General features: G+C 30.6%; 47 protein-coding genes and 3 tRNA genes. 25 read left to right on the top strand and 25 right to left on the bottom strand.

Going from position 1 to position 43613, the window contains the following annotated elements; all coding sequences use genetic code 11:
• On the top strand, positions 1 to 611 hold a 611-nt coding region (locus ACIQZ1_RS05610), incomplete at its 5' end, for a S1 RNA-binding domain-containing protein (RefSeq protein ID WP_396159824.1).
• A gap of 73 nt (positions 612 to 684) precedes the next feature.
• On the top strand, positions 685 to 1314 hold the full coding sequence (locus ACIQZ1_RS05605; RefSeq protein WP_396159822.1) for a hypothetical protein: 630 nt from the start codon (positions 685 to 687) through the stop codon (positions 1312 to 1314).
• Positions 1315 to 1401: 87 nt separating this feature from the next.
• Here ACIQZ1_RS05605 and pheT read toward each other — a convergent pair whose 3' ends face one another.
• A complete protein-coding gene (gene pheT, locus ACIQZ1_RS05600) occupies positions 1402 to 3831 on the bottom strand; it encodes a phenylalanine--tRNA ligase subunit beta (RefSeq protein WP_396159820.1) in 2430 nt (809 codons plus the stop codon).
• A 161-nt stretch (positions 3832 to 3992) separates the two neighbouring features.
• On the opposite strand from pheT, the gene ACIQZ1_RS05595 reads away from it, so the two are divergent.
• Entirely contained in the window at positions 3993 to 5951 is a 1959-nt protein-coding gene (locus tag ACIQZ1_RS05595; RefSeq protein WP_396159818.1) for a KUP/HAK/KT family potassium transporter, read from the top strand.
• Between the two features lie 38 nt (positions 5952 to 5989).
• Here ACIQZ1_RS05595 and ACIQZ1_RS05590 read toward each other — a convergent pair whose 3' ends face one another.
• Entirely contained in the window at positions 5990 to 6751 is a 762-nt protein-coding gene (locus tag ACIQZ1_RS05590; RefSeq protein ID WP_396159816.1) for an NlpC/P60 family protein, read from the bottom strand.
• 65 nt (positions 6752 to 6816) lie between these two features.
• Positions 6817 to 7995, bottom strand: a complete 1179-nt coding sequence (locus ACIQZ1_RS05585) for an acetyl-CoA C-acyltransferase (protein ID WP_396159814.1) — start codon at positions 7993 to 7995, stop codon at positions 6817 to 6819.
• A gap of 253 nt (positions 7996 to 8248) precedes the next feature.
• Between ACIQZ1_RS05585 and ACIQZ1_RS05580 the strand changes: the two genes are divergently transcribed.
• The 3 genes from ACIQZ1_RS05580 (at position 8249) to ACIQZ1_RS05570 (ending at position 8519) form a co-directional block, all read left to right on the top strand.
• Positions 8249 to 8332 (top strand) — tRNA-Ser (locus ACIQZ1_RS05580).
• Between the two features lie 7 nt (positions 8333 to 8339).
• Positions 8340 to 8414, top strand: a tRNA-Pro gene (locus ACIQZ1_RS05575).
• Between the two features lie 31 nt (positions 8415 to 8445).
• Positions 8446 to 8519: transfer RNA gene (locus ACIQZ1_RS05570), tRNA-Arg, on the top strand.
• A gap of 36 nt (positions 8520 to 8555) precedes the next feature.
• Here ACIQZ1_RS05570 and ACIQZ1_RS05565 read toward each other — a convergent pair.
• Genes ACIQZ1_RS05565 through ACIQZ1_RS05545 form a run of 5 tightly spaced genes read right to left on the bottom strand, consistent with a single transcriptional unit; the run spans position 8556 to position 15646 of the window.
• A complete protein-coding gene (locus tag ACIQZ1_RS05565; protein ID WP_396159812.1) occupies positions 8556 to 10475 on the bottom strand; it encodes a beta-L-arabinofuranosidase domain-containing protein in 1920 nt (639 codons plus the stop codon).
• A 2-nt stretch (positions 10476 to 10477) separates the two neighbouring features.
• On the bottom strand, positions 10478 to 12634 hold the full coding sequence (locus tag ACIQZ1_RS05560) for a GH92 family glycosyl hydrolase (RefSeq protein WP_396159810.1): 2157 nt from the start codon (positions 12632 to 12634) through the stop codon (positions 10478 to 10480).
• On the bottom strand, positions 12625 to 13983 hold the full coding sequence (locus ACIQZ1_RS05555; protein ID WP_396159808.1) for a sugar porter family MFS transporter: 1359 nt from the start codon (positions 13981 to 13983) through the stop codon (positions 12625 to 12627). The genes ACIQZ1_RS05560 and ACIQZ1_RS05555 overlap by 10 nt, the downstream gene beginning before the upstream one ends.
• 3 nt (positions 13984 to 13986) lie before the next feature.
• A complete protein-coding gene (locus tag ACIQZ1_RS05550; protein ID WP_396159806.1) occupies positions 13987 to 14817 on the bottom strand; it encodes a sugar phosphate isomerase/epimerase in 831 nt (276 codons plus the stop codon).
• A 1-nt stretch (position 14818) separates the two neighbouring features.
• Complete coding sequence (locus ACIQZ1_RS05545) at positions 14819 to 15646, bottom strand: phytanoyl-CoA dioxygenase family protein (RefSeq protein ID WP_396159804.1); 828 nt, start codon at positions 15644 to 15646, stop codon at positions 14819 to 14821.
• A gap of 162 nt (positions 15647 to 15808) precedes the next feature.
• On the opposite strand from ACIQZ1_RS05545, the gene ACIQZ1_RS05540 reads away from it, so the two are divergent.
• Both ACIQZ1_RS05540 and ACIQZ1_RS05535 read left to right on the top strand, forming a co-directional pair.
• On the top strand, positions 15809 to 16117 hold the full coding sequence (locus ACIQZ1_RS05540) for a cupin domain-containing protein (protein ID WP_396159802.1): 309 nt from the start codon (positions 15809 to 15811) through the stop codon (positions 16115 to 16117).
• Positions 16118 to 16138: 21 nt separating this feature from the next.
• The gene (locus tag ACIQZ1_RS05535) at positions 16139 to 16651 is read left to right on the top strand and encodes a helix-turn-helix domain-containing protein (protein WP_396159800.1); all 513 of its coding nucleotides are present in this window, start codon (positions 16139 to 16141) and stop codon (positions 16649 to 16651) included.
• Between the two features lie 4 nt (positions 16652 to 16655).
• Here the strand turns inward: ACIQZ1_RS05535 and ACIQZ1_RS05530 are convergent, their stop codons facing one another.
• The 4 genes from ACIQZ1_RS05530 to ACIQZ1_RS05515 form a co-directional block, all read right to left on the bottom strand.
• Complete coding sequence (locus ACIQZ1_RS05530) at positions 16656 to 17252, bottom strand: YkgJ family cysteine cluster protein (protein ID WP_396159798.1); 597 nt, start codon at positions 17250 to 17252, stop codon at positions 16656 to 16658.
• Between the two features lie 72 nt (positions 17253 to 17324).
• Complete coding sequence (locus tag ACIQZ1_RS05525; RefSeq protein WP_396159796.1) at positions 17325 to 17933, bottom strand: YkgJ family cysteine cluster protein; 609 nt, start codon at positions 17931 to 17933, stop codon at positions 17325 to 17327.
• 122 nt (positions 17934 to 18055) lie between these two features.
• Positions 18056 to 19165, bottom strand: a complete 1110-nt coding sequence (locus ACIQZ1_RS05520) for an endonuclease (protein WP_396159794.1) — start codon at positions 19163 to 19165, stop codon at positions 18056 to 18058.
• A 10-nt stretch (positions 19166 to 19175) separates the two neighbouring features.
• Positions 19176 to 20393 carry an RsmB/NOP family class I SAM-dependent RNA methyltransferase gene (locus ACIQZ1_RS05515; RefSeq protein ID WP_396159792.1) on the bottom strand — a complete coding sequence of 406 codons (1218 nt, stop codon included), beginning with the start codon at positions 20391 to 20393 and terminating at the stop codon, positions 19176 to 19178.
• 161 nt (positions 20394 to 20554) lie between these two features.
• Between ACIQZ1_RS05515 and ACIQZ1_RS05510 the strand changes: the two genes are divergently transcribed.
• Positions 20555 to 21586 carry an oxidoreductase gene (locus ACIQZ1_RS05510; RefSeq protein ID WP_396159790.1) on the top strand — a complete coding sequence of 344 codons (1032 nt, stop codon included), beginning with the start codon at positions 20555 to 20557 and terminating at the stop codon, positions 21584 to 21586.
• 21 nt (positions 21587 to 21607) lie between these two features.
• Here ACIQZ1_RS05510 and ACIQZ1_RS05505 read toward each other — a convergent pair whose 3' ends face one another.
• Genes ACIQZ1_RS05505 through ACIQZ1_RS05495 form a run of 3 tightly spaced genes read right to left on the bottom strand, consistent with a single transcriptional unit; the run spans position 21608 to position 23192 of the window.
• Complete coding sequence (locus ACIQZ1_RS05505) at positions 21608 to 22147, bottom strand: hypothetical protein (RefSeq protein WP_396159788.1); 540 nt, start codon at positions 22145 to 22147, stop codon at positions 21608 to 21610.
• Positions 22148 to 22159: 12 nt separating this feature from the next.
• Entirely contained in the window at positions 22160 to 22618 is a 459-nt protein-coding gene (locus ACIQZ1_RS05500; RefSeq protein ID WP_396159786.1) for a hypothetical protein, read from the bottom strand.
• 31 nt (positions 22619 to 22649) lie between these two features.
• Positions 22650 to 23192, bottom strand: a complete 543-nt coding sequence (locus tag ACIQZ1_RS05495) for an RNA polymerase sigma factor (RefSeq protein WP_396159784.1) — start codon at positions 23190 to 23192, stop codon at positions 22650 to 22652.
• Positions 23193 to 23281: 89 nt separating this feature from the next.
• Between ACIQZ1_RS05495 and ACIQZ1_RS05490 the strand changes: the two genes are divergently transcribed.
• The gene (locus tag ACIQZ1_RS05490) at positions 23282 to 23932 is read left to right on the top strand and encodes an HAD family hydrolase (RefSeq protein ID WP_396159782.1); all 651 of its coding nucleotides are present in this window, start codon (positions 23282 to 23284) and stop codon (positions 23930 to 23932) included.
• 1 nt (position 23933) lies between these two features.
• On the opposite strand, the gene ACIQZ1_RS05485 is transcribed toward ACIQZ1_RS05490, so the two are convergent.
• The 3 genes from ACIQZ1_RS05485 to ACIQZ1_RS05475 form a co-directional block, all read right to left on the bottom strand.
• Positions 23934 to 25223, bottom strand: a complete 1290-nt coding sequence (locus tag ACIQZ1_RS05485) for a cryptochrome/photolyase family protein (protein WP_396159780.1) — start codon at positions 25221 to 25223, stop codon at positions 23934 to 23936.
• A gap of 1 nt (position 25224) precedes the next feature.
• Entirely contained in the window at positions 25225 to 25689 is a 465-nt protein-coding gene (locus ACIQZ1_RS05480; RefSeq protein ID WP_396159778.1) for a cell division inhibitor, read from the bottom strand.
• Between the two features lie 124 nt (positions 25690 to 25813).
• Positions 25814 to 26548, bottom strand: coding sequence for a hypothetical protein (locus tag ACIQZ1_RS05475; protein WP_396159776.1), 735 nt, complete (start codon positions 26546 to 26548; stop codon positions 25814 to 25816).
• Between the two features lie 131 nt (positions 26549 to 26679).
• Between ACIQZ1_RS05475 and ACIQZ1_RS05470 the strand changes: the two genes are divergently transcribed.
• Positions 26680 to 27522, top strand: coding sequence for a DUF2911 domain-containing protein (locus tag ACIQZ1_RS05470; protein ID WP_396159774.1), 843 nt, complete (start codon positions 26680 to 26682; stop codon positions 27520 to 27522).
• Positions 27523 to 27574: 52 nt separating this feature from the next.
• On the opposite strand, the gene ACIQZ1_RS05465 is transcribed toward ACIQZ1_RS05470, so the two are convergent.
• Together ACIQZ1_RS05465 and ACIQZ1_RS05460 are read right to left on the bottom strand one after the other, a co-directional pair.
• Positions 27575 to 28696: a cysteine desulfurase family protein gene (locus ACIQZ1_RS05465; protein WP_396159772.1), complete on the bottom strand. Its 1122-nt coding sequence runs from the start codon at positions 28694 to 28696 to the stop codon at positions 27575 to 27577.
• Positions 28697 to 28700: 4 nt separating this feature from the next.
• The gene (locus ACIQZ1_RS05460) at positions 28701 to 29255 is read right to left on the bottom strand and encodes a Smr/MutS family protein (protein WP_396159770.1); all 555 of its coding nucleotides are present in this window, start codon (positions 29253 to 29255) and stop codon (positions 28701 to 28703) included.
• 50 nt (positions 29256 to 29305) lie between these two features.
• Here ACIQZ1_RS05460 and ACIQZ1_RS05455 point away from each other — a divergent pair, with 50 nt between their 5' ends.
• A complete protein-coding gene (locus tag ACIQZ1_RS05455) occupies positions 29306 to 29872 on the top strand; it encodes an anthranilate synthase component II (protein ID WP_396159828.1) in 567 nt (188 codons plus the stop codon).
• Here the strand turns inward: ACIQZ1_RS05455 and yaaA are convergent, their stop codons facing one another.
• Entirely contained in the window at positions 29873 to 30631 is a 759-nt protein-coding gene (gene yaaA / locus ACIQZ1_RS05450; RefSeq protein WP_396159768.1) for a peroxide stress protein YaaA, read from the bottom strand.
• A gap of 126 nt (positions 30632 to 30757) precedes the next feature.
• On the opposite strand from yaaA, the gene ACIQZ1_RS05445 reads away from it, so the two are divergent.
• From ACIQZ1_RS05445 to pdxH, 10 genes are all read left to right on the top strand, one after another.
• Positions 30758 to 31498 carry a Rossmann-like and DUF2520 domain-containing protein gene (locus tag ACIQZ1_RS05445; protein ID WP_396159766.1) on the top strand — a complete coding sequence of 247 codons (741 nt, stop codon included), beginning with the start codon at positions 30758 to 30760 and terminating at the stop codon, positions 31496 to 31498.
• Entirely contained in the window at positions 31491 to 32018 is a 528-nt protein-coding gene (locus ACIQZ1_RS05440; RefSeq protein ID WP_396159765.1) for a KdsC family phosphatase, read from the top strand. Before ACIQZ1_RS05445 ends, ACIQZ1_RS05440 begins: the two co-directional genes overlap by 8 nt.
• A gap of 15 nt (positions 32019 to 32033) precedes the next feature.
• A complete protein-coding gene (locus ACIQZ1_RS05435) occupies positions 32034 to 32990 on the top strand; it encodes a geranylgeranylglycerol-phosphate geranylgeranyltransferase (protein ID WP_396159763.1) in 957 nt (318 codons plus the stop codon).
• Positions 32983 to 33564 carry a Maf-like protein gene (locus ACIQZ1_RS05430; protein WP_396159762.1) on the top strand — a complete coding sequence of 194 codons (582 nt, stop codon included), beginning with the start codon at positions 32983 to 32985 and terminating at the stop codon, positions 33562 to 33564. Before ACIQZ1_RS05435 ends, ACIQZ1_RS05430 begins: the two co-directional genes overlap by 8 nt.
• A 154-nt stretch (positions 33565 to 33718) precedes the next feature.
• Positions 33719 to 34270 carry a bifunctional pyr operon transcriptional regulator/uracil phosphoribosyltransferase PyrR gene (gene pyrR, locus ACIQZ1_RS05425; protein WP_396159826.1) on the top strand — a complete coding sequence of 184 codons (552 nt, stop codon included), beginning with the start codon at positions 33719 to 33721 and terminating at the stop codon, positions 34268 to 34270.
• Between the two features lie 20 nt (positions 34271 to 34290).
• Complete coding sequence (locus tag ACIQZ1_RS05420) at positions 34291 to 35220, top strand: aspartate carbamoyltransferase catalytic subunit (protein WP_396159760.1); 930 nt, start codon at positions 34291 to 34293, stop codon at positions 35218 to 35220.
• A 5-nt stretch (positions 35221 to 35225) separates the two neighbouring features.
• Positions 35226 to 35558, top strand: coding sequence for a ribonuclease Z (locus ACIQZ1_RS05415; protein WP_396159758.1), 333 nt, complete (start codon positions 35226 to 35228; stop codon positions 35556 to 35558).
• Positions 35559 to 35560: 2 nt separating this feature from the next.
• Complete coding sequence (locus tag ACIQZ1_RS05410; protein WP_396159756.1) at positions 35561 to 35758, top strand: hypothetical protein; 198 nt, start codon at positions 35561 to 35563, stop codon at positions 35756 to 35758.
• Between the two features lie 191 nt (positions 35759 to 35949).
• On the top strand, positions 35950 to 36855 hold the full coding sequence (locus ACIQZ1_RS05405; protein ID WP_396159753.1) for a ribonuclease Z: 906 nt from the start codon (positions 35950 to 35952) through the stop codon (positions 36853 to 36855).
• Between the two features lie 69 nt (positions 36856 to 36924).
• A complete protein-coding gene (gene pdxH, locus ACIQZ1_RS05400; protein ID WP_396159752.1) occupies positions 36925 to 37566 on the top strand; it encodes a pyridoxamine 5'-phosphate oxidase in 642 nt (213 codons plus the stop codon).
• 6 nt (positions 37567 to 37572) lie between these two features.
• Here the strand turns inward: pdxH and rsmD are convergent, their stop codons facing one another.
• Together rsmD and ACIQZ1_RS05390 are read right to left on the bottom strand one after the other, a co-directional pair.
• The gene (gene rsmD, locus ACIQZ1_RS05395) at positions 37573 to 38169 is read right to left on the bottom strand and encodes a 16S rRNA (guanine(966)-N(2))-methyltransferase RsmD (RefSeq protein WP_396159750.1); all 597 of its coding nucleotides are present in this window, start codon (positions 38167 to 38169) and stop codon (positions 37573 to 37575) included.
• Positions 38166 to 38969 carry a DUF3822 family protein gene (locus ACIQZ1_RS05390; RefSeq protein ID WP_396159749.1) on the bottom strand — a complete coding sequence of 268 codons (804 nt, stop codon included), beginning with the start codon at positions 38967 to 38969 and terminating at the stop codon, positions 38166 to 38168. Before ACIQZ1_RS05390 ends, rsmD begins: the two co-directional genes overlap by 4 nt.
• A 108-nt stretch (positions 38970 to 39077) precedes the next feature.
• On the opposite strand from ACIQZ1_RS05390, the gene ACIQZ1_RS05385 reads away from it, so the two are divergent.
• Positions 39078 to 40496: an ATP-dependent RecD-like DNA helicase gene (locus ACIQZ1_RS05385; RefSeq protein ID WP_396159747.1), complete on the top strand. Its 1419-nt coding sequence runs from the start codon at positions 39078 to 39080 to the stop codon at positions 40494 to 40496.
• A gap of 109 nt (positions 40497 to 40605) precedes the next feature.
• Positions 40606 to 41331 carry a 3-deoxy-manno-octulosonate cytidylyltransferase gene (kdsB, locus tag ACIQZ1_RS05380; RefSeq protein WP_396159745.1) on the top strand — a complete coding sequence of 242 codons (726 nt, stop codon included), beginning with the start codon at positions 40606 to 40608 and terminating at the stop codon, positions 41329 to 41331.
• A 40-nt stretch (positions 41332 to 41371) separates the two neighbouring features.
• Here kdsB and ACIQZ1_RS05375 read toward each other — a convergent pair whose 3' ends face one another.
• Both ACIQZ1_RS05375 and ACIQZ1_RS05370 read right to left on the bottom strand, forming a co-directional pair.
• Positions 41372 to 41722: a hypothetical protein gene (locus ACIQZ1_RS05375; RefSeq protein ID WP_396159743.1), complete on the bottom strand. Its 351-nt coding sequence runs from the start codon at positions 41720 to 41722 to the stop codon at positions 41372 to 41374.
• Positions 41723 to 41730: 8 nt separating this feature from the next.
• Positions 41731 to 42402 (bottom strand): superoxide dismutase, encoded by a 672-nt coding sequence (locus ACIQZ1_RS05370; RefSeq protein ID WP_396159742.1) that lies wholly within the window; start codon positions 42400 to 42402, stop codon positions 41731 to 41733.
• A 260-nt stretch (positions 42403 to 42662) separates the two neighbouring features.
• Here ACIQZ1_RS05370 and ACIQZ1_RS05365 point away from each other — a divergent pair, with 260 nt between their 5' ends.
• Positions 42663 to 43448, top strand: a complete 786-nt coding sequence (locus ACIQZ1_RS05365; RefSeq protein WP_396159740.1) for a hypothetical protein — start codon at positions 42663 to 42665, stop codon at positions 43446 to 43448.
• The last annotated feature ends 165 nt before the right edge of the window (positions 43449 to 43613 follow it).

Raw genomic sequence — 43613 nt, 5'->3', positions numbered from 1 at the left:
CAGGAATTGTAAGAAACTTTACTAACTTCGGAATTTTCGTAGAATTAGAAGAAGGAATTGATGGTTTAGTTTACATTTCTGATTTATCTTGGACTAAAAAAATCAAACATCCATCAGAATTTGTTAACGTTGGTGACAAATTAGATGTTGTAGTTTTAGAATTAGATGTTGAAGCTCGTAAATTATCTTTAGGTCACAAACAAACTTTAGATAATCCTTGGGACAAACATGAAGCTGCTTATGCAGTAGGTACAGTTCACACAGGTACTGTTTCTGAAATTGTTGACAAAGGTGCTACTGTAGAATTTTCTGAAGACGTACAAGGATTTGTTCCTACTCGTCATTTAGAAAAAGAAGATGGTAAAAAATTGAAAAAAGGTGATTCAATTGAATTTAAAGTTATCGAATTTAACAAAGAATTCAAAAGAATTGTTGCTTCACATACTGCTACTTTCAGAGAAGAAGAAGAGAAAAACTTCAAAGCTGCTTCTAACGAATCAAGCAATAACAATGTAGCTACATCTTCAAACAATGCTGAAAAATCTACTTTAGGTGATATTGATGCATTAATGGAATTAAAAGCAAAAATGGAAAAATCAGAGAAAAAATAATTTTCTAATTTTATACAAAAAGTAATCCCAATCAGAAATGGTTGGGATTTTTTTATAAATACAATCATACATTATGTTTAAAGATATAGATTTCAAAAAAGCGCTACAAGAATTGCCAGAAAAGGAGAAAGACAAACTTATTTTAAGATTGTTGCGAAGAGATTTGGATTTAGCAGAAAAATTATATTTTGAATTAGTAGACACCGATTCTATTGAAGACAAACGTAGTATAATGGAAATAAATATTTCTAAACAAATTCATCGTTTTTCTGAGAATTTTCATTCATTAGATTATATCGCAATTGAAATGCGTAATATCAGCGGAAAAATTTCGCATCACGTAAAAATTACAAAAGATAAGTTTGGAGAAATTAGCTTGAATTTACAAATGCTAAATGAAGTTATAGAGCAAAATGATTTTTCTTTGACGCATTCAAAGCCACAAAAATCATCTAAATTTTATAATTATGTAATTGTTCGAACTTTTAAAATATTACTTTTAATTCAGGCACTTCACGAAGATTTTCTTTTGGATTTTAAAGAAAATTTGAATAGGCTAGGAGTCAATATTTCTAAGGACAAGATGCTTTTAAAAACGGCAAACTATAACAGTTTAGATATCAACTGGATTTTAGAGGCAGAAATACCAGAAAATATTCTTCAAATTCATAAAGAAATAAAAGCGGCAGGATTTTTAAAATAGAAATTACGCAGAGAAAGTACAGATCTTTATAAAAAAAACCTTTTAAGTTTTGAATTAAAAGGTTTTTTTTATTCTATTATAATTATTTTATCTTAAAACAGCTTCAAATTTTGTTTCGAAATTGCTTTGTAATTTATTCATAATTTTATCAATTTGAACATCTGTTAGTGTGTTTGAAGTATCTTGAAGAACAAAACTCAAAGCATACGATTTTTTTCCTTCTGGAAGGTTTTTTCCTTCGTACACATCAAATAAGTTAATGTTTTTTAATAACGATTTTTCCGTTTGTTTTGCCACTACATATAACTTCTCAAAAGTTACAGATTGACTTACTAATAAAGCTAAATCTCTTCTTACTTCTGGGAATTTAGGAATATCAACTACTTTTATTTTATTTGAAACATACTTTTGAATGGCATCCCAATTTAGATCTCCATAAAACACGTCTTGTTTAATGTCAAATTGTTTTAAAACTGATTTTTTAATGGTTCCGAATTCGACAATCACTTCATTTCCAATAGCAAAACCGATTCCTTCAGCAAAAACATCTTGTGATACTGGAACTGTTTTTACTTTAGTATCGATGTTTAATTTAGATAAAACAGCTGTAATATACCCTTTGAATAAAAAGAAATCTGTAGGTTTTTGAGCTAAATTCCAACTTTCAGATGAAGCATTACCTGACATAGTTATTGTTAAATGCTTTTTTTCTGTGTAATTTTCTTCAATGGAATGATATGTTTTTCCAAATTCAAATAATTTTAAATCTGAATTTCTTCTATTAATATTATAAGAAACTGCTTCTAAAGCTGAAAACAATAATGATTGACGCATTACAGATAAATCATTACTTAATGGATTTAACATCGTAACTGTTTCGTTTGAAAGTATTTGTTCAGAATACGCTACGTAATTTGAAGTCGTTAAGGAATTGGCCATCATTTCATTAAATCCTAATGAACACAATTGATTAGCGATTATATTTTGCACTTTAAATTCTTCTGTTCTTGAAGAATTTGAAACCGATGCGTTAATTTTATTAGGAATTTTAATGTTGTTATAACCGTAAACTCTTAAAATTTCTTCAATAACATCTACTTCTCTCTGAACATCTACTCTGTACGGAGGAATATTTAATCCCAAACCAGCATCAGAAATACTATTGATTTTTATATCTAATGAAGCCAAAATATTTTTAATGGTTTCTTTTTTAAGTTCTTCTCCAATTAATTTATTTACTTTTTCAAAAGATAGAAAAACATTAAAATCTTCTATCTTTTTAGGATAAATGTCAATTAAATCTGAAGTAATTTCGCCACCTGCAACTTCTTGGATTAATAAAGCGGCACGCTTTAACGCATAGTCTGTTATTTGTGGATCAATTCCTCTTTCAAATCGGAATGAAGCATCTGTTGATAAAGTATGACGCTTTGCGGTTTTTCTAATAGAAACTGGATTAAAATAAGCACTTTCTAAGAAAATATTAGTAGTAGTTTCCGTTACTCCAGAATTTGCACCACCAAATACTCCTGCCATACAAATAGGTCCAGATTCGTCACAAATCATTAAATCTTCTTCGTGTAAAGCACGTTCTATACCATCTAAAGTTGTAAATTTTGTACCTGCAGCAACTGTTTTTACAATTATTTTATTTCCACTTATTTTATTCGCATCAAAAGCATGTAAAGGTTGTCCTAATTCGTGTAATACGTAATTTGTAACGTCAACAATATTGTTTTTTGGAGTAAGTCCAATTGCTTTTAAACGGTTTTGCAACCAACTTGGCGATGGTTTTACAGTGATTCCAGAAATAGTTACACCAGCATATCGAGGTGCTAATTTAGCATCTTCAACTTTAACATCTATTTTTAAAGTTCTTTTATCGACTTTAAATTTACTTACAGAAGGTGTAATAAATTCAGTAGTAACATTAGATTGTAATAAACCTGCTTTTAAATCACGGGCAACTCCCATATGACTCATAGCATCCGCACGATTTGGAGTTAAACCAATTTCAAAAACTTCATCTACTTCTATGTTAAAAACTTTACTTACAGGCGTTCCTGGTTGTAAATCGTCGGACAAAACCATAATTCCATCATGACTAGTTCCTAAACCAATTTCGTCTTCGGCACAAATCATTCCGTGGCTTTCTTGTCCTCTAATTTTTCCTTTTTTTATTTCAAAAGCATTTCCGTCTTTGTCATATAATTTTGTTCCAATTGTAGCAACAGGAACTTTTTGTCCAACGGCAACATTGTTGGCACCACAAACTATTTGTACAGGTTCGTTTCCATCACCTAAATCTACTGTAGTAATTTTTAATTTATCAGCATCAGGATGTTTTTCACATGTTAAAACATGCCCTACAACAATACCTTTTAGTCCACCAGTAACACTTTCAAAAGCTTCAACAACTTCAACTTCCAAACCTAAATCGGTAAGTAAAGCAGCTGTTTCATCTGATTTCCAGTCTATTTTAATAAATTGTTTTAGCCAATTATAAGAAATACGCATGTTTCGAAATTTTAATAAGATTGCAAAGATAAGTATTTGATTAGAATTTAAAAGTAATTTTTGTACTTCATACCGAATTTATTAGTAAAATATTTTTCTATAAAATTCAATTTGAAACATATTGTTTTTGTAATTTTGTATTTCGTTTTATAAAATTGAAAATGGAAAAAGGTCATCATGGCTTGCACAAACTTTCTGCAGCCGGTTTACTAGTTACGCTAGGTATTATTTATGGAGATATTGGAACTTCTCCTTTGTATGTTCTTAATGCAATTATTGGAAAAAATCCTATAGATTCAGATATCATAAAAGGAGCCATTTCATGTATTTTTTGGACATTAACACTTCAAACCACAATTAAATACGTTATTCTTACACTTCGAGCGGATAATAATGGTGAAGGCGGAATCTTTTCTTTATATGCTTTAATTAGAAAAGCTAAAATTAAATGGTTATTGTTTCCAGCCATAATTGGTGGATGTACGTTATTAGCCGATGGTATTATTACGCCGCCTATTTCTGTTTCATCAGCTATAGAAGGTGTAAAAACAATGTATCCAAGTTTTGAAGAAAAATACATAATGTATATTGTAATAATAATTTTAACGTTATTATTTGCAATTCAACAGTTCGGTACTAAATTTATTGGAAAGTTTTTCGGACCTGTAATGTTCGTTTGGTTTGCTATGTTAGGTGGTTTAGGTTTAATTCAAACCATTAATAACGTTGATATTCTTTCTGCTTTAAATCCGTATTACGCCTATAAATTACTTTCAATTCATGGAGGTTATTTATATTTAGGCGCTGTATTTTTATGTACAACAGGAGCAGAGGCCTTATATTCTGATTTAGGACATTGTGGAAAAGATAATATTAGAATTAGCTGGATTTTTGTAAAAGCAACTTTAATTTTAAATTATTTAGGTCAAGGTGCTTGGTTAATTCAGCATGATGGTCAAACTTTAGCACAAGCTGGAATTACAAACCCTTTTTACGGAGTAATGCCAGAATGGTTTTTACCTTTTGGAATTGCCATTGCAACTTTAGCAGCAATTGTAGCGTCACAAGCATTGATTAGTGGTTCATTTACTTTAATTAATGAAGCCATTCGTTTGAATTTTTGGCCAAAAGTTAAAATCAAATATCCAACAGAATTACGAGGACAATTATATATTCCTTCTTTAAATTGGTTACTTTGGGCAGGTTGTATTTTTATTGTACTTTATTTTGAAAAAGCAGCTGCAATGGAAGCCGCGTATGGTTTAGCAATTGTATTAACGATGTTAATGACAACTACACTGCTGAATTTTTATATGATAATTAAGAGATATAATAGAACCTTTATTTGGGTAATTGTAATCACTTATTTAATTATTGAATTGGCCTTTTTATATGCTTGTATGCATAAATTTGGAGAAGGTGGATACATTACTTTAATTATTGCATTTGTATTATTTGCCGTAATGACATGTTGGTATTTTGCAAGAAAAATTAGAAACAGATTTGTAGAATTTGTGAAATTAGATAAATATTTACCTGTTTTAGAAGATTTGAGTAGAGATGAATCTATTGCAAAATACGCTACAAATTTAGTGTATTTAACAAGTGCCGATAACCGATACGAAATTGAATCGAAAATCATTTACTCTATAATTAATAATAGTCCAAAGCGTGCTGATATTTATTGGTTTGCTCACGTTCATGTTGTAGATGAACCGTATACAATGGAATACAGAGTTTGTGAATTTATTCATGATGATGTTATTCGTGTTGATTTTAGATTAGGATTTAGAGTCGCGCCAAAATTTAATAAAATGTTTGCTCAAGTTGTAAAAGACATGCAAAAAAGGGGAGAAGTAGATTTAACAAGTAGATATACTTCTTTGCATAAACATAAAATTATTAGCGATTTTAGATTTGTATTAATAGAAAAATTCATGTCGTATGACAATGCTTTACCGTTTTATGAAAAACTAATTTTAGATGGTTATAATTTGTTAAAAAAGATGGGCTTATCTGAAGAAAAAGCATTTGGATTAGATCCTGGATCTGTTACTATTGAAAAGTTTCCATTAAAAATTTCAGAAACGAAAGCATTGAAATTAACAAGAATAGATTAAAATAAAAAAGCCAGAACTAAAAAATTCTGGCTTTTTTTTTATATCACTTTCTTAATCACTCTTAGTTTATGAGTATGCCTTCCTGTATCAACATTATAAATACCTAAATGGTCAATTCTATCAATTCTAACTTTTCCAGAAGCGTGAATGATGTAATTGTTTTCCATCATAATACCAACATGAATAATATTTCCTTCATCATTATCAAAAAAAGCTAAATCTCCAGGTTCACTTTCTTCAATAAAACTTAACGCTTCTCCTTGAACTGCTTGTTGTGAAGCATCTCTTGATAATTTATATCCATTTAATTTATACACCATTTGGGTAAACCCTGAACAATCAATCCCAAACGGCGATTTTCCACCCCATAAATAAGGTGCGTTTAAATATAAGAATGCCGTTTTTAAAATATTATCTTTAGATTTTATACCACATTCTTTTTGGCCATCAAATTGATAATTAGAAGTATTAATTTCATTAATGTCTAAAAAATTCAAGGTACTTCCCAATGGAATGGGCATTAATTGATTGGTGTCATAAGAAATAAAATCAATTAATTCGCCATTTAATATGAACTCTGATTTTTCTAATACATGATATTGATTTTCTGTAATTTTTTGAAATTGTTTTGAGTCAATCCAACCTTCATATGCATCGAAGGCGGAAACAATTTTTGTCCATTTCGGTGAAGATTCAATTATTTTAAAGGCTTCACCAAATAACAGCTGTGAAACCATTTCGCTTTTATCGCTGGCTTCGCTTCGTATCGGTACAATTCCTAAATTACAAATTCCAAACATTTAGTTATAATTGATAATTAACTATTGATAATAAAGCAATTGTTAATCTTAAAATTATTATTTATTTATGCTCTTTCAATAACAATTGCAGAAGCACCACCGCCACCATTACAGATAGCTGCTGCACCAATTTTTGCATTGTTTTGGGCTAGAACATTTATTAGTGTTACAATAATTCTGGCACCAGAACATCCAAGTGGATGACCTAATGAAACCGCGCCACCATTAACATTTATTCTATCATTATCTAATCCTAAAATTTTAGCATTTGCCAAACCTACAACTGAAAATGCTTCATTAAACTCAAAAAAGTCAACATCTGAAAGTGAAATTCCGGCTTTGTCTAATGCTTTTGGTAAAGCTTTTGCAGGAGCTGTTGTAAACCATTTAGGTTCTTGTGCAGCATCTGCATATGATTTAATGTATGCCAAAGGTTTTAAACCTAATTCATTTGCTTTTTCTTCACTCATTAATACCAATGCTGCAGCACCGTCATTTATTGTTGAAGCATTTGCCGCAGTAACTGTTCCTTCTTTAGTAAAAACGGCTGTTAAAGTAGGAATACGGTCTAATTTTACATTTGTATATTCTTCGTCTTTAGAAACGACAATCGGATCTCCTTTTCTTTGTGGTACTTCTACAGGAACAATTTCGGCATCAAATTTACCTGCATCCCATGCATTAGCAGAACGTGTATACGATTGTATAGCAAAATTATCTTGTTCTTCACGAGAAATAGCATATTCTGTAGCACATAAATCTGCAGAAACACCCATAGCATTTCCATCGTAAGCATCAGTAAGCCCATCTTTTTGCATTCCATCTACAAAAGTTGTTGGACCAAATTTAACACCATTTCTTAAATGCGCATAATGAGGTATTAAACTCATGTTTTCCATTCCACCAGCCACAATAATTTCTGCATCTCCAGCTATAATAGCTTGAGCGCCTTGCATTACAGCTTTCATTCCAGAAGCACAAACTTTATTTATGGTAGTACATATTACATCATTAGTTAATCCAGCATATAATGCAGCCTGACGCGCCGGTGCTTGTCCGTTACCAGCCTGAACCACATTACCCATTATTACTTCATCAACTAAAGAAGGGTTTAAATGTATTTTATTTAAAGCGCCTTTAATTGCTGCTGCTCCTAATTTGGTTGCAGATACACTTGATAATGCGCCCATGAAACTTCCAATTGGAGTCCTTACAGCCGATACGATAACTACTTTTTTGCTCATTTTATTTCAATTTAGTTTTGCGAAAATAACAAAATTTTACCAAATTTTAAACTATTTATTGCTTTTTATAGAGATATAGATGACCTAAATATATAATTTTCAAATATTGATTTTGATATTTGTTTATGTATAATGTTGATATTTAGTAGGTTTGTTTTAAATTTAAAAATTATACCTTTTTTTAATTGGAAATAAAAGAATGTTATCCTATATTTGCAACCGCAAAAAAGGATAATTCTTTGCGGAATTAATAGGAGAGGTGCCGGAGTGGTAACGGAGCAGATTGCTAATCTGTCGACGGGTGACTGTCGCCAGGGTTCGAGTCCCTGTCTCTCCGCTTTTTTCGGGGTGTAGCGTAGCCCGGTTATCGCGCCTGCTTTGGGAGCAGGAGGCCGCAGGTTCGAATCCTGCCACCCCGACATCATTTCGTTGTCAAACGAATAAAATTTAGGTTGCGTAGCTCAGCTGGATAGAGCAACTCACTTCTAATGAGTAGGTCCCAGGTTCGAATCCTGGCGCGATCACAAAAAAACCTCGATAGTTATATCGAGGTTTTTTTATTAAAAACTCACTTGTCTTAAAATCGTTTTTCCAAAAGGTATCAAAGTAATGTTCTCTATTTGATGGGTGGTTTTATTTTTTGCTTTGATTTTGATTTGACCATTACTAAAAGTCGCTTTGTTATCTTCAATAAATTCAAAACGATTGGAATCTATTGGTTTATAAGTTAAATCATCAAAATTTGTAAAATAGGATTTTCCTCTTTGTTCAATGGCTTCGATGGGTTTCGCATAAAACAATGCGCCGTAGCTGTAATACTTTTCCTTATTTGAATCTTCTTTAATTTGAATTTCAGTGGTAAACTCAATTTGAATCGCGTCTTCTTTACCAAATTTTCTATCAATAACTATGAAATCATTTTCCATAGAATAGCTTTCATTAGTTATAACATTAGTAGCCCAAGATGGTTTTCTAATTTTTATGATAGGTTGTGCGTAATTTGGATTTGAAATTTTGAAGGTAAATGTATTCTCGTAAGGATATTCCGTAATGGTTTCAATTTTTATGAATTGATTTTGAATTTTTGTTTCTATAGAATTAGGCATTAAAAGTACATTCACTAAGGTGTTTTCATTTTCCTTCAACCATGCCTTTTCAATAAAATAAGGTGTTATTCTTCCTGCATTCGGATTGCAACAAACCGCAACATCTTGATGCGCCGGCGAATATTTGTATCTCGTTTGATTGCGGTTGGGCTCAACTTCACCATTTTTTGTACCCATCATTTCATACGAATTATCGGTCTTTAAATAAGCAATACAAGAATAAATCGGATTTCTAGAACCTTGAGCTGCATTGTAGAAAATAGTTTCTATTGCTTCTGCCGTTTTAGGATTTCCTTGCTTTTGCAGCAAAACGGTATAACTGTCCAATAATTCGTGTAACGAACAGTATTCATAACCTACATGTGTTGCATCTGCAGTTCTTTCGGCAATCCATTCATCTCCAATTGCTCCACCTGTTAGTGTTGTAGCTTGTTCAATTCTTCGAATATAAATTTCTAGTGCTTTTTGTAATTCAGAATTATTAGCAGCATAAGTGGCAACTAATAAAGGACGTAAATGCTCATAGGTATGCACACCATACGATTGTAGTTTGTAGTTTGGATTTAAAATATTATTTAATTGAACGTCTTTTTCGGATTGATAGGTTTTGCTAAAGTCCAAAAATAAAAATAGGGCATAGTCAACGTATTTTTTATTGCCTGTGATTTGATACATTTTATCTAAAACATCGGTAAAGGTTAAGCCATGTGAAACACCACCATTAAAAGCTTTGCCAGATGAAAACGGACTTGATTTACCTATTGGATAATTAATCATTACATTATCAACAGCTTTTACTAAAGCATTCCAAACTTTTTTATCTTTTGAATATTCATAATACGCTAGTAATCCTCGATACATAGTAGCTTTTGACCATAACTCGCCATTTTCTGAATTGAAATTATAGCGTAATTCTTTATCGTAAATTCCAATATAGCCATCTTTATCTTGCGATTTCAATACTTTTTGTACGTAAAGTTCGACTTTTTTAAGACCTGCTTTGTCGTTTAAAAGAATTACATTTCTTATGTAACCATCCCACCAATTGGATTGTGTTTCGCTGTTCCACCATTTGTATTGTTCACTTCCTTCTGCATCACCTTCTTTATTGTTTCCTAAATCTTTAACCGTACTATTTTTATGCAATCTTCCTGTGCTGTAAATGGGGTCATTGATTAAGTCTGGAACCAATTTATCTAAGTTCCCTACAAAACCCGCTACATCTTTCTGCATTTGGGTCTTCAACCAACCGGAAGGTTTGATGCTTCCAAAAGGTAGTATTTGATATTTTTCAGCCACTTTATTTTGGTTTTGACCATGTATTGTCAAAGTGAATAAAGTCAAAATTAATAGTGTTTTATGAATATTTCTCATAATTAGTATTGATTTGTCATTTGAAAGTTGAGTGTTCCGCCTTTAATAATATCCGAATAGTTTATTATTGGTGTACTTACTTCTGTATTGTTTAGTTTTTGATGATTTGTATAAATATTTTCTGCAGAAAAATTAGAAGTACTGATGCTGAATTTTTTGTTGTTTTTTAGATGGATCGTTGCATTTTTAACTTGCGGTGCACCCAATACAAACTCACCATTAGCCGGATTTACAGGATAAAAACCTAAAGTTGATAAAATATACCAAGCCGACATTTGACCGCAATCGTCATTACCAATCATACCATCTGGAGTATTGTTGTGAAATTCGTAGATAATTTTATGAATGTATTTTTGTCCCACTTTTGGTGTATCGGAAAAAGCATATAAATACACTATATGATGACTCGGTTCGTTACCATGAGCATATTGTCCAATCATGGCTTCTTGTCCTAAAAATTTATTTGGATTGACACTTTCAATGGTAAAAAAATCATTTAGTTTTTTGGTGAAAGCAGTTTTTCCGCCCAAAAGATTTTGCATTCCTTCGATATCATATTGTGCAGGAGTCCAAAAATACTGCCATGCATTGGCTTCGGTATAATCGCCTGGATTGTTCATAGGTGAAGTAGCAGTTAGCGGATCAAAAGGATTTCGCCAGTTGCCATTAGTGTCTTTTCCTCGAAATAATTGGGTTTTTGTATCAAATAAATTTCGATAATAATGGGCTCTTTTTAGGAACTGAATTGAATTTTCTTTATCATTCATTTGATCAGCCATTTGGGCTACACACCAATCATCATATCCACTTTCTAAAGTTCTGGAAACCGCTTCATTATCTAATTTATCAAAGGGATAATAGCCAAATTGATTGTATAATTCCCAATCAGAATTGAAGTGATTTTGTGTTGAAGTTTCAATCATAGCTTTAAGTGCTTCTTGTTTATCAAAACCAGTAAAACCATTTTGATGAGCTGATAGAATCATTGGAATAGCGTGGTTGCCAATCATGCAATAATTATCTTGTCCCCAAGCCGTCCAAATAGGTAAAAATCCAGCTGCTTTATGATGTGAAAGAAGAGTGTTTATGATACCATCAATTTTTTCAGGCGCAATAATTTGCAACAACGGAAAAGCACTTCTATAAATATCCCAAATGGATAAAGTAGAGTAATATTCATTGTTTGATGCTTTTGCAATTGCATCATCGGCACCTCGGTATTTTCCATCAACATCTGCAATATTAGATGGTTGTAGCAATAAATGATACATCGAGGTGTAAAAGATTTCTTTTTGTTTTTGGGGAGCTTCAATATCAATACGGTTCAGATAATCATTCCAAACTTTTTCGGCATTTAGTTTTACTTTTTCGAAGCTCCAATGCGGAATTTCAGTTGTTAAATTCAATTTTGCACCCTCAATACTAACTGTAGATAAAGCAATTTTTACTTGTACTATTTTATTCTTTGACAAATTAAAATCTAAAATATATTTAGGTGCATTTTGCTTTTTCCCTTTCGGAATCTCTTGGATTTTTGAAAAAGGAGTTTCAAAGTTAATTGTAAAAAAATATTTTTTAGTTACCCAACCTTTGGTTTTACAATATCCTGAAATCGTAGTATTGTTTTCAATTTTAATGTCATTTTCTAACACCAAACTATCGTTTAGAAATTGAATGCCGTGTTGAAAATCGAGCAATAATTTAGCTTCTTGAGATGGATAAGTATATTTATGAAAAGTTACTCTTTCTGAACACGTTAATTCTACTTTAATACCATCTTTCTTAGTTAAAGTGTAATAACCAACACTTGCTTTTTCTGAGTCTTTATGATAACTATTCTTGTATTTTATTTTATTTTGATCAAATGGTAACAAAAGTATATTTCCCATCTCACCAATTCCAGTGCCGCTAAATCGTGTTTGTGAAAATCCCAACAATAAAGTGTCTTTATATTGATAACCGCTGGTATGGTTCCAACCTTCAATAGAATTATCAGGTCCTGGTTGCACCATTCCAAAAGGCATAGAAGGTCCCGGAAAAGTATGACCTGTGCCATCGGTTCCAATAAATGTATTTACAAATTTTGTATTATTTTGAGCATTTACATTTAATATGTAAAGCAGAAACAAAGAACTAAATACTACTTTTTTTATTTCCATAATGCATCCATTTCTTCAAGGGTTTTATTTTTTGTTTCGGGAATTTTTTTCCAAACAAAAACAAGTGAAAATAAGCAGATTACAGAAAATAAATAAAACGGAAATGCACCATTAAAGTTATCTTTTAACCACTGATTTTCAACTAAACTAGGAAAAACTTGTGTTACTACAAAATTAGCAACCCATTGAATAAAAACACTAATTGCTAAAGCCAAACTTCTAATTTTAGTTGGAAAAATTTCAGATAATAATACCCAAACAATTGGACCCCAAGAAATACTAAAAGCCCCCATAAATAGCAGTAAGAATGGTAATACCCAATTTCCAACAGCATCAAAATAAATGAAAAGCCCAACGGCAGCTAAGGCAATAGTCATACCGATAGAACCCATATAAAGCAATGGTTTTCTTCCCATTTTATCTACTAATTTAATGGCAAACAAAGTGAAAATTAAATTCACTACACCTAGAATACTGGTTTCTAATAATGAAACATCGGTAGAACTTCCTAAACTTTTAAAAATTTCTGGCGCATAGTATAAAATGGCATTAATTACTGTTAATTGCTGTAAGACAGAAAGTCCGATACCCACAAAAAGCGCTTTTTTAAATATAGGATTGCTTAAATGTTTCCACTGATTTTTATCTTCCTGCTGTAGTGAATTTTCAATTTCAGATTGAACTTGCGCTACTTCTTCTGGTGTATTTAATTTTTGAAGAACTACAATGGCTTTGCTGGTTTCACCTTTTTGAAATAACCATCTAGGGCTTTCAGGAATTAAAAAAATAAAGATTAAAAATAGGATAGAAGGAATAATTTCAGAGCCAAACATCCATCGCCAACCTATGTTTAAATTCCAAGCGGCATCACCTTGCAAAGCAATGAAATAATTTACAAAATAGACCACTACAATACCAATTACAATCGCTAATTGATAGTTTCCTACTAAGGCGCCGCGTCTTTTTGGTGGGGCAATTTCTGCAATATACATGGGTACAACCATCGAGGCAATACCCACACCAATTCCTCCAACAATACGAAATAGGACAAACATCGTAAACGAAGTAGGGAAGGCCGTTCCGATAGAGTTTAAGATAAAAAGTACTGCTGTAATCAGCATGGTTACTTTTCGTCCAAATGTATCGCTTAAAAAATCAGAGAAAAAAGCACCAATTAAACAACCTACCAATGCGCTAGAAATTGCCCAACCCGTTTCCACAGGAGACAAATGAAAAAATTCGGTTAAATTTCCAATAGCACCCGATATGACTGCCGTGTCATATCCAAATAATAAGCCACCTAATGCGGCGCTTAAAGCTATAAAAAGAATGTAGTTTTTACTTTGCATTTGTTAAAGGTTTTGTTGTAAATAGTTTTTCATTTGAAGGTTTGTTTCCCATTGATCAGCAAGTGGTTTTTTTGTAAAGGGTTCTTGTGGCATGTATGGAAACGGACCAAACTCGGGTGTAATGGTAATATTCTCTTTATTTTTCTTCTTTTGAATTTCAATAATTTCTTTCCACCAACCTAAATATTGTTCTAAATAATTTTTCCATTCTGGAGCAAAAGGATTGTTTACTTGTGGACTTTGTTCAAATCCAATACGTGCGTGAATGTGATTAATATTTGGGTATATTTTGCAAAGTAACTCGTTTTGGTCGTGTAAATCACTTTCGGAAACCACACAAAAATGAGAAAAATCTGCTATTAATTTTAGTTTAGGAAAAATATCAATATAGTTAAGAAGTGATTTTAAATGAAAAGAAAATCGTCCACGATGAATTTCATGCCAAATAGGAATTCCTGAAACTTTTGATAAGTGATCACAAATCTCTATAATTTTACAATTATCACTAAAACTAAAAAAATCTTTTCCGGTGTGAGAATTAATATAATTCGGTTTTAATTGGATTAGAAATTCTAAGCGATCTGTAATTCTTTCAATATATTCAGCTACAGTTTCAATTTTATTGGAAAGTACTTGTTGGGCAATAAAAATAAAATCAGGATTACTAGTATTTCGGATATTTTGTAATTCTACTTGAAATTCTGCAATGAAATCAGCATCATCAGGAAAATTGATTTCCACACCTTTGTAGCCGTTTGTGACTACCTTAGTAAGAAATTCTTTTGCTGATAAATGTTCGCAACCCCAGTAAGTACAGATATATTTGATTTCCATATTATTCAGCATATAATATAGGATTAATAGGCGAATTAATTATTTCACCCACTTTAGCGCCAGGGCACCAAGTATTCCAATCGTGGATTTGATTTTTATTTTCAGGATTTTTTAATTTCATATCTTTATCCATATAAATTATGGTCATTACTTTTCGCATTTCGTTGGTAACATTAGCGCCTGCTCGATGGAAAACCCAACCCGAATGAAAGCTAATTTCTCCAATATCAAAGGATTCAATTACATGTTTGAAATCGGTTACTCGTAATTTCTTTTGAATCAATTCTTCACTTTCGTCACCAATTTCTAATTCTCGTCCTTCTACTATTGTGTGACTTCCAGCGCTAAATTCTAACGGACCCATTTCCAGTGGAGTTGCCTGAAGTGGCATCCAAGCAGTAATTGTTTTGTCAGTTTCTAAAGGCCAATAATATTGATCGGCGTGCCAAGGCGTAATTCCTCCTCCGCCTTCTTTAAATAACGCTTGGTCGTGATACAATCTAACTCCATCTACTTCCATCAAATCCGATGCTGTTTTAGCAATTCGTTTACTAAAAATCAGTTCCTTAACAACTTCATTTTCTAACCACAAATTAAATAATTGCAAAAATGCTTTTCCATAAGTTGTTCTGTCTTCAAGTGCGGTTTGTTCTTTGTTCATTTTGTTCACTTGCGTTGTAATAACTTCGTTAAAAAACTCCGTTGTCTCTTGATTAAGAACTTCTTTCAATTTTATATATCGGTTTTTTTGATAGAACTCAATTTGTTCTGAAGTCAATGAATACGGTTTGTTAAGAAATTCTGATATTGATTTTGAAAGTGTTTGCATAACGTTTTAGTATATTTTTTTTTGACAAATTATTTTTTGTAGACTAATTGATTTTCAAAAATATTTAATCTTTTAATTACGATTTAGCATTAATTTGTTAAAATGTAATACTATATTGAATTATTTTTGATACATTTCAGTTTTTTAAGTTAATTTGCGATTATGAAAGCAATTTTAGAAGATGTAAAATCAAATCAGGGCGCATCAAGTTTTTACGCATTTCGATACCAAGTGCCCTTTTTTCAATTCAAATGGCATTATCATCCGGAATATGAATTGACCTATATTGTGAAAGGCAATGGATATCGGATCGTGGGTAATTCTTATGAATATTTTAATGATGGCGATTTAGTTCTTTTAGGGAATCATTTGCCTCATACTTGGTCTGGAAAGTTAAATGATGACATTAAATCGGATGCGGTAGTTATTCAGTTTTCAAAGGAATTTATAACTCCTTTTTTAGGGCTTTAAGAAAGTCTATTGATTAAGAATATGCTAGATACTTCAGTGAGAGGAATTCGATTTGAGCCTGATGAAGAATTGGTTTCTAAAATTATTGCATTAACAGAAACAAATGGTGTAGATAAAATTTTAAAGTTAATTTCTGTTTTAGATGATTTGTCAAAAAAGCAACCCATTCTTATTGCTTCAAATTCCTTTCATAATGTTGTTTCAAAGAAAAATGAAATGCGAATTAATAAAGTTTGTCTTTACATTCAAAACAATTTTTACACTAAGATATCACTTAAAGAAGTTGCAGACCTAATTTTTCTAACGGAGAGTAACTTTTGTAAGTTTTTTAAAAAAGCTACTGGTAAAACCTATTCAGATTATCTTAATGAACTTAGGATTAATGAGGCTTGTAGGTTATTAGTTCAAACAGAAAAATCAATTAATCAAATATCATTTGATTGTGGTTTTGAAAGTCTTAGTTATTTTAATCGTGTTTTTTTAAGCAAAAAAGAAATGACGCCTTCAAAATATAGAAAATCAATAGCTATCTAATTTTTTATTCTACTTCAGGAAAATCTCTATAGGCATAATATTGCAATACATCTTCAATAGCCATTTGTAAAGCACGATTTATATGTACATAACTATTTCCTAATCTGAAATCTATCTGAGATAAATTCATATAATAATCTGTAAAAATTGGAACAGGCAATCCATTATTAATGGCTTCGTTTGCGGCGTTATAATTATTAGTTTGCTCGTCTTTTATGATAGAACATGTGGCCAAACGCAATTGTGCAAATTTATCTCTAGTGGCACCATATCCAAATAATCTACAAACTAAACCTCGGTATTTATAAGTTGAACAACTTCCTAAATGTTCATTTTTTTCTGATGTTTGACTATAATTATAACAAATAGGGTTGGAGTGTTTTGCTAATTTTTCAAGTGTATTTTCTGCTTCGCCAATTTTAAACAAATGAAAAGCCCATGGTAAAAATTCAAGTGGAGAGGCTTCCATCGTAGGATTGGTACAACATTTTCCACAACCAGCGTTGCAGAATAAATGAGTTTTAGAGGTAAAAGTAGTTAATTCGGATTCTAATTTATCGAATAACAATTCAATTTCTTGAACTTTTCTTTCAATTGACATTCTTTTTTTTTGGCGAATTTACGGTTTAAAAAAGAATTGTCAAATCAATATAAAGCAATAATGAAAAGAATGCTAAGCAATATTTTTAAATCCATTCGGCAAAGGTCGATAGGCATAGTACTGTAACACTTCTTCTATGGCATATTTTAAAGCTTGGTTAATTGGTAAAATAATATTTCCTAGGTGAAAATCTATTTGAGATAAATTCATATAATAGTCAGTAAATACAGGAACGGGAAGACCTTTATTTATTGATTCTGTTGAATTATTGAAGTTTTCTACTTGCTCGCTTTTTATTATTTTGCAAGTCGCCAATCGCAATTGTCCGTATTTGTCTTTCGTTGCGCCATATCCGAATAATCTACAAATCAATCCACGATAAGGATAATTACTACAACTCCCGTTTACTTTATCTAATAAGGTTAAAGGATTGTATATATGGCAAATTGTGGAAGTTTTTATTTCTAATTCGGCAAGAATTTTATCTGCTTCACCATTTAAAAATATATGAAATGCCCAAGGTAAAAATTCTAATGGAGAGGCCTCAATGTCTAATTTTGTGCAACATTTACCGCAACCCACATTACAATGCAACTTAGTTTCTTTTTGAAAGGTGTTTATTTCAATATCTAATTGACTAAACAAATGTTCTACAGCTGCAACCTTTATTTCAATGGACATATTTTTTTTACGAATGTACGCTTTAATATGACTAAACTTAGTTTAAGTTGGATTTATTTCAAAAAGAAAAAATCTCTAACTATTAATAATTAGAGATTTAGAATATAATAATAAAAATTAAATTAGTTCACTATAATTTTTTTAGTCAGACTTCCTTTTTCAGCATTAATTTGTAAAAAATAAAATCCTTGTGGTAAATTGTTTAATTTAAACGTGTTTTGGTAAAAAATAGGATTAACAATTTCTTTTATGATTTGACCATTAACATTAATTAAAGTAAGTTTCGAAATGCTTTCTTCTGTAGCAATTTCAATTTCATTAGAATTTGTTGGGTTTGGGTATACCTGAACAGCTGAATCTGATATGAAACTTTGAGATGATAAAAATACTGTTGGCCATCTGTTTTCTGCTGCAGGTCCTCCCCAAATAACAGTAGCTAAATAAGGATTGTCAATAAATGGATTTCTATTTCCTTGCGCATATGTGTTTGATAAATTCCCATGATATGTATTTCGATTATCTTCATAAAGAGAAACAGGATCTTCTGCATTCCACTGTAAAAATAATTGAATCATATTTGTATCTGTAGAAACAGTAGCACCAGTACCCACATTAATTGGTAAACATTGTGAAGGATACCTTAAATACATATACATCATCATTCTTGCTACATCACCTTTCCATTCATTTCCGGGATACCAACCGCCTGTAACAGGTGCTGAATTACCAGAACCAGCTGCAAATTTTAAATTTCCTCTATTTCCGTTTCTATCCACATCGCAAGATCTTAAATGATGAGCATCTTCGCCAGCATCACTATCAGCTGAAGATGTTGCGCCATCAACTAAAGCGGGTGTTCCTAATGATTTTGCATATACATGTTCACGGTTCCATTCGCAAGAATTTCCACCTCCATTACTCATACTATTTCGTTCTCTATGGTCATTATCATCTGATGTAGAAGCTGGACAAGTTGTAGAACTAAATCCATATAATAACAAAACATTGCTTGAATTTGTTGGATTTACATCGGTTGCTTGAGTTGCATTCCAATCTTCAGAATATGTTAAAAAATTAGTATGAGTCGCTGTAATTTTTGTTGCTAAGGCATTTTTCAAATTCATTCCTGTAAGCGTCCAGTTCATTCCGTTATAATAAGGATTTGCAGGTGCTCCAGCTTGCCCAAAACCAAAATGAGCAGATAACAATAATAATAGTAATTTTATTTTCATATTTTGGGGTTTATTTATTTCTAGTTAATAAAGCCATGTAAAATCCGTCATAGCCAGATTCGTGAGCTAATACTTTTTTATCTTGAACGAAAGTAAAGTTCTTTCCAATTTCTGTGGTTAAGAATTTTTTTACTTGTTCTTGGTTTTCAGAAGGTAAGACACTACATGTAGCATACACTAATTTTCCTCCAGGTTTTACAATAGGAGCGTAGCTTTCTAAAACTTCAGCTTGAACCTTACGAATGTTGTCTATAAATTCTGGCTTTAATTTCCATTTAGCATCTGGATTTCTTTTTAATACACCTAAGCCACTACAAGGCGCATCAATAAGTACTCTATCGGCTTGACCGTGTAGTTTCTTTATCACCTTAGTAGTATCTATAACGCGATATTCAATGTTGTGAATTCCATTTCGTTTGGCACGAATTTTTAATTGTTTTAATTTGCTTTCGTACAAATCCATAGCAATAATTTGCCCTTTGTTTTGCATTAAACAAGCCATATGTAATGTTTTTCCACCGGCACCTGCGCAAGTATCAACCACTCGCATTCCAGGTTGAATATCTAACATATGAGCCACCATTTGAGAAGAGGCATCTTGTACTTCAAACAAGCCATTTTTAAAAATATCTGTCATAAATACGTTGGCTCTTTCTTCTAATTCTAATGCTTCAGGATAATCAGGAAGTACTTTTGTATGAATATCTAATTGAAGTAATTCTTGTTTTAACGCTTCTTTAGTTGTTTTGATGGTATTGGTACGTAAAATGACTTTTGCAGGTTCATTTTGAGCGGCAATTTCTTTTGACCAAATTGTTTCTCCTAACTCTTTTACACCAATTTCATCCATCCAATCTGGAATAGATTCTTTGAATTTTCTATCTTTTGATAATTCATCAAATTTACCTTTAATTCTTCTAACTGGTGTACCTTCAAAATATTTCCAATCTGGTAACGTATATCCTTTTAAGGTTGCCCAGACGGCAAACATTCTCCAAATACTATCTCTTTCAAATGGTTCTTTTTTAATTTCAGCTATTTCAGCATAAAGGCGTTTCCATCTAACAATATCATAAATAGTTTCTGCTACGAATTTTCTATCGCTGCTTCCCCATCTTTTATCTAACTTTAATGCTCTGGCAACAACTTTATCAGCATATTCGCCTTCATTGAAAATTGCCATTAAGGCGTCTATTACTGCAAAACTTATGTTTCTGTGAAATCTCATGTATTAAGTATAAAAATGCTTGCAAAGATAACAATTAAAAACAAAAAAGTGTTGATTCACGCTATAAATAGCTCGTTTTAAACTAATAGATCTCTAAAAATATAGATATAAATGGTCGTCATTTTTTGAATAATTGTATATTCGCCTAAAATAAGTAGTTTATGAAATATTTATCCTTGTTCGTGTTTCTTGTTTTATTGTCCTGTAAATCAACACATAAAATTTTAGAAAGAAAAGATATTTTTTTAGATTCTCTTTCTATTCGAGCTATTTATCCAACGATAAATGGAGTTTGGTTTGGAGGCACAAATAGTAAAGCAGGATTTATAAGCTTTCAAAACGAGGCTGAAACTAAAATCGTAAAATTACAGAAAGAAAATACAGATTTTAGAAGTATGGCGAATGCGAATAGCAGCATTTATGTTTTAAATGCGGGAACCCCAGCTAATATGTATGCATTAAATACTTTTGGATATAGTGCTGCTTCAAATTTAATTTATTCTGAAACTGGAGAAAAAGTATTTTATGATAGTATGTTTATTGATGCAAAAACAGGATTAGGAATAGTTATTGGAGACCCAATAGAAGATTGTTTATCTGTACTTTTAACAGAAAATTCTGGAAAATCTTGGCAAAAAATTTCTTGTGATATATTACCAAAAACGCTTGAGGGAGAGGCAGCTTTTGCGGCAAGCGATACCAATGTGAAAATTATTGAAGGCGTGATTTATATTATTTCTGGAGGAATAAAATCTAGGTTATTTATGAGTGAAGATAAAGGAATGTCTTGGCAGGTTTTTGATACCCCTATAATTCAAGGTAAAGCTATGACTGGTGCATTTTCTATGGATTTTTACAACAAAAGAAAAGGAATTATTGTGGGTGGAAATTACGAAAATCAGAAAGATAATTCTATCAATAAAGCAACTACTAACGATGGAGGTAAAACTTGGAAAATAGTATCAAAAGATCAAGCTTTTGGATATGCATCATGCGTACAATTTGTGCCAAAAAGTCGAGGAAAAGTGTTGTATACTTGTGGTACTTCAGGTGTTTATTATTCTACTAATTTTGGAGAAAAGTGGACAAAAATTTTAGATGATACCGATTTTTATACCCTTCGTTTCAGTGGAGAAAATAATTTGTATTTAGCAGGTAAAAACAAAGTAACCAAAATAAAAATAAGCCATTAGAAATGGCTTATTAATTATTATTTATCTTCTAGGTGGAGGCGGTGGATGATTGCCTTTACGTCCTTTTAATTTTTCTAAAATTTTTCTGTGAAATTCGTGTTCTAAACGCTCTAATGTTACAACTTTTTCAGCAGTGATAATTGGAATTAATTCTGCACGCATTTTCTTTTTTAAAAGCATTACCTCCGTTTCAATTGCTTCGGCTTCTTCAATTTTTTTTAAAGCTTCTTCATCGGTACCATTTTTTTTACCAACTCGAAGTTTCATTTGGGCTTCTTTTAAAGCCATTATTTTGTCGTCATACTTATTATAAACGGGCCAAAATTTTTCTGCTTCTTCTGAAGTTAGTGCCAATTTTTGAGAAATAAATGCAATTTTTAACGATTTAATTTTATCCTTTTTTTCTTGTATCATTTCTTTTCTAGCGGCAAGTATTTCTTCTCTTTTTTCAATTAATTGCGCTCTTCGTTTCTCTATTTCTACTTTTTTAGCCTCTAAATTTTCTTGCGCTTGATTACTCAAACTAAAAACAAACGCTACAAGTATTACTAAATTTTTCATTTTACTTTTTATTTAATTAATATTGTTTAAATTATTGTAAATCAACTCATTTTCTAATTCTATTAATTCTTTATCGTCTAACATAGAGCCCACTTCATATACACTTAATTCTTCGGAATGCAATTGTAAATAACTCATTTCTACTAGTTCATTGTTTTTTGTTTCTGTTGAATGGTATAACATGGGAGAAACAATAGTTAGTAATAAAACTGCTGCAATTCCGCTTACTTTATGTAAGGTGTGTTTTAAACTAACAACTTTAGCTTCTGTAAAATTGACTTTTGCTAACAATTTTGCTTCATTTTTAACAAAATAGTCTTCAGGCACACTAAAACCAGATGTTATAGGGATTAAATTTGAAGATGCTTCTCCATTTATTTTCTCAATTATTCTATCTGATAAATTATCAAAATAATCGTTAGGCGTAATAAAGCCGTTTGTAATTTTATTATTATCTAATTCTGTTTTCATTATATATTAGACCTTTGTTTATGTAAATGGTTTAATTGTTTTTTAAATATTCTTCAATTTTTTTTACCGCGTGATGATAGTTTGCTTTTAAGCCTCCGACTGAAGTATCTAAAATTTCACTAATATTTTCATATTTCATTTCTTCATAATATTTCATTTTGAAAACCAATTGTTGTTTTTCAGGTAAAGTAGCAATGGCTTTTTGAAGTTGTAATTGAATTTCATTTCCTTCAAAATACACATCTGATTCTAAATTTAATATTGCCTTTTGCTGTACTTCTATATTAGAAATTCCTTGTTTTTTGGCGCGCTGTTCAATAAAAGTAAGCGATTCATTCGTTGCTATTCGAAACATCCAAGAATACAATTTACTATCGCCTTTAAAATTACCAATATTTGAAAACACTTTTATGAACGTATTTTGAAGCACATCATCCGCATCATCGTGATTTAAAACGATATTTCGGATATGATAATATAAAGGTTTTTGATAGCGTTGCACCAATTGTTTAAACGCTGTATTTTTCGTTTTCGGATTTATGAGCGTTTCTATAAATAATTTTTCTTCTTGCAAAATCAACAATTCGTTTAATATTTGACTAAAGTTACACAAAAAGGTTTAATTATCATTTAATTTTTTAATTTCGCAAGAAAACAAAAAAGATGTTACAAACTGTGATTTTTGATATGGATGGTGTAATTGTGGATACAGAGCCCGTACACAATTATGCGTATTATGAGCATTTTAAGTTGTTAGGTATTGAGGTGTCTGCAGAAATGTATGCTTCTTTTACAGGAAATTCAACAAAAAATGTGTTTCAAAAAATTAAAGACCATTTTGAAGTAACTGAAGATATTCACACTTTAGTAGAAAAAAAACGAAGTTTATTTAATGATGCTTTCGATACCAAAGCAGACTTGTTTTTATTAGAAGGGGTGGAGGAATTAATTAAACAATTACATCAAAATGGTATTCAGTTAATTTTAGCATCTTCCTCATCTAAAGTAACTATAAATCGCGTTTTTAATCGTTTTAAATTACATTCCTATTTTTCGCACATTGTTTCTGGAGAGGATTTTCCTCAGTCGAAACCCAATCCAGATATTTTTTTAGAAGCCGTAAGGTTATCAAAATCTAACAAAGAAAATTGTATTGTTATTGAAGACAGTACTAACGGAATAAAAGCCGCAAATGCTGCTGGCATTTATTGTGTAGGTTATAGAAGTGTTAATTCCAAACAACAAGATTACAGCTTGGCAAATTTAGTAATAGATAGTTTTGATGAATTAGATTATAAAAACATATTAAAATAAATTAACCAACGGCTTCTTTATATACGCGTAAACATTTTTCTCTTGCTTCTTTATGATCAACAATTGGATTTGGATATTGTAGTGTTTCCAATTCAGGAATCCATTTTTTGATGTATTTTAATGCTGCATCAAATTTTTTAATTTGCTCAGTTGGATTAAATATTCTAAAATAAGGTGCGGCATCAACACCTGAACCTGCTGCCCATTGCCAATTGCCAACATTACTTGATTGTTCATAATCTAATAATTTAGAAGCAAAATAAGTTTCACCCCAACGCCAATCAATTAATAAATGTTTGCATAAAAAACTAGCTACCACCATTCGTACGCGATTGTGCATATGTCCAGTAGCATTTAATTCTCTCATACCTGCATCTACCATTGGATATCCGGTTTTTCCATCACACCAATTTTTAAATAGCTTTTCATCATTTACCCATTTTATTTCATCGTATTTAGGTTTGAAACTTTTGGTTTGAGTGTGAGGGAAATGCCATAAAATTTGCATGAAAAATTCGCGCCAAATTAATTCTTTTAAAAAAGTTTCATTTTCGAATTTTAAAGCGTGTTGCACTAATTTTCTGATGCTAATAGTTCCAAATCGCAAATGAATACCGACTAATGACGTCCCGTTTTTAATTGCTGGAAAATTTCTAGTAGCTTCATATTCTGAAATTAATTTTTCAGAAATTGTGTACTCGGGAAGTGCAATTTTACTAATCTCAAAACCAATATCTGCTAAAGATAAAAAAGGGTAGGGATGCGATGCTATATTATTTAGTAACGTCTCGGAAGGATAATTTACAAGTTTAGTTTCTTTTAATTTTGCTTTCCACTTATTTGAAAACGGGGTATATACTACATACGGCAAACCATCATCCTTGGTAATTTCAGACTTTTCAAAAATTACTTGATCTTTACACGTTTTAAATTCAATTTTATTTTCTTTAAATACTTCATTTAATATGACGTCTCTTTTTCTAGCATACGGCTCATAATCGTGATTGGTATAAACCGATTTTATTTGGTTATCTTCAATTAGTTTTTCAAATACTTCAATTGGTTTTCCATGAAAAATGGCTAGTGATTTGTTAATTTTTCCAAGTTCGACATTTATTTTTTCAAGTTGATTATGAATGAAAGTTACACGAGCATCGTTTTTTTCAAGATGTTGCAAAATGGTTTCGTCAAAAATAAAAATAGGCAAAACAGTATCATTACTTTGTAAAGCATGAAAAAATGCGGTATTATCATCTAAACGTAAATCTCTTCTAAACCAAAAAATTGTCATATTACTTAAATTCTCCAAAAAGTTCAATTAATTTTTTTCTTCTGTATTCAAAAATCTCATCTAGCTTTGGTTTTACAATAAATGGATGTACCAATTGTCCTAAAATCCCCATTGGAACTTTATAATCGATAATATCTTCCATTTCCACGCCACCTGGTATTTCTTTAATAAAATGTTTATGATGCCAAAGAGCATAAGGTCCAAATCTTTGCTCATCTACAAAATATTCTCCTTCAACTACATGTGTAATTTCGGTAACCCAAGTCGTTTTAATTCCTAATATAGGCGTAACAATATATTGAATGATTTGTCCAGCAAACATCGGTCTATCTGCACCACTCAATATATCAAAACTCATATATTCAGGTGTTATTGCTTTTAAATTTTTTGGACTAGATAAAAAATCCCAAGCTTCTTTTTTAGAAATGGGTAAATTTTGTTTGGATGCTAATCTGTATATTTTCATTTTTTAGAATTTAATTATGCAAATATACATTTGTTTAATATTATAAATAAAATAATAAACAAAATTATTAAAAAAAAATGCCTTAAAATTTTTAAGGCATTTAAATTATTTAATAAAATATGTATTATAATTTCATTTCTGTTTTCTTAACAATTTTAGCAATTCTCTTTCCTAAATCACCCATTAATTCGGTTAAAGCACTTTCACACATTGGTAAGATCTTTTCTGGAGTAATAATAGGTAATCCACTTACCATTACGGATGTTTTTTTTGATCTTTCAGATTCAGAAAAAGCAAACACTTTTTCACCTGTTTTATTATATAAAGCCATTCGTGTTGTAGCTCTCATTTTTACAGTAGCTGTACTACCAACTCCGAAACCTTTTTCTAATGCAAAATCAATATTTACAAACATTACACCATCAGCTTTGTCAGCAAAAAGCTTCGCAATAGCAACTTCATTTGCTTGACCACCTAAACCTTCATAAATATATTTATATTTATCAAACATTAAATAGTTTTTAGCTTCATATTTCGATAAATCAAATTTCGGTTGAAATGCTTGATATGCAGCATTATTTAATACTTCATTTTCTGAAATTAGTTCAAAAGGAAGTTCTTTTGAATAGTTATTAAAAAAGTTGTCATGATATTGGTTTAATATCGGGTTTAAATTAAAGTTAGGATTGTCTCTTAAATTTAAAACGTCTCTCAACAAAAAATCTAGACCTACTCCTAAGTCGTCAAATGCAACCATTTTATTTGCATAAAAGGTTACTACTGCGATTTTTTTCTTTTGAGAAAAACCTAATTGCGATATCACTAATAACGCTAAGTATAAAATTTTAATTTTTTTCATAGTTTGTAGTTTTTAATCTACAAATCTAAATGATTATTTTTTAGTAAACAAAAATTTCATTTTAGGTTTTAATATATTAAACTTTAATAAAACAAAATTTAATAGTAATTTAGCAAAAAAATATTTGAATTATGAAAAAATATATCTTATTTAGTTTATTCTTGATTTCAGAAGTTTTGTGTGCGCAAATTGTTACGCCTCAAGCTAGTCCAATTTCAAAAATTGATCAAACTGTAGGTTTGACGAATATTAGTTTGGAATATAATCGACCTAGTGCAAAAGGAAGAATTGTATATGGTGAGTTAGTTCCTTATGGAAAAAATTGGAGAACTGGTGCAAACAAAAATACAACAATTACTTTTTCGCAAGATGTTTTAATAGATGGCAAGCCAATATCTAAAGGTTCATATGCTCTGTACACTACACCAAAAGCAGATTCATGGGACATTATATTTTATAAAGACACTGATAATTGGGGTTTGCCAGAAGAATGGATGGAAGAAAAAGTTGCGTTAAAAACATCAGCAAAGCCTGAAAGTTTAAATCGATTAGTTGAAACATTTACTATTTCATTTAATAATGTAACAACTGAGGCTGCTAATTTAGAATTGTCTTGGGAAAAAACTTTAGTATCAGTAAAAATTGAGGTACCTACTCAAAAAATTGTTTTGAAATCTATTGAAGACGTTATGAATGGTCCTTCTGCAAAAGACTATTATGCAAGTGCACAATATTATTATCAATCAAATACTGATTTAAATAAAGCATTACTTTGGATGAATCAAGCAATTCCTTTATCAGGTGAGAAAGTACCGTTTTGGTATTACAGATTAAAATCTTTAATTCAATTTAAATTAGGCGATAAAAAAGGAGCAATTGAAACCGCAAAATTATCTTTAGCAGGTGCTACAGCAGAAAAAAATGAAGATTATATAAAACAAAATAAAGACAGTATTGAATTGTGGTCTAAATAAATTCCACATTACTTAAGAAAAAAAATGCCATTCAATTTGAATGGCATTTTTTTTATATGGTTTTTAGACTTTCTATTAAAACATCAATTTCCTCATTTGTGTTATAATGACTAAATGATATTCGTAATGAAGGTTTATTTATTTCATCTGAAGATAAAAATTCTGCCAAAACGTGTGAGGGTTTTACACTCCCGCTTTGGCAAGCACTTCCTCTGGAAACTGCAATGCCTTTCATATCTAAATTAAATAAAATTAACGCCGTTTTTTCTTCTGAAAAAGGTAATAATACATTTAAAATATTATAGAATGTATTTTCTCCATTAACAATAATTCCATCAAAATTTGCGTGTAGTTTGGTTATACAATATGATTTTAATTCTGTTATATATTTTGTTTCTTCGATTAATTGTTCGTTTGCAATTTCAAATGCTTTTGCCAAACCTGCAATTTGATGAACGGCTTCTGTACCAGCTCGTAATCCTTTTTCTTGTTCGCCACCGAACAACATAGGTTGTATTGCTGTGTTCTTTCTAATAAAAGTAAAACCTATTCCTTTTGGTCCGTGGAATTTATGTGCGCTTGCCACTACAAAATCTATAGGAGTCTTCTGTAAATCAATGGCGACTTTACCAATAGATTGAACCGTATCACAATGAAAAACAGCTTTGTATTTTTGACAAATAGCAGTAATTGTATCTAAATTTAATTGCGTTCCAATTTCGTTATTAACGTGCATTAATGTTACTAAAGTTGGAATTTTATCATCTAATTTTCGTTCGAAATCAAATAAATCTAAATTTCCATTAGGCAGAACGGAAATATATTCTACTTCAATTCCAAATTCCTTTTGCAAATTTAAAACCGTATATAAAGTGGCGTGATGTTCAATTTTGCTGGTAATAATTTTTTTAATACCATTATTTTTAATCATTTCTCTTAAAATCCAATTTGTTCCTTCTGTTGCACTTGAAGTGAAAATGATTTCTTGAGCAGAACAGTTTAAATATTTTGCAATTGTTTTTCTTGAGGTTTCAATTATCGATTTCGCACTTCTACCAAAACTATGCGTAGAAGATGGGTTTCCAAAATCGTTTTGCAACACATCTATCATCGTTTGAATTACTTCAGAACGTAACGGAGTAGTGGCTGCGTTATCTAAATATATTTTCTTCATCAAATTAATTTTGCTTAATGTAAATTTCCATAGCACCCAATCCATATTTTCCGTAATTGGCTTCTTGGATTACTATGTTTTCATATCGTCTTAATAAATATTCTAACTCGCTTTTTAAAACGCCATCACCAACTCCGTGAATTAACACTACACGATTGTAACGTTTAGAAATTGCAAAATCCATAGCTCTTTTCGCTTCTTCAAGTTGAATATTTAATTTATCGAAGTTAGTTAAATTTTGATTTTTTCCCGTAATTATTTTTTCTAAATGCAAATCCACTTCAAAAACCATTGGATCTTTTTTGCTCAATTTGGTTAAAACCGAACCTAGTTTTTTTGGAATTTCTTTTTCTGCTAATACTTTAGAAAGGTTGCCTTCAAAATTAATTTTAGGCGCATCACTTGCGATTTTTATAACTTCTTTTTGATTATATATTAACTCAAATCCATCTTTAGTTTCAATAACAATTGAATTGTCCGATTGAAATCGTAAAATTACACCTTCTAAATTATCATCTAAAACCTGAACAACATCTCCAATTTTCATTGCGTTTTCCATAAAATAGTATATTTTTACAAAAGTAAAATAATAACTTTAAAAACCATTTAATTTTGAAAATAGTTGTCATAGATAATTACGATAGTTTTACCTACAATTTAGTCCACTATTTGGAAGATTTAGGCGCAACGGTTACTGTTTTTAGAAATGATGAATTTGAATTAAAAGAGTTAGACGCTTTTGATAAAATAGTTTTGTCGCCAGGGCCAGGTATCCCTAACGAAGCAGGTTTGTTAAAAGAAGTCATACAAACGTATGCCAAAACAAAAAGCATATTAGGAATTTGTTTGGGCTTACAAGCCATTGGTGAGGTATTTGGTGGTACATTAATAAATTTAGAAAAGGTATATCACGGAGTAGCATCAAAAATTACGATTATTGAAAACGATACTATTTTTACTAATTTACCAAATGAAATTGAAGTAGGTCGTTATCATTCTTGGGTAATTTCAAATGACAATTTCCCACAAAATTTGATTATAACTTCAATTGACGAAAACAAACAAATTATGTCAGTTAAGCATAGTGTTTACGATGTTCGAGGTGTGCAATTTCATCCAGAAAGTATTCTTACTCCAGATGGAAAAAGAATATTAGAGAATTGGTTGAATAATTAATTATCTAGTAAAAACCAATTTATTTCCTTCAGATAAATTACTATCAAATGCATAACCTTCATAGTTGAAACCTTTTAAATCATCAACAGTTTCTGCATTTGTATCAATAATGTAACGTACCATTAAACCTCTGGCTTTTTTCGCAAAAAAAGAAATCATTTTGAGCTTTCCGTCTTTATAGTCTTTAAATTCTGGAGTAATTACAGGAACTTTTAATTTTTTAGTATCAACAGCAGAAAAATATTCGTTACTGGCTAAATTCACAAATAACTCGTCTTTATTTAATTCTGAATTTAAATAATCTGTCACTGATTTTTTCCAAAATTCGTATAGATTTTTTTTAGTACCAATTTGTATCGAAGTACCCATTTCTAAACGGTAGGCTTGCATTAAATCTAAAGGTTTCAAAACGCCATATAATCCAGATAAAATTCGCAATTTATCTTGTAAAACGGTAACTTTCTCAACAGGTAACGAATATACATCTAAACCTGTGTACACTTCGCCATCAAAGGTGTAAATTGCTGGTCGTGCATTTTCTGTCGTAAAAGGTAGTTGCCATTCTTGGTTTCTTTGCCAATTCAAATCTGCTAATTTTTCAGAAATATCCATTAATTCCATTAATTGTTTTGGCTTTTTCTTTTTTAAGGTTTTCTGAATGGTTTCAGCTTGTTTTAAAAAAGATGCTTCCGTAAATAATGAAGTAGGAAGTTCTTTATCTAAATTTAAAGATTTTGCTGGAGAAATAACAATTTTCATTTTACAGATTTTTTTCAAAATTAGTCATTACCATTATTTTTTACAACACAGATTTGAGAAAATACTTAAATCTTGAATTAAAAATTGAAATTTGATATTGTTATTGCGATTGTTTATCTTCGCAAAATGATAAAAGTAATTCTTTTAGGTTCAGGAAACGTGGCTACACATTTATTTCAAGCTTTTTCGAAAGTTGATGAAATAGAAGTAGTTCAGGTTTTTTCAAGAACGGTATCAAAAGATTTTCCTGAAACACTTCAAACATCTGACTTTTCAAAAATTGTAGAAGCAGATGTTTATATTATTTGTGTTTCAGATAATGCTATATCAAGCGTTTCGTCTCAATTACAATTTGAAAATAGGTTAGTGGTTCATACTTCGGGAAGTTCTGATTTAAATGCACTTGATAGTAAAAACAATAAAGGTGTTTTTTATCCGTTACAAACCTTTACTAAAAACAAAGCCGTTGATTTTTCTGAAATTCCAATTTGTTTAGAAGCCGAATCTGTTTCAGATTATACTGTTTTAGAAAAAGTTGCGAAAACAATATCAAAAAAAGTAATCGCTATATCAGGTGAACAGCGAAAAGCACTTCACGTTTCTGCCGTTTTTGTTTGTAATTTCACGAATCATTTGTATGCTATTGGAAATACGATTTGTATAGAAAACAACATACCGTTTGAAATTTTACAGCCATTAATAAAAGAAACCGCTCAAAAAATACAATCACTTTCACCAAGCGAAGCACAAACGGGTCCAGCTGTAAGAAATGATCAAAAAACCATAGAAAAACATATCGATTTTCTTACAAACGAAAATCTAAAAGAAATATATAAAATTCTGACAAAATCTATTCAAAATGGCTAAAAGTTATAAAGAAATAATGAATGATATTAAAGCGTTTATCTTTGATATCGATGGCGTTTTAACTGACGGAACGGTTCATATTTCAGAAGACGGACAATTGCTTCGTCAAATGAATATTAAAGATGGCTATGCTATGAAAGCTGCTATTGACAAAGGATATCCTGTTTGTATTATCTCAGGTGGAAGTAACGAAGGTGTTCGTGTTAGATTGCAAAATTTAGGGATAAAAGATATCTATTTGGCAGCACCAAATAAAGTTGAAAAGTTCTACGAAATTTGCGATGCCTATCAATTGAAACCTGAAGAAATTCTATATATGGGAGACGATATTCCTGATTATTTAGTTATGCAAAAAGTAGGATTACCAACTTGTCCTCAAGATGCTGTACAGGAAATAAAAGGTGTAAGCAAATATATTTCTCACGCAAATGGTGGAAAAGGCGCTGTAAGAGATGTAATTGAACAAGTCTTAAAAGTTCAAGGGAAATGGATGGACGATTTTGATGCTAAGTTTTTTTAATTTCTATCAAGTTTTATGAAACATTTTTTTAAATTAATTCGAATTGAAAATTTAGTACTGTTTGCATTTATACAACTCATTATTAAATACGGATTCTTGAATCATATTCATTTTAAAGATGCTTTAGGCGCGCCTCAATCATTAGTGCTTTGGCAGTCTTTATCCAACTTTCAGTATGTATTATTAGTTTTCGCAACGCTTTTTATTCTAGCAGGCGGCTACATAATTAATGCCGTTTTTGATGTAGATACCGACAACATTAACAAACCAAATGAAATGGTTATTGGAACTCATATTTCTGAAAAAACAGCCTATAATCTGTATTTTGCTTTTACTTGTTTGGGTGTTGGAATTGGATTTTATTTGAGTCGTGTTATCAATAAACCGGCTTTTGCTACGATATTTGTCATTTGCGCGGCTTTATTATATATTTATTCGAATGGATTAAAACAAATTCCAATTTTAGGAAATACAATTGTGGCACTTGTAGCGGCATTGTCTATAGTAATCATAAGTTTTTTCAATATTTTACCCGCTATTTATGGTGGTAATGAATTTTTCATGAAAACGTTAGTTTCTATTCTTACAGATTATGCGATTTTTATTTTCCTATTACAATTTGCTATAGAAATTATCAAAACAATTACAAATGAAAAAGGCGATGCTACCTTTGGAATTTCAACTGTTGCGACATCTTTCGGAATTAAAAATGCAAAAATTATAGGTACGGCTTCGTTAGTCCTTTTTATTAGTTATCTAACTTATTATTTGGTTGAAAATTTAGCACATAATCTGTATGCTGTAGGATATTTCATACTATTTATTATTGCGCCTTTGTTATTTGTTGCAATCAAATTATTTCAATACGAAATAAACAAAGAGTACCTTTTGGTAATTAGAATTCTGAGAATGGTTCAAATTACTACTATGTTGTCTTTGCTAATCATATTAATTTCAATGCAATATGCTTAACGAGAAATTCAAAAATCATAAAATTATTTTAGCATCGGGGTCACCAAGAAGACAGCAATTTTTAAAAGAATTAGATATTGATTTCGAAATTAGGTTAAAAGAAATTGAAGAGATTTATCCAAATCATTTACAAGCGGAAGAAATAACTGATTTTTTATCTAAATTAAAAGCCAGTGCTTTTGAAAACGACCTACAAGATAACGAAGTTTTAATTACTTCAGATACGATTGTTTGGTTAGAAAATAAGGCCTTAGGAAAACCTAGCGACGCTTCTCAAGCAGTAAAAATGCTAACGGAAATGTCCGGAAAAACCCATAAAGTTATTACTTCTGTTTGCATCAAAACTAGACAAAAAGAACTTGTTTTTCACGATGAAACATTAGTAACTTTTGCCAAGTTAACTTTAAAAGAAATTGAGTATTATTTAAACAATTATAAGCCTTTTGACAAAGCAGGTTCGTATGGTATTCAAGAATGGATTGGCTTAGTAGCTATTGAAAAAATTGAAGGGAGTTATTCCAATGTAGTGGGCTTGCCAACACATAAATTGTATAAAGAATTAATGAATTTTTGAGTTTTAATATAGATTTAACTTTTAAAACACAGATTTAAAAAATTATATAAATTTTTAAAATTTCTTAAATCCGTGTTTAAAAACAATGATTTTTGGAATTGCTTTTGATAATGTAATTGAAATATCTTACATTTGTAGCCACAACACACACAATATGAGTCAAAAAACATTGCTCAATTCAAAAGAAGTCAACATCATTCTACATCGATTGGCCTGTCAATTAATCGAAAAGCATCTCGATTTCTCCAATACTATTCTTATCGGAATTCAACCAAGAGGAACTTTTTTAGCCAATAGATTGTCACAGATTTTAAAAAACGATTACCAAGTTTCCGATTTAAAATTGGGGTTTTTAGACATTACTTTCTTTAGAGACGATTTTAGAAGAAACGAAAAACCTTTTGAAGCCAATCAAACGCAAATTGATTTTTTAGTGGAAGACAAAAATGTCGTTTTTATAGACGATGTATTGTATACCGGTAGAAGTATTCGTGCAGCTTTGACTGCAATACAATCTTTTGGAAGACCAAAATCTATAGAACTTTTAACCTTAATTGATAGACGATTTAGTCGTGATTTACCCATTCAACCTGATTATCGAGGTCGACAAGTAGATGCCATCAATAATGAAAAAGTAGTAGTGAAATGGGCTGAAAATGATGGTGAAGACGCCGTTTATATTGAGGTAAAGGGATTGAATAATTAAAGAAAAACAACACATATAAAATGAAAGAATTAAGCGTCAATCATTTATTAGGAATAAAGTACATCAATAAGAATGATATTAATTTAATTCTTGAAACCGCTGATCAGTTTAAAGAAGTAATTAACCGTCCTATAAAAAAAGTACCTTCTTTACGAGATATTACCATTGCAAATATCTTTTTTGAAAACAGTACTCGTACCAAATTATCTTTCGAATTGGCACAAAAACGACTTTCAGCCGATGTAATGAGTTTTTCTTCTGCACAATCATCAGTAAAAAAAGGGGAAACCTTAATTGATACTGTAAATAATATCTTAGCTATGAAAGTGGATATGGTAGTTATGCGACATAGTTCGCCTGGTGCCGCTCATTTTTTATCGCAACACGTTAATGCAAGCATAGTAAATGCAGGTGATGGTGCACACGAACATCCCACACAAGCTTTATTAGATAGTTATACGATTAGAGAGAAATTAGGTGAAGTTGCTGGTAAAAAAATAGTTATTGTTGGTGATATATTACACAGTAGAGTAGCGCTTTCCAATATTTTTGCCTTACAAATGCAAGGGGCTGAAGTAAAAGTATGCGGACCCAAAACATTGATTCCTCAATATATCAATTCTTTAGGTGTAACTTATGAACCCAATTTAATCAAAGCATTAGAATGGTGTGATGTAGCGAATATGTTACGTGTTCAAAATGAAAGACTTGACGTGAGTTATTTTCCAAATACACGCGAATATACACAGCAGTTTGGACTAACAAATGAAATATTAAATAACCTAAATAAGGAAATTGTAGTTATGCATCCAGGACCTATAAATCGTGGTGTAGAAATTACTTCTGATGTAGCTGATGGAAATCATTCCGTTATTTTAGATCAAGTAGAAAATGGGGTAGCGGTGCGAATGGCAGTTATTTATTTATTGGCGAGTAAGATTAAAAATTAGTTCAAATGAAAGTAGAACAGAAAGGTCATACTACCATAATTAAAGATACTGAAAGTAGTTTTGAAGTGTTTTTAAATATATTAACTGAACAATATAATTCGTATAAATCAGTTAATTTAATAATTGATATTACACACGATAAATCATTTGAAATAAGCAACTTAAAGCAATTTTCAGATTTAGCAAAAACACATAAAAAAAATAAAAAATCTTTTGTAGTTGTTGCTACAGATATTGATTTTAATAAAGTACCAACTTCAATTACTACAGTTCCTTCGTTACTTGAAGCGCACGATATTATTGAAATGGAAGAAATTGAACGCGACTTAGGATTTTAATTATGAAACTTTCCAATCAAACTAAAATATACATTTTTACAGCATTATTATTTGGATTTACTTTTTTGAGTGCAATGCTTATATTTTCTGGATTAAAAACCAATGAATATAATTTTTTAGCCATTTCTACAAATGTATTATTAGCATTTAGTATGATTCTGCAAATCATCAAATTAAGCAAAATAGAAAACAACAAATAATGACAACTAGAGCCAAATTCAACTTGTTTTTTCTACTATTAGCTATTATTTTATTAGTGCTGAATATAATTATATCTTACCAAGAAAATAAAGTAGAGTGGTTTAGATTAATTTCAAATGTCTTGTTAATCTTCCTTTTTTCTATGAATATTTACAACGAGAATAAGAAACAAAAAAAACACTAATTTCACTTGAAAATTAAAATATTAGGCTGTTATGCCGCTACACCAAGAACCATAACCAATCCTACATCGCAAGTTTTAGAGATTAAAAATCATATGTTCTTAATAGATTGCGGTGAAGGCACACAAGTACAATTGCGCAAACAGAAAATTAAGTTTTCGCAAATTGAACATATTTTCATTTCCCATTTACATGGCGACCATTTTTTTGGTTTAATTGGCTTAATTTCTACTTTTATGTTATTGGGTAGAGAAAAAGAGTTGCACATTTATGGTCCGAAAGGCATTAAAGAAGCCATTTTATTGTTGTTGAAATTAGGTAACGCATATACTTCCTATAATTTATTTTTTCACGAATTAACTTCCAAAGAAAGCGAAGTTATTTACGAAGATGAAAAAGTAAAAGTTACTACAATACCTCTAAAACACAGAGTGTACACCAATGGTTATTTATTTGAAGAAAAAAATACAGAGCGAAAATTGAATATTGATGCCATCTTAAATTACAATGTTGAAAAATTATATTACAATAAAATAAAATTAGGCGGTGATATTACTTTAGATGATGGAAGAATTATACCAAATTCAGATTTATCTTTTGATCCTGAAGAAGCGAAAAGTTATGCGTTTTGTTCGGATACTTTGTATAATGAAGATGTAATTCCGTTAATTAAAAATACAACGGTTTTGTATCACGAAAGTACGTTTTTAGAAAGCGAATCTCATTTAGCTGAAAAAACTATGCATACTACTGCGAAACAAGCTGCAAAAATTGCTAAATTAGCAGACGTAAAACATTTATTATTAGGACATTATTCAACTCGATATGGAAATATTGAATTATTCAGAACCGAAGCAAAAGAAATTTTTGAAAACGTATTACTTGCTGACGATGGATTAGAATTTGAATTTTAAATTTATTACACAGAGATTCACAAAGATTGATAGAGAAACCTAAAACCCTTCACCCTTTACCTATAAAAAATGAAAGATTTATCCGATTATAGAAAATCATACGACAAAAGCGAATTATTAGAAAACACCATTCCTGATGATGCGATTCAATTGTTTCACAACTGGTTTTATGAAGCAGAAGAACAAGAAAATGGAGAAGTTAATGCGATGACGGTTTCTTCTATAGGTTTGGATGGTTTTCCAAAAAGTAGGGTAGTACTACTAAAAAAATTCAATGAAGAAGGTTTTATATTTTACACCAATTATAATTCAGAAAAAGGAAAAGCCATTTTGCAACATCCAAATGTTTGTATTTCTTTCTTTTGGCCGATATTAGAGCGTCAAGTAATAATAAAAGGAATTGCTGAGAAAACATCAGGTACTATTTCAGATAATTATTTCGATTCACGTCCGGAAGGCAGTAAGTTGGGAGCAATTGTTTCGAATCAAAGTGAAGTAATTCCTTCAAGAGCTTTTTTAGATGAAAAATTAAAAAATTTAGAAAAAGAAGTGTCAGGTTCCGAAATTAAACGACCAGAAAATTGGGGTGGCTTTTTGGTTAAACCTGTTGAAGTAGAATTTTGGCAAGGAAGAGCCAATCGCTTACACGATAGAATTCGTTATAAATTAGAAGAAGATTTCAGTTGGAAAATAGACCGTTTATCGCCCTAATGACTTTTATTCTGATTCATCATTTTCATCATCTTCTGTAACCGCGTCTAATTCGTCTTCGTCACTAATTAGTTCGAAAAAAGTAAATGTTGTTCCTCCGTAAGTTCTAGAAAAAGAAAAATTATCTAAATGTTCTAATTTCGTATCTTTAGAATGTTCAATTATTAGCATTCCTTCTTCGTCTAAAATATCATTTTCAAAAATCAAAAATGGAATTTTCTCAAAATCTTTTTGATCAATATGATACGGTGGATCTGCAAAAATAATGTCGTAACTTCCTTTGTGCTTTTGTAAAAAAGCAAAAACATCACTTTTTATAGGTGTTATATCAAAGTCAAATTCCGTTGCAATTTTTCGTATATAATTTACACAACCCATATCTGCATCCACTGCTACCAAAGGTGTGGCGCCACGAGAAGCAAATTCATAAGCAATATTACCTGTTCCAGAAAACAAATCCAATATTTTTAATTCTCCAAAATTAAAATGGTTATTTAAAATATTAAACAAGGCTTCTTTAGCCATATCTGTTGTTGGGCGGACTGGTAAGTTTTTAGGGGCTTGTAAACGTCTACCTTTATATTTTCCTGAAATTATTCTCATGAGTGAAACAAAATAAAATGCTTTAACAGGTCGCTTTCAGGAACATCTAAAATGGCTATTAAATTAGAAACATCTAACAAACTACAGTTTCTTATATATTTATAAGCAATTTTAAACGCATCACTTTCTTCTGAAATATCACCTAAAAACTGCACAGGAATTATTTCTGGATTAAGCTGTAATTGCTCGTAGGTAAACAATAAAAAATAGATAAAATCTTCTAATGAATTATAAATAAACGTATTAAATAATAACAGATTTGTGTTTTTGGTAACTGTAATTTCAAATCTATCGTGTTGAAAATGTACCCAAACTTGTTTTGTATCCTTATTTTTAGAAAAATCTAACGCTTTTTTTACAAATATGGAGTTGCAATTTTTATAATCAAACGTATCGTAATGATCTAATAAATAGTTGTTTATATTGGTATATGGAATAAAAACATTGTTTAAATCGTACGTATCTAAATAATCGAAAGCAAAATAATCGGTTTCAAATACTTTTGAATTGTATTGTAAATAACTACCTAAATAATTGGGATCAAATAAAGAAGAAGGCACAAATGTATTTAAATTTGAGTTGTGCAATACAACTACATCATCATATTTTTCTTCAAGAATTGGATTTTCCACAAAAACTTTCCATAATTCTTCCTCTAAAACATTTTTAGTGTTTATAGCATACGATTTGTAAGTAATTATTTTATTCGAAATCAAATCAATAACACAAAAAGAAAGGTCACTATATGACACCTCAAAGCAAAGCTTTTTATATGTTTTTTGAGTAATATCCTGATTCATATTTTTTGTTTGAATTACAAATTTACATTTTTTACGAGAATTAAAAACCTTCAAATGAAATTATATTTAAAATCCTTGCTATATTTGAAGTTCGTAAACTAAAAATGAATGTCGCCAACGCAATTTTATAAAATTTTAATGGATAATTTTCCTTTTCAGCCTACTGCTAATCAGGATGTTTTCTTTCAAAAAATTGCTACCTATATTTTACAATCAAAAGACGACCTATTTGTATTAAAAGGATACGCTGGAACGGGTAAAACAACTGTGATTTCCACTTTAGTAAATCAATTAAGCGTTGCTAATAAAAAATCGGTAATGTTAGCGCCTACGGGTCGGGCAGCTAAAGTAATGTCGGCCTATTCTGAAAAACCTGCTTTTACCATACACAAACGTATTTATTTTCCTAAAAAGAATAAAAATGGTGGCGTTGGTTTTGTGATGCAAGCCAATAAATTTAAAGATACGATTTTTATTGTAGATGAATCGTCAATGATTTCCGATCAATCTAACGAAACGAGTTTGTACGAAAACGGTTCTTTATTAGATGATTTATTGTTTTATGTTGATGCTGGGCAAAATTGCAAATTGATATTAGTTGGTGATACGGCTCAGTTGCCTCCAGTGAATTCAGATATTAGTCCTGCTTTGGATATTCAATCTTTACAAGTGAATTACGACAAAGAAATAGTTCATATTGAATTGGATGAAGTGATGCGACAAGCTGAAAATTCAGGAATATTAAGCAATGCTACTGAATTACGAGCGCTTTTAAAATCGCATTTTATTGATGATTTTAAATTCAATTTGAAGTCGTTTAAAGACATTATTCGATTGGATGATGGATTTGATATAGAAGACGCCATTCATCAATCGTATCGAAATTATAGTACAGAAGACACCGCATTCATTGTGCGTTCCAATAAAAGAGCCAATCAATACAACCAGCAAATAAGACAACGTATTTTAGATAAAGAAAGTGATTTGTCGGCTGGCGATTTATTAATGGTAGTAAAAAACAACTATTTTTGGCTAAATGAAACTTCACAAGCTGGTTTTATTGCCAATGGCGATATTATTGAAGTGTTGAAAATAAGAAATATTCAAGAATTATATGGATTTAAATTTGCCAATGTTACCATCCGAATGATTGATTATCCGAATGAAGCACCATTTGAAACCGTACTGCTTTTAAATACGATTGAAAGTGAAGCGGCATCGCTAACGTATGAAGAATCGAATTTATTGTATCAAGAAGTTTCTAAAGATTATGAAGACGAAATTCATAAATACAAGAAACTTTTAAAAGTAAAAAACAATCCATATTTTAATGCCTTGCAGGTGAAATTTTCTTATGCGATTACGTGTCATAAATCGCAAGGAGGGCAGTGGAGTAGTGTGTTTGTAGAAAAACCCTACTTACCTAATGGCGTAGATAGAGATTATATTAGATGGTTGTACACGGCAATTACTAGAGCCAAAGAAAAGTTATATTTAATTGGGTTTAAAGATGAAAATTTTGAGTAATTTTGAAACCAAATAGAAACATAGATAAATTTTTAAGTATTCATTTGGTTTAAAAGTTAATTTTGAAATAAAACCAAACCTTTGACCCAAAACCTTTAACCCATTTACAATGAAAATAATTGCTGTCATCCCTGCGCGTTATGCCTCTACACGATTTCCTGCTAAATTAATGCAAGATTTAGGTGGAAAAACAGTTATTTTACGAACATATGAAGCGGCTGTAGCTACTAATTTGTTTGACGATGTATTTGTTGTAACCGATTCGGAATTAATTTATAACGAAATTATTTCGCATAATGGAAAGGCAATAATGAGCATCAAAGAACACGAAAGTGGTAGCGATAGAATTGCTGAAGCCGTTGAAAAAATTGATGCAGACATTGTTATAAATGTGCAAGGTGACGAACCATTTATCAATAAAACACCTTTAGAACAAATTATTAAGGCATTTCAAAATGATACAGATAAGAAAATTGATTTGGCTTCTTTAATGTTTGAAATTAATGACAAGACTGAAATTGAAAACCCAAATAATGTAAAAGTAATAACTGATCAAGAAGGGTTTGCTTTATACTTTTCTCGTTCCGTAATTCCGTTTCCACGTGAGGAAAATGTGGGTGTACGATATATGAAACATATTGGCATTTATGCCTTTAGAAAACAAGCGTTATTAGACTTTGCTAAATTACCGATGTTGTCTTTAGAAGCATCAGAAAAACTAGAACAATTACGTTATTTGGAATACGGAAAACGCATTAAAATGATTGAAACGTCCCACGCAAGTATAGGAATTGATACACCAGAAGATTTAGAAAAAGCGAGACGATTAATATAATTTAATTGTAGAAAATTCTATAATCCGTGGCAAATTAAAATTATTTTATAACAATCTCAGTTTCTTTTTTAACTATAATTTCTGGTTTACCCTTATATAATATAACGGTTCCCGTAACACAAATAGTTTTTGTATCTAACGTTAGTGGATCGTAAGAAAATGCTTCTCTGTCTAATTTAAAAACTACTACAGAAAACGCATTGTCTGGAAAAGGTTTTCCAAAATTCAACAGTGCATTTCCACCTTTCGTTTCGTGAATTCCAGTTACTTTTTCGCAGATTGTTATTGTTTTTCCTTCAAAAGAAGCGATGTTTTCTAATGTTGGAGTAATTTCTTGAGCAGAAACCAATACTGTCCCAAATAAAAACAGTGCTATAATTACTTTTTTCATAATTAAAATTAATTGGTTTTAGTAGCTAATTTATAATTCTCACTTACTTGGTTCCAGTTGATAACGTTCCAAATAGATGTTAAATAATCGGCACGTTTGTTTTGGTATTTTAAGTAATACGCGTGTTCCCAAACATCAATTCCTAAAATAGGTGTGCCTTTGGTTTCTGCAACATCCATTAACGGATTGTCTTGATTAGGCGTAGAAGAAACGACCAATCTATTATCTTTATCAACAGAAAGCCAAGCCCATCCAGAACCAAATCGGGAAGTGGCAGCAGCATTGATTTTTTCTTTTAACGCATCCATACTTCCAAACGTATCCATAATTGCTTTTTCTAAATCTGCTGAAGGTTTGGTGTTTTTTATTGGTGTTAGTAGTGACCAAAATAATTCGTGATTATAATGTCCGCCTGCATTGTTTCTAATTGCTAGACTCAATTTTGAGACATTCGAAAAAATCTCTGTTAGTGTCATAGTAGCAGCTTCAGTACCTACAACAGCAGCATTTAAATTTTTAATATACGCGGCGTGGTGCTTAGAATAATGGATTTCCATAGTTTGTGCATCTATGAAAGGTTCTAAATCAGTATAAGCATAAGACAATGGTTTTTGAGAAAACTGTGCTGAAACGGATAAAGTAAGTAAAAGTAAAACGGCTACTATTTGAAATTTTTTCATAATATTGATTATTAATTTGTAAAACTTGTTGTAGCAAAGTTAGTTGTTTTTTGTAAAGGACGTTATAATTTAACAGGAAGTATTTAATAATATTACTTTAATTATCAATTGTTGGGATTAGAACCTTCCTGTCTTAATTTCATATTAATCAAAAAGTAGATTTACTTGTATAAAATTTTGTTTAAAAATTTGTTAAAATTGTTAAACAAAATATTTTTTTTATATATTTGTGTTGATAATTTATTACATATAACCTTATTATGAAAAACATTAAATTTTTACTACTATTAACTAGCATTTTGGTCAGTGTTTTTGTATCTTGTTCATCAGGTGATGAAACTATCGAAACACAAAAAAGTAGTGCTTTACGAATTTATCTTAATGAATTCAAACAAGCAAATAATATTACAGGAAGAAGTGTAGCAACTGCTTCTGATTTATGTTATGAATTTGTTTATCCATTAACACTTTCTTACAATAATGGAACGACAGTTAGTGTATTTAATGAAACAGAATTAATTGCTGTTCTTGAAAGCGAAACAAGTGAATTGTACATTAATGGAATTGCGTTTCCGTTTAATTTAATTGCTCCTGGAAGTACTACACCGATTACTATTTCAAATGAATCAGAATTTTGGAGTTTAATAAACGCTTGCGATATGGATACCTACGACGATTATATTGCTCCAGGTTCTTGTTATTCGTTTGTTTATCCGTTTTCATTTTTAATGAGTAACAATCAAACAGTTATTTTAAACAACGAACAAGATTTATTAAATTTAGTAGCACAACTAGGAAATAGTAATAATTATATCGTCAATTTAGTATACCCTTTTTCAGTAAATAGCAACAATACAATTATTCAAATTGATAATGAGTATGAATTTGCTGAGTTAAATATGGATTGTGATGATAATAATTGCAATTGTCCAACTGATGTGAATCCGGTTTGTGTAAATGTTGGTGGAGTCATTATCACTTTCCCAAATGCTTGTTTAGCCGTATGTGCAGGATATACTACATCAGATTTTGTAAATTGTAATTAATATAAAAAGTATTTACTTAATAAACTCCAGCAGTAATGTTGGAGTTTATTTTATATAAATTGATGTTTCAATACACTTTACATACACTATCCATACACTATCTATACACTAACTACGGAGTATCTATACACTATCTCTTTTTTATATGATATTTTGTATCTATTA

It is taken from the genome of Flavobacterium sp. (assembly GCF_044341185.1).
Taxonomy (GTDB): Bacteria; Bacteroidota; Bacteroidia; order Flavobacteriales; family Flavobacteriaceae; genus Flavobacterium.
This window is presented reverse-complemented; position numbering and strand designations above follow the sequence as displayed.

Excerpts from the sequence above, each read along its gene's own strand:
- ACIQZ1_RS05525 (WP_396159796.1), bottom strand. The coding sequence starts at position 17,933 with ATGTCCATTGAAATAAAGGTTGCAGCTGTAGAACATTTGTTTAGTCAA.
- ACIQZ1_RS05605 (WP_396159822.1), top strand. The coding sequence starts at position 685 with ATGTTTAAAGATATAGATTTCAAAAAAGCGCTACAAGAATTGCCAGAA.
- ACIQZ1_RS05515 (WP_396159792.1), bottom strand. The coding sequence starts at position 20,393 with ATGAGATTTCACAGAAACATAAGTTTTGCAGTAATAGACGCCTTAATG.
- pdxH (WP_396159752.1), top strand. The coding sequence starts at position 36,925 with ATGAAAGATTTATCCGATTATAGAAAATCATACGACAAAAGCGAATTA.
- ACIQZ1_RS05435 (WP_396159763.1), top strand. The coding sequence starts at position 32,034 with ATGAAACATTTTTTTAAATTAATTCGAATTGAAAATTTAGTACTGTTT.
- ACIQZ1_RS05550 (WP_396159806.1), bottom strand. The coding sequence starts at position 14,817 with ATGGAAATCAAATATATCTGTACTTACTGGGGTTGCGAACATTTATCA.
- ACIQZ1_RS05545 (WP_396159804.1), bottom strand. The coding sequence starts at position 15,646 with ATGCAAACACTTTCAAAATCAATATCAGAATTTCTTAACAAACCGTAT.
- ACIQZ1_RS05385 (WP_396159747.1), top strand. The coding sequence starts at position 39,078 with ATGTCGCCAACGCAATTTTATAAAATTTTAATGGATAATTTTCCTTTT.
- ACIQZ1_RS05370 (WP_396159742.1), bottom strand. The coding sequence starts at position 42,402 with ATGAAAAAATTTCAAATAGTAGCCGTTTTACTTTTACTTACTTTATCC.
- ACIQZ1_RS05505 (WP_396159788.1), bottom strand. The coding sequence starts at position 22,147 with ATGAAAAATTTAGTAATACTTGTAGCGTTTGTTTTTAGTTTGAGTAAT.
- ACIQZ1_RS05520 (WP_396159794.1), bottom strand. The coding sequence starts at position 19,165 with ATGAAAATAAAATTACTATTATTATTGTTATCTGCTCATTTTGGTTTT.
- yaaA (WP_396159768.1), bottom strand. The coding sequence starts at position 30,631 with ATGAAAATTGTTATTTCTCCAGCAAAATCTTTAAATTTAGATAAAGAA.
- ACIQZ1_RS05430 (WP_396159762.1), top strand. The coding sequence starts at position 32,983 with ATGCTTAACGAGAAATTCAAAAATCATAAAATTATTTTAGCATCGGGG.
- ACIQZ1_RS05375 (WP_396159743.1), bottom strand. The coding sequence starts at position 41,722 with ATGAAAAAAGTAATTATAGCACTGTTTTTATTTGGGACAGTATTGGTT.
- ACIQZ1_RS05440 (WP_396159765.1), top strand. The coding sequence starts at position 31,491 with ATGGCTAAAAGTTATAAAGAAATAATGAATGATATTAAAGCGTTTATC.
- ACIQZ1_RS05480 (WP_396159778.1), bottom strand. The coding sequence starts at position 25,689 with ATGAAAATATACAGATTAGCATCCAAACAAAATTTACCCATTTCTAAA.
- ACIQZ1_RS05465 (WP_396159772.1), bottom strand. The coding sequence starts at position 28,696 with ATGAAGAAAATATATTTAGATAACGCAGCCACTACTCCGTTACGTTCT.
- ACIQZ1_RS05475 (WP_396159776.1), bottom strand. The coding sequence starts at position 26,548 with ATGAAAAAAATTAAAATTTTATACTTAGCGTTATTAGTGATATCGCAA.
- ACIQZ1_RS05560 (WP_396159810.1), bottom strand. The coding sequence starts at position 12,634 with ATGGAAATAAAAAAAGTAGTATTTAGTTCTTTGTTTCTGCTTTACATA.
- ACIQZ1_RS05460 (WP_396159770.1), bottom strand. The coding sequence starts at position 29,255 with ATGGAAAACGCAATGAAAATTGGAGATGTTGTTCAGGTTTTAGATGAT.
- ACIQZ1_RS05470 (WP_396159774.1), top strand. The coding sequence starts at position 26,680 with ATGAAAAAATATATCTTATTTAGTTTATTCTTGATTTCAGAAGTTTTG.
- ACIQZ1_RS05530 (WP_396159798.1), bottom strand. The coding sequence starts at position 17,252 with ATGTCAATTGAAAGAAAAGTTCAAGAAATTGAATTGTTATTCGATAAA.
- ACIQZ1_RS05365 (WP_396159740.1), top strand. The coding sequence starts at position 42,663 with ATGAAAAACATTAAATTTTTACTACTATTAACTAGCATTTTGGTCAGT.
- ACIQZ1_RS05500 (WP_396159786.1), bottom strand. The coding sequence starts at position 22,618 with ATGAAAACAGAATTAGATAATAATAAAATTACAAACGGCTTTATTACG.
- ACIQZ1_RS05565 (WP_396159812.1), bottom strand. The coding sequence starts at position 10,475 with ATGAGAAATATTCATAAAACACTATTAATTTTGACTTTATTCACTTTG.
- ACIQZ1_RS05535 (WP_396159800.1), top strand. The coding sequence starts at position 16,139 with ATGCTAGATACTTCAGTGAGAGGAATTCGATTTGAGCCTGATGAAGAA.
- pyrR (WP_396159826.1), top strand. The coding sequence starts at position 33,719 with ATGAGTCAAAAAACATTGCTCAATTCAAAAGAAGTCAACATCATTCTA.
- ACIQZ1_RS05585 (WP_396159814.1), bottom strand. The coding sequence starts at position 7,995 with ATGAGCAAAAAAGTAGTTATCGTATCGGCTGTAAGGACTCCAATTGGA.
- ACIQZ1_RS05540 (WP_396159802.1), top strand. The coding sequence starts at position 15,809 with ATGAAAGCAATTTTAGAAGATGTAAAATCAAATCAGGGCGCATCAAGT.
- kdsB (WP_396159745.1), top strand. The coding sequence starts at position 40,606 with ATGAAAATAATTGCTGTCATCCCTGCGCGTTATGCCTCTACACGATTT.
- ACIQZ1_RS05445 (WP_396159766.1), top strand. The coding sequence starts at position 30,758 with ATGATAAAAGTAATTCTTTTAGGTTCAGGAAACGTGGCTACACATTTA.
- pheT (WP_396159820.1), bottom strand. The coding sequence starts at position 3,831 with ATGCGTATTTCTTATAATTGGCTAAAACAATTTATTAAAATAGACTGG.
- ACIQZ1_RS05390 (WP_396159749.1), bottom strand. The coding sequence starts at position 38,969 with ATGAATCAGGATATTACTCAAAAAACATATAAAAAGCTTTGCTTTGAG.
- ACIQZ1_RS05410 (WP_396159756.1), top strand. The coding sequence starts at position 35,561 with ATGAAACTTTCCAATCAAACTAAAATATACATTTTTACAGCATTATTA.
- ACIQZ1_RS05590 (WP_396159816.1), bottom strand. The coding sequence starts at position 6,751 with ATGTTTGGAATTTGTAATTTAGGAATTGTACCGATACGAAGCGAAGCC.
- ACIQZ1_RS05485 (WP_396159780.1), bottom strand. The coding sequence starts at position 25,223 with ATGACAATTTTTTGGTTTAGAAGAGATTTACGTTTAGATGATAATACC.
- rsmD (WP_396159750.1), bottom strand. The coding sequence starts at position 38,169 with ATGAGAATAATTTCAGGAAAATATAAAGGTAGACGTTTACAAGCCCCT.
- ACIQZ1_RS05510 (WP_396159790.1), top strand. The coding sequence starts at position 20,555 with ATGAAATATTTATCCTTGTTCGTGTTTCTTGTTTTATTGTCCTGTAAA.
- ACIQZ1_RS05595 (WP_396159818.1), top strand. The coding sequence starts at position 3,993 with ATGGAAAAAGGTCATCATGGCTTGCACAAACTTTCTGCAGCCGGTTTA.
- ACIQZ1_RS05490 (WP_396159782.1), top strand. The coding sequence starts at position 23,282 with ATGTTACAAACTGTGATTTTTGATATGGATGGTGTAATTGTGGATACA.
- ACIQZ1_RS05555 (WP_396159808.1), bottom strand. The coding sequence starts at position 13,983 with ATGCAAAGTAAAAACTACATTCTTTTTATAGCTTTAAGCGCCGCATTA.
- ACIQZ1_RS05415 (WP_396159758.1), top strand. The coding sequence starts at position 35,226 with ATGAAAGTAGAACAGAAAGGTCATACTACCATAATTAAAGATACTGAA.
- ACIQZ1_RS05420 (WP_396159760.1), top strand. The coding sequence starts at position 34,291 with ATGAAAGAATTAAGCGTCAATCATTTATTAGGAATAAAGTACATCAAT.